Below are 48,278 nucleotides of genomic sequence, written 5' to 3'. Positions count from 1 at the left end.
GCGAGGAGAGGACGTCGGATGGAGGGACGTCGAACCAGGAGAGCGCGGAGGATCCGGCCGAGAGCGACGGCGGATCCGCGGGCGACGAAAAGTAGCGAGGCGTCCGCGGCCGCCTACTCGTCGAGCAACTGCTGAGCGATGGTGTTCCGCAGGACCTCGCTCGTCCCTTCGTATATCTCCGAGAGCTTCGCGTCTCGGTAGAAGCGCTCGGCGGGGAAGTCCTTCGTGTAGCCGTAGCCGCCGTGGATCTGGATTCCCTCGTTCGCGACCTCGCGGGAGATCTCCGAGGCGTACAGCTTCGCCTGCGCGGCCTCTTTGATGTAGTCCTCGTCGCGCATCTTCAGGTCCGCGGCCTCGTGCATCAACAGCTCCGCGGCGCGGGCCTTCGTGTCCATGTCGGCGAGCTTGTGCTGGATCGCCTGGAAGTCGGCGATGGCGTGGTCGAACTGCTCCCGCTCCTGCGCGTACGACTTCGCCTCGTCGAGCGCGGCCCGCGCGATGCCGACGGACCGCGCCGCGATCGTGATCCGGCCGCCGTTCAGCGTCTTCAGCGCCTGCACGAACCCCTCCCCCTCCTCGCCGAGCCGCCGGTCCTCGGGGATCCACATGTCGTCGAAGCGGAGCTCGGCGGTCGGACACCCCTTATCGCCGAGCTTGTCCTCCGTCCCCTCCACGATGAACCCGTCGTCCTCCTCGGGGCGCACGACGAACGAGGAAATCCCCTTCCGGCCGGCGTCGGGGTCGGTCTTCGCGAACAGGGTGATCGTGTCGGCGACGGAGCCGTTCGAGATCCAGAGCTTCCCCCCGTCGACGACGTAGCCGTCGCCGTCGGGCTCGGCCGTGGTCGTCATGGCTGGCACGTCCGAGCCGGCCTCGGCCTCAGAGAGCGCGAACGCCCCGACGTCCTCGCCCGTGTTCAAGGCGGTGAGGTACTCCTCCCTCTGTCGCTCGTCGCCGAACTCGTACAGCATGTTCCCCGCGAGCGACGTGTGGGCGGCGACGACGGTCCCGAGCCCGCCCGAGCCGCGCGAGATCTCGGCGAGGCCGATCGCGTAGCTGTGGTAGTCGAGCCCGGCGCCCTCGTACTCGACGGGGAACGGCATTCCCATGAGCCCGAGTTCGGCCATCTCGTCGATCAGGTCGGCCGGGAACTCGTCGGTCTCGTCGATCTCGGCGGCCCGTGGGACGACCTCCTCGTCGACGAATTCCGCGACCGTGTCGCGGATCTGACGCTGTTCCTCGGAGAGCGCGAAGTCCATGCCGTACACTCCCGCGCACGGCGACTTATCGGTTTCTACACGATCCTACACGGGGGCGAGGTTTCTCGCCGCCCTTCGGAGCGCAGTCGGTCGATCCCGTCCCTCGAACCCCGTCGGAATCGACGCCCGTCGGGGGTGCAGAGCCCGGCTCGTTCCACGAGGCTTTTTATGCGTTGTGCCGTAAGTGTCGGTAACCGAATGAGCGGACGAGCACACGGTCCCGCCGAGCCCGACCTTCCGTGGTGTCACGAGGCGGTTCAGGGCGTTTCTCGGACCTTCGCGCTGACGGTCGACGTGTTAGAGGAGCCGATGGCCTCGCAGATCTGCGTCGGGTACCTCCTCTGTCGAGTCGCCGACACCGTCGAGGACGCGGGTCACATCCCTCCCGAGGCGCAAAGCGACGTACTGCGCACCTACCGCGACGCCGTCGACCCGGGTTCGGACGTCGACATCGCCGAGTTCCGCGACGCCGTCGACGAGTGGCTCCCGGCGCCCGCCGAGCGCGACGAGGACTGGGAGGTCGTCGCCGAGGCCCCGACGATCGTGGCGACGTTCGAGGACCTCGATCCCGAGGCCCGCGAGGCCATCGTCCCGCCCGTGCTGGAGATGGTCGACGGGATGGCGATGTTCGTCGACCGCCACGCCACCGAGGGCGGGCTTCGCATCGACGACCGCGACGAGTTAGAGCAGTACTGCTACTACGCCGCCGGCACCGTCGGCAACCTCATCACGAACCTCCTCACCCGCGGCGACGTCGGCGAGGAGCGGGCGCGGCGCCTCCGCGACACCGCCGAGGAGTTCGGGCTCCTCCTCCAGCTCGTCAACGTCTCGAAGGACGTGTACGACGACTACACGGAGGAGAACAACGTCTACCTCCCCGCCGAGTGGCTGGCCGACGAGGGGGTCGAGCAGGAGCGCGTCGTCCACCCCGAGAACCGGGAGTCGTCGGCCCGCGTCGTCGGGCGCACCGCCGAGTACGCCCGGTCGTTCCTCGACGACGCGCAGGCGTACCTGGAGACGATGCCCCTCTCGAACGGGAACACGATGGAGGCGTGGACCGTCCCGTACCTGCTCGCGGTCGGCACCCTCCGCGAGCTCAACTCCCGGCCCGAGGACGCGCTCACCGAGACCGGCGTGAAAGTCTCCAGACAGGAGGTGTTCGCGGTGATGTCCGTCGCCGGCGAGGTCGGCCGCGACTCGCTGGCCGACCTCCGGCGGACGATCTCCCGGACCCCGTTTCACCGGGCCGTCGAGCCCGCGGACTGACGGACGACTCTTCTGACGGATTTCAGAGCCGCGCTCTCGCCCGCGAGACCGCCGGCACGCTGAGGCCGGTCGTCTCCGCCAGCGCCTCCGCCGCGCTCAGCAGCCACTCGGCGCGCTCGATCCGCGAGTCGAGGTCGCCCGGGCCGATCCGGTACGCCTCCACGAGCTCCTCGACGGTGGCGCCGCCGATCCACTCGTCGAGGATCCGCGCGGTCTTCACCGACTCCAGCCACTCCTCGAAGTCGTCGGTCTCGCCCATCGCCGTGGTCAGCTGACCCGCGTTCGCCCGGGCGAAGCGGTATATCTCGGCGCGCTCCTCGTTGCCGAGGTAGGTGTCCTGCATGTCGGGCGTGTCGCAGATCACCTCGAAAACGGTGAGCGTCGTCGCGCTCGCCATCTCGGCGGCCGTCCGGAGGCCGGCGACGATCCGCTCGCCGGTCTCCGGTCTGACGTACTGCTTCGAGGTGGTCTCGCCGACGGGCGTCGCGACCAGCCGGTAGGCGTCGACGCCGCCGGTCTCCCGGCGGACCATCCCGGCCGCGACGAGGTCGTCGACGGCGACCGCGACGGCGTCCGCGAGGCCGCCGGCGCCCGCCTCCCGCGCGTAGAAGGTGCCCTCGAAGACGCCGAGTATCTCCTCTTCCGTCTCGGCGAAGCCGGTCGCGATCGCGGAGAGGACGTGCGTCCGGAGCGACGCGGGGTCGGCGAGCTTCGACTCGACGGCCTCGGGCTCGCCCTCCACGTAGCGCTCGACGAGCTCGGCCTCGGTGTCCTCGTCGCCGACGAGCACCGCCTCGCCGTGCGGGTCGAGCCCGGGGCGGCCCGCGCGGCCGCACATCTGGTGGACCTCCAGCGTCGGGAGCCACTCCATCGCCGAGCCGGCGTAGCGCTTCTGGTCGCGGACCACGACGCGCCGCGCGGGGACGTTGACTCCGGCCGCGAGCGTCGGCGTCGCGCAGATGCAGGCGGCGTCGCGGTCGCGGAACGCCGCCTCCACGACGGACCGGTGCCCGGAGCGGAGCCCGGCGTGGTGGAAGGCCACGCCCGACCGGAGGCAGTCGGCGAGCTGTCGGCCGGTGACCGTGCCGTCGACGGCCTCGACCTCGTCGGCGGCGGTCTCGGCGGCCGACCCGATCCCCATCTCGCCCGCGAGGCCGTCCTCGGCGAGCCGCTCCGCCAGCGCGACCGCCTCGGTCCGCGACCGGACGAAGGCGAGGCACTGCCCGCCGTCGGCGACGGTGTCGGCGACGAGGGCGGCCGTGACCTCCGTGTCGTCGAGGCCGTCGTCGTCGTCACCGTCGGTCTCGGGGTCCGACTCGTCCGCGACAGCGACGTCGATCGCCGTCCCGTCGTCGAAGTCGACGTGCCCGCCGACGGCGACGCCGGTCCGGAGGTCGACCGGGCGCCAGTCGGACTCGACGAGCGTCGCGTCCAGCCACCCGGCGATCGCCTCCGGGTTGTCGACGGTGGCCGAGAGCGCGACGACTTGCACGTCGGGGTTCCGGCGGCGGAGCGTCGCGAGCGTCACTTCGAGGGTCGGGCCGCGTCGCTCGGCGCCGAGGAGGTGGACCTCGTCGACGACGACGCAGGCGAGCTCGTCGACCCAGTCGGCGCCGTTCCGGATCGCCGAGTCGACCTTCTCGCTGGTCGCGACGACGACGTCGTTGCCGGCGAGCGCCTCGCCCGTGGCGTCGAAGTCGCCCGTGGAGATGCCGACGTCGACGCCGGGGAGCGACGCGAACGCCTCGTACTTCTCGCGGGCGAGCGCGCGGAGCGGACAGACGTACAGCCCCGGGCCGTCCGCGGTCAACAGCCCGAGCTCGGCGACGAACGTCTTCCCGGAGGCCGTGGGGATCGCGGCGACGACGTTCGCGCCGTCGCAGACGCCGGCGTCGACGGCGGCCGCCTGCGGCGGGTACAGCTCGCGGATCCCCCGCTCGGCGAAGTGGTCGACGTACGGCTCGGCGAGCGGGAGGTCGCTGACGCGCATTCGGTCGTCGGTTCGGCCGGACCGTATTTAAACAGTCGGCGGGGCGGAAGCGGAGCCGCGTTTCGGTTCCGGACGCCGGTCGCGTCGCGTTCCGAGCCGCCTCGGGCCGTCAGTTCCCGTCGTCGAAGTCCTGAAACAGCTTCTCGAAGTCGTCTTCGTCCTCGGTGACCGCCTCCAGCGACTCGTCGGCCCGCGACCGGAGCTCGTTGATGCGGTCGGTGAGTCGCTGATACTCGTCGTTGTCGGCGAGTTCCGTGGCGCTCTTCTCGGTCTCCAACATCGCCTTCTTGGAGGTCAGCGAGAACAGCTCCTGCATCTCCGTGTCGTACTCTCCCCGTCGCAACAGCCCCGCGACCGTCTCCCTGAGGGTGTCGCTGGTGACGGGTTTCACGAGGTAGTCGTCGAACCCCATCTTCAGGATGTCGAAGTCGGGCTCGACGGCGGTGACCATCGCGACCCGGCAGTCGATGCCGCGCTCGCGGACGGCAGACAGCACCTCGTCGCCCGAGAGCCCCGGCATCCGCCTGTCCAACAGGATCGTATCGACATCGTCGTCGACTTCGTCGAGGTTCTCCAGCGCTTCCTGGCCGCCGTACGCGGTTCGAACGCGATACTCGTCGCCGAGCCACGCGGCGTACAGGTCGGCCAGATCTGGTTCGTCCTCGACCACGAGGACCAGCGGCGGTTGCTCACTCATGGATTCTCGGAGCGACGACGTGTTCGCTCACACGTTTCGTCTCTTCGCGGACTATATTAAAATACCTCTTCGGGACCACGCCGCCGCTATCGAACGCCGTCGGACCGTGGGCCGACCGTCGGCCGATCCGGCGAGCGATCACTCGTTCGGGCTGTAGTTCGGCGCCTCGTCGGTGATCATCACGTCGTGCGGGTGGCCCTCGGTCTGCCCGGCGCTGGAGACGCGGACGAACTCGGCTCGCTCGTGCAGCTCGGGGACGGTCGCGGCGCCGACGTACCCCATGCCGGAGCAGATCCCCCCGGTGAGCTGGTGGAGCTCCGAGGCGAGGCTCCCCTTGTACGGCGTCGCGGCCTCGACGCCCTCGGGCACGAACTCCTCGTCTTCGTCCTCCTCCTTGAGATAGCGGTCGCCGCCGCCGGACTTCATCGCGCCGACGGAGCCCATCCCGCGGTACTGCTTGTACTTCTTCCCCTGCATCGTGATGACGCGCCCGGGCGCCTCGTCGGTGCCGGCGAAGTACGAGCCGAGCATCACGGCGTTCGCGCCCGCGGCCAGCGCCTTGATCGCGTCGCCGGAGTAGCGGATCCCGCCGTCAGCGATCACCGGGACGCCTTGCTGGGACGCCACGTCCGCGACCTCCGAGACCGCGGTCATCTGCGGCATCCCGGCGCCGCTCACGACGCGCGTGGTGCAGATCGACCCCGGCCCGATCCCCACCTTCAGCCCGTCGGCGAAGTCGACGGCGGCCTCGGCGGCCTCGCGAGTCCCGACGTTGCCGACGACGACGTCGGCGTCGACGGTCTCTTTGATCGCGCGGGCGGAGTCGAGCACGTTGAGGTTGTGGGCGTGCGCGCAGTCGATGAAGATCACGTCGACGTCGGCCTCGTCGGCCGCGATCGCGCGTTCCTCCTCGAAGGGGCCGACGGCGACGCCGGCCAACAGGCGGCCCCTGTCGTCGCGGGCGGCCTCCTCGTGCTCGCGGCGCTGGAGGATGCCCTGCATGGTGATGAGCCCGACGAGGCGGTCTTCGCCGTCGACGATCGGGACGCGCTCGATCTTGTGGTCGTACATCAGTTCGAGCGCCTCGTGCGCGTCGACGTCCTCCGACGCGGTGATGACCTCGTCCGTCATCGCCTCGCTGACGGCGTCGTCCTCGCCGACCTCCAGGTAGGGGCGGATGTCCGTCCCGGAGATGATGCCGAGGACGGCGTCCTCCGCGTCGACGACCGGGGCGCCGGAGACGCCCTGTCGCTCCATCACGGCGTCGGCCTCGCGGACGGTGTCGTCGGGCGAGACCGTCACGACGTTCTCGCGGCGGATGACGAGCTCGTGGGCGCGCTTGACGCGCTCGACCTCGGCGGCCGTCTCCTCGACGGTCATGTTGCGGTGCAGGACGCCGAGGCCGCCCTCCCGGGCCATCGCGATCGCCAGGTCGCTCTCGGTGACGGTGTCCATCGCCGCCGAGAGGACCGGCACGGTGAGTTCGACGTTCTTCGAGACGCGCGCGGAGAGGTCGGCGTCGTCGGGCTCCACCCGGCTCTCCTTGGGGCGGAGGAGCACGTCGTCGAACGTCAGCGCTTCCGGCACGTCGAGCTTCGCAGAGAATCGACCGGAGTTGGTCTCCATATAAACCGTCGTGAGTGCCGCATCAAAAACGTTGCGAGTCCGCACGGACGTGCACCTCATTCTCATTCGAGTTCGATATATATGCACGGGCGTGGATCATATCGCGCGCGGCGGAGCCGATATCGAACCTGACCGGCACGGGTGCTCGTCAGGCGTTCGGCGCGAGTGCCAGCCTCGCGCTCTCCACGGACGAGGCGCCTGCGACCTCCCTTCGATCACCCGCACTCGGCTCTCGCCTTCGATCACCCGCCCTCGGCTCTCGCGTGTCACAGTTCGACAGGCACGTCCGCGAGCCGTCTCCCACGGATCGGCGCTCTAACGCCGGCGCCGTCGACGGATCGCCGGCGAAATCCGGGATTCGTCACCGGTTCGTACCCGCCTTTTTAAATGAGATACAGCGATCGTCCGTGTCGTGCGGACAGGTCTCACACAACCTTTAACGCAACCGAAACGGGTATATAGAGTATGGACTCCGACAGTCCCGTGAACGCGCGCACCGCCGGCCAGCCGATCCGCACCCTCGGCGCCTCCTTTACAGCCGGCAATCCGCGCAAACTCTTTACATGGGCTGGTCGGGCCGCTCGCGGCTTCGACTCCGCACGCCGGGCCCTCGGCTATCGCGGGTCGTCTGCTTCCCACCGTGTACCCGTCGGTCAGGGACATCGCCCCTGAATGAGCGTTTCACGCCACCCGATAGCGCTCCGCTTAGAGCGGCAGGTGGGCAGCGCGACGAAGCTGCTCGCGACCGTCATGGTGCTGCCGCTGATCGACGGCATCTTCCCGGCGTTAGTCATCGCCGGCGTGTTGGGCACCGCCACCGGCGTCGTCGAGACCGGGATCCTCATCTTCGGCGGGTCGGCCACCGCGGCCGTGATCCTCGCCGAAATGGACGGGAGCCGCCGGGAGATGGCGACCTCCGTGCTGTTGATCGGCGCGGTGGTCGTTCCCATCGCGGCGATCGAGGCGGCCTTCGCTCCGACGTTCAAGGCGTTCCTCGACCTCCACGTCTTCGAGCGGTTCGCGGGGCTGGTGATCCTCACGATCGCCGCCAAGACCGCGAGCTCGGAGATCGGCGAGTACCTCCCGAGCCCGGGCGTCATCATCGCGCTCGGGTTCGTCGCGAGCTTCGACCCTGCCGGCTTCGCCGTGCGCCCGGGCGAGATGACCTCGCCGGAGTACGTCGTTAACGGCGCCGCCGCGGCGGGCGTCGGCGTCTCGTTCGCCCTCGCGGTCGCGCTGCTGTCGCCGCACCTCCGGGGCCGCGTCGACATCGACCGCTTCCGGTTCGGCTCGGCGGTCGCGCTCGGCGTGCTCGCGCTCCCGATCCTGCTCGGTCCGTTCGACCTGATGCAGACCGAGGCGCCCATCGCGCTGGCCGTCCTCGCCGTCACCACGCTCTTCGCGTACGACCCGAACGCCGGTCCCGTCGCGGACTCCGGCGGCGACTCGCCGGGCGACGAGGACGGGCCGGGCGACGGTCCCCGCGACGGCGACGACGAAGACGCCGACGAGGAGGGAGGCTCCGACGAGGCGCCCGCGGACGGAGATCCCGCGCCGACCGACCCGCCGCTCGACGCCCCGCCGGACGCGCCCGGGCCGATCGTGGACGACGACGTGGCGGTGCTGGCCAACGGCGGCGACCGCGACGCGGGCGACGACGAGTCGGACCCGTTCACCGACGACGACTCCCGGGCGCCCTGGCTGTAGGCGTCGCGTCGCGATCGGCGGCTCCCCACACCGGCGTGTCGCCGGGGTTTAGGTGCTCCGCCGTCTACACGACGTATGTCCAATCGCGTCGTGCAGGGCCGAATGGTGACGCCCGAGAAGCTCGCGGAGCTGGTCGAAGGCGAGTCGGTGCTCGAAGCCGAGTCCATCGCGGACGCCGAGCGGGACTGCCCCGAGTGCGGCGGCGACGTCATCACCGTCGGCTACATGCCGAGCGTCACCGAGTTCGTCACCGGGTTCAAATGCCAGGAGTGCGACTGGAGCGACGACGACCGCTGAGGCTATCGCCGGGAACAGCGGTCGGACCTCGCTCGGTAACGGCGCCCCTCGCGTCGCCCTGTCGTCACCCGATCGCTCGCGATCGAAACCCCTTTATCCGCGTTTCGGCAACCACCTAATGCGATACCGCGTGGGGCTGTGGCCAAGCCAGGCATGGCGACTGACTCCAGAGGTTCGTGCCCGGGACGACACTCCAGACTGATATACCGAGCGGGCGACTGATCATCGCTCGCGTTGACGACCCTCTGGAGTTCCGAGGCGCACCGGAGATATCAGTCGATCGGGGGTTCAAATCCCTCCGGCCCCATAACGGTCTTCACGCTACCGTATCACCTCTAGTAGCAACTATTGCACCTCCTCCAAGATCGGTACTCCGGCCCGGTCGCTCACGGGCGCCCGTACCCACTCTGATCGACCTCGAAGTCGATGACCCGATAGAGACGGAGGGAATCCACCGCACCAACGCCTACCGCGTCACCGTCGCGGCCGCGAGCTACGTTCACGAAGTAGAGACAGTCCCCATGATGCACACGAAAGAAAGGGGTTCATTCGGTGGCATCGACTTGGCTCACAGGCCGGTCTGAATCCCGGAATCGAAGGGCTCGCACGCCTCGACGTGTCCCTCCTCGCGGACCTCCCGGCGTACCACGTCTCGACGACGGTTGCGGGCGAACAGCGGGACCGGAGATCGGTCGGCTGTTCGCCGTGATCCTCGCCCCGCCGGGGGAACGTTTAACCACGGGCTCTGTCGAAGTGGGTGGTATGGTCCGAATCCCCGTCAGCGGAGGCCGTTGACCGTGGCGGGAACCGTCTTCTGGGCGCTCGTTGTGCTGGCGACGCTCACCAGCCTCGCCACGGCGTGGGCGCTCGGCGCCAACAGCAACTCGCCGCCGTTCGCCCCGGCGATCGGCGCCAACGCCATCTCAACGATGCGGGCGGCCTTCCTCATCGGCATCCTCGCCGCGCTCGGCGCGCTCACGCAGGGCGGAGCGATCTCCGAGACGGTCGGGGCGGGGCTCATCAACGGCGTCCAGATAACGTCGCTGGCGGCGACGGCGGGACTGCTGACCGCGACCGGCTTCATGGCCTTCGGCGTCTACACCGGCTACCCGGTGCCGGCGGCGTTCGCGACGACGGGAGCGATGGTCGGCGTCGGCCTCTCGCTCGGCGGCGACCCCGCCATAGACACCTACCGCCGCATCGGGCTCTTCTGGTTGCTCGTCCCCCCCGTTTCGGGCGGGCTCGCCTATCTCACCGCCACCATTCTCCGGCGCGACGACATCCCGGAGACGGTCGGCGTCCCGCTACTCGCGGCGGTCGTCGGCGGCATCGTCGCCAACGTGCAGTTGGGCGTCATCCCGTCGCCGCCCGACGCGAGCCAGAGCTCCGTCGCGGGATTCATCGCGCGGCAGGTCGAGACGCCGATGGTCGCCGATGTCGACCCCGTGGTGGTGCTCGTCACGCTGACGGCCGCCGCGGCGTGGTTCCTGCTCATTCGGCGCCGGACCCAGGCGTCGGTCGAGGGCGGCATTCGGACGTTCCTCATCGTCCTCGGGAGCGTCGTCGCCTTCTCCAGCGGCGGCAGTCAGGTCGGGCTGGCGACCGGCCCGCTCGAGAACCTCTACGGGGTCGAACTCGGACTTCCCGGCGTCGTCCTGCTCGCGCTCGGCGCGACCGGCATCCTCGCCGGCGCCTGGATGGGGGCGCCGAAGCTCCTCCAAGCGACCTCCCGCGAGTACGCGCAGCTGGGGGTCAGGCGCTCGATCGCCGCGCTGGTTCCCGGGTTCATCATCGCGCAGCTGGCCATCGCTTTGGGGATCCCGATATCGTTCAACAACATCATCATCTCCGGGGTCATCGGCGGGGGGCTCGCCGGCGGCTCGGCGGGCGTCTCCCGTCGGAAGATCGGCGTGACCCTCGCGTTTTGGCTCATCACGCTCGTCGCCTCCATCGCGATCGGGTTCGGGCTCTACAAGGCCTTCGCCGCGGTGCTCGGCGGGTGAGGGCCCGGATCAGCGAACGACGGTCACGGTGACGGGGGCCTCGGCGACGACGCTGGTGGCCACGGTGCCGAGCACCCGGCGGGCGATACTTCCCCGCTCGTCGGCGTGCCCGCCCATCACCACGTGATCGACGTCGTGAGCGTCGACGTAGTCGAGAATGACCTCGGCCGGGTCGCCGCTCTCCACCGCCGTGTCGATCTCTCGATCGACCTCCGCGGCCCGCGCTCTCGCCCGCTCGACGATGCGGTCGGCCCCTTCACGCGCGGTCTCCTGACGCTCCTCGCCGGGTTCGAGAATGCCGCCCTCGCTCATCCCCGCGTCGATCGGGGTCACCACGTTCAGGACGGTCACCCGGCAGTCGAAGAGGTCGAGCGCCCGCGTGAGCGCCTCGTCGGCCAGCGGCGACCCGTCGAGCGGGACGAGGACGTGAGATGGCGCCATACGACGTTTCGGACCCGCCTGCACATAGTAACGATGGTCGTTCTACGCGCGTCCCCGGCCGACCGCCGCGAGTCGGCGACACGATCCGACGAGCGGTCGGCGATCTCGTTCGGACCGGGGCCGTGATTCTGGCCGCCGCGGCGGTAACGGTGCCCGGCGCGACCGGCGTCGTTTCCGGGTCGCGCACCGATACTGTCCGCATACCTATCAGTTAGAAATATAAGACAGTCTGAATATACTTCTCCGTCTCCCGATCCCGAAGCGCGATTCGCGATCGGAGTCGAACGGCTGATCTGCGACCGACAATCTCTGCAGGCGGAGAGCGAGTTGGAGCGCGTGAAACTCCGTTTTAGACTGTCTCGGACGGGAACCGATCCTTCGCAGACTCTGACGACTCCGCTACAGTCGATCGCCTCGGGATGAGACGCTTCAGCCCTTTTCAGCTGGTTTGACCCTCTCGATTCGATGTTTCTCTCTGCGGCTTCGCTCCGATCTCAGATCGCTCTCCGTAGGGTCCTGAACTCTCTTATATACCTATACAATTTGAGAATACACGTTATATAACGGTATTTAAATATTATTGATGGCTCGGAGCAGACGACCCAAAACCGTCACGCGCCGCCGTCGTCTCCCGGGACCGACGCGTGAGTCACCGCGACCGTCGGGACGACGCCTTCGATCGCGGGCGATCAGACGGATCGACCGGCGATTGCGCCCGGAACGGACCGATATCCGGCGGCGCTCGACGGTGCGTAACCGTCCGCGTTCACTCGCCGTGGTCCGCGAGGACGTCGCGGACCGATTCGGTGATGATGTCCATGCCGACCTCCGCCTGGCGTTGCGTCAACACGAGCGGCGGGAGCAGGCGAAGGACGCTCTTGTGGCGTCCGGCGTACCACACGAGCACGCCCCTGTGGTAGCACTCGCGCTGGATCGATTCGACGAGCGACTTCGAGGGTCCGCCGTCCACCTCGAACTCGACGCCCGTGAACTGCCCCTTTCCGCGGATATCGACGATCTCGGGGACGTCCTCGGCGAGCTCGCGGAACCGCGACCGGATGTACCCCCCGACCTCCGTCGCGTGGTCGAGGAGGTCGTGCTCTTCGACGTACTCGATCGCGCGCGTCCCGCCGACGAACGCGGGGACGTTCCCGCGGAACGTGCCGACGTGACCGCCCGGCCCCCACGTGTCGTACTCCTCGTGATACATCATCGCGCCGATGGGGAGCCCCGAGCCGCCGATCCCCTTCGCCATCGTCATCGCGTCCGGCGTCACGTCCCAGTGCTCGGCCGCGAACCACTCGCCGGTACGCCCGAACCCGGTCTGGATCTCGTCGAAGATCAGCATCGCGTCGTTGTCGTCCGCGATGTCGCGGAGCCCCTCGAGGAACCCCTCCGGCGGGACGACGACGCCGCCCTCGCCCTGGATCGGCTCGACCCAGATCCCCGCGGGCGACTCGTGGCCCCCGTACGGGCCCTCGAACTTCCGTTGAACCGCGTCCAGCGCACGGGCACAGGTACCCGCCTGACAGCAGTTCTCGGCGGGACAGAACGACTCGACGTCACCGCTCGGCCCCGGCTCGCTGGGGTTGGGGAACGGGACGTGGACGGCGTCGGCCAACAGCGGGCCGTATCCCTCCTTGTACGCCTTGCCGGCGGTGAGGCTGAGCGCCCCGGCGGTCGTCCCGTGGTACGACCCCTCGAAGGCGAGGGTTCCGTGGCGGCCGGTGTTGTGTTTGGCGAGCTTGATCGACCCCTCGATCGCGTCGCTGCCGCTCGGTCCGCCGAAGATGACCTTGCTGTTTCCGGAGAGACCGTCGGGCGCGATGTCGTTGAGCCGTTCGATGAACTCGATCCGCGCCTCGGTGGGGAAGTCCACCGTATGGGTGAGCTTATCGAGCTGCTCGTGGACCCCCTCCAGCACGTACGGGTTGGAATGGCCGACGTTCAACACGCCGATGCCGGCGAAGAAGTCGAGGAACGTGTTTCCGTCGACGTCCCTGATGGTCGCGCCCTTGGCCTCCTCGAGCGCCACCGGTATGCGGCGCGGGTACGCGACCGCGTTGCTGTCGACCTCCCGTTGCCGTTCCAGCAGCCGCTCCGTTTGCGGCCCGGGTACCGGCTCCACGTCAGGCTCCATCGAGAAGTGGAGCTCGTCGATCGGTGGGCTTGCTACCATGTGACAGGAATTTGCGCGAGGATGTATATAATTCGTGATTGTGCAATAATATCTATTTCAGGGAGTCTGTGTACTAGATAAAAGGTCTTATTTGAACATTGTTCAATAAATGTAATTCTCTCAGGACCTACTACTTATCATTTGAATCAGAATCTAGCCGAAGTGGTTCTGACACTCAAACACAATGATCGGCGGATGCTCATGAAGAGCGTCGGCGACACGGCGACCGCGTCGACCGCGGTCACCGGTCGTCGACGCCCGGGTCCGCGGCCATCTCGGCGGTCCGCACCGCCGCGACGTTCTCCGCCACGTCGTGGACCCGGACGATGTCGGCGCCGCGGTCGGCCGCCAGCGACGTCGCCGCGAGGGTCGCGGGAAGGCGGTCTCCGGACGCCTCGCGTCCGACGAGCCCGAACATCGACTTCCGCGAGTGGCCGACGAGCACCGGGCAGCCGAGCGCCCGGAACTCGTCGAGGCGGCCCAAGAGCTCGAAGCTCTCGACGGCCGACTTGCCGAATCCGAGTCCCGGATCGACGATGATCTGCGACCGGTCAAGCCCGGCCTTCTCCGCCAAGAGCACCCGCTCGGAGAGCGCAGCCAGCGTGTCGTCGACCACGTCGTCGTACTCGACGTCGACGTCGGGATCGACCGGCGTCTCTATCGAGTGCATCACGACCACCGGCACTTGGTGTTCGGCGGCGACCAGCCGCATCTCCGGATCTTCGAGCCCCGAGACGTCGTTGAGCACGTCCGCGCCGGCCGCGAGCGCCGCCCTCGCCACCGCGGCCTTCCGGGTGTCGATCGAGACGAACACGTCGAGATCGGCCAGCGCCTCGACGACCGGGCGCACGCGGTCGATCTCCTCGTCGACCGGCACGGGATCGGCGCCCGGTCGGGTCGACTCCCCGCCGACGTCGACGATATCGGCGCCGGCTTCGACCATCGCCTCGGCGCGGGCGACGGCGTCGTCCCGGGCCTCGAAGCGCCCGCCGTCGTGGAACGAGTCCGGCGTGACGTTCAACACGCCCATGACCGCGGTCCCGGAGTCCCACGGATAGACCGCAGCGTCCGTGTCCGTTTCGGACGCGGCTTCGAGGTCCAGCGTCTCCCGGAGGTCGTCGCCCACGACCTCGAGGCCGTGGGGCTCGCCGTCGAGCGCGTCGAGGAGCCGTCGGAACTGCGCGACCGTCCCCATCAATGCGATGTCGACGGGTTCGCGGCCGCGCGTCGAGAGCCCGGAGACGACGCACCGGCCGCCGATCGACAGCAACTCCCGCCTCACGTGATCGGCCTGGCGGGGGGAGAGTCGGGTGGTAACGACTCGGTGCACGCCGTCCGCACGCGCCCGCTGGACGTCGCCGGCGCTCACGTCGGCGGCCTCCATGACCGCGGCGGCGGTTTCGAGGTCGTCGACCCGCCGAGGCACGTGCAGCCGCGTCCAGCGCCGGCGGGCCTCCGCGACGACCCGTAACGATCCGCAGATCAGCACGGCGTCGCCCGCGTCGGCGGCCGACAGCGCGGCGTCGACGGCGTCGGCCACGGACCCTCGCGTGCCCGCGTCGACGGCGTCGTCGAACGCCGACGCGAGTATCGCTGGCGTCTCCGCTCGTTCGAGGTCCGGCCGGCAGGCGTAGACGCGGTCGGCGTCCGGCAGCGCCGCCGCCATCTCCGCAATGTCCTTATCGCACATCGCGCCGAAGACGATGTGGAGCGAGTCGCACTCGAACGTCGAGAGCGTCTCGGCCACCCCCTCGCAGCTGGCCGGGTTGTGCGCGCCGTCCAGCACGACGAGCGGATTCCGTTCCATCACCTCGAAGCGGCCAGCCCAGTGCGCGTTCCGGAGCCCGCGCTCGACGGCGGCCGGGGAGACGCCGTCGAACTGCCGGGCCAGCGCCGCGGCGACGCCGGCGTTGCGGACCTGGTACGCGCCCAGCAACGGGAGGGACGTCCTCGCCGACCAGTCGTCGGTTTCGATCCCGACGGCCTGTTCTAAGCCCTCGCGGCCGCCGTCGGTCACCCGGAGGTCGGCGTCGGCGGCGGTTCCGACACGGTAGACGTCGGCGACCGACTCGACGGCCGACAGCGCCGCGCCGGTCGCGGCGGTCACGAGGGGCGCGTCGGCGGGGGCGACGGCGGCCAAGTCCCGGGCGATCTCCTCGACGGTGTCACCGAGCATGTCCGTGTGCTCGAGCGAGACGCTCGTGACTGCCGCCGCATCGGTATCCAGCGCGCTCGTCGCGTCGTACCGGCCGCCGATGCCGACCTCTAATACGGCGACGTCCACGTTTGCGCGGGCGAACGACCAGACGGCGAGCGCCGTGAGCGCCTCGAAGAACGTCGGCGGGTCGCCCTCGGCCGTCCGATCGTTCACGTAGGGTTCCACCCGCTCGACGAATTCGGTGACGGCCTGCTTCGAGACCGTTCGCCCGTCGAGGCGTATCCGCTCTCTGACGTCGTTCAAGTGGGGCGAGGTGTAGATGCCGACGTCGTATCCGGCCTGCCGCAGCACGCTCTCGACCATGCGAGCGGTGCTCCCCTTCCCGTTCGACCCCGCCACCTGAACGACCTGCAATTCCTCGCCGGGGCCGTCGAGGTGGTCGAGCAGGCGTCGCGTCGACTCGACGCCCTCGGCCGGTGGGTACCGGCGGAGGTCGAAGAGGAAGTTCGCCGCCTCGTGGTATTCCATATCAAAGGGAGTAGGGCGAACGGTTTATCGGTTTTTCCCCGCCGGCACGGAGCCGCCTCGGCGAGGAGGTTCGCGGACGCGTATTACGGGCGTTCAGGGCCGTTCCGTCCGGGAGACGGGAAAGAGATCGTCGGCCGGTAGCCGGTGGAAGGCAGATCTCACGGCGAGCGACGGCGCCGGGGACCGAGTCGTGGCAGTTTCCGGGGTCTTGACCGGTTGCGTTCGTCGGGAGCGACGGACCCCCGGATACGCCTCCGCCCCGAGTCCTGTCGTCCGACTGGTCGGTCGTGGATCCGAATCTCTACGTCCCAGTTCACTGGGAAGTTCGGGTTTACCGCGTCCGGAAGGCGGTCGGTTCCCGGGTCCGGGCTCGGATCGGGATCGGGAGACGACGACGAACCGACCGGTCGCCGAAACGAGAACCCGACCGACTGAGGCACCTCCGCAACGCTCCGAACGTCGAATGCGACGATTAATGATAACATCTAACACGAATACGGCCGATCGTTCGAACGGCGCCCACAGCGACCGGGCGGCCCTGATCCGAGCGGAATCGACCGAGGTGTACCTATGTCAGAGACGCAATCCCCAAACCGAGAACTGGTACGCGACTACCTGAAGGCGTTCAACGAACAGGACCGGGACCGGATGACCGAGCTGCTCGCCGAGGATGTCGTCGAGCACGGGATCGTCGAGGAGCTGCACGGGATCGAGGAGATACTCGGCTTCCTCGACGCGCACTTCGAGACGTTCCCCGACTACGGCGGAACCACGGAGGCGATGACGGCGGAGGACGACCTCGTCACCGTTCGATACACCGTCGCCGGGACCCACACCGGCCAGTACCGCGACATCGAACCGACCGGCCACACCGTCGAGTGGACCGGCATCGCGATGTACCGCATCGAAGGCGACGAGATCGTCGAGATCTGGATCGAAGAGGACCGGCTCGGCCTGCTCGAACAGCTCGAGGTCGTCGACCCGCCGGCCCACCTGCGCATCTGAGACGGCCGCTCCGCCCCGTGACGCCATCCCGCTCGAACCGCCACGCTCTCCCTCCAAGTATTTCGTCTTATCTCGGAAGGTGACGAACGGCCCGGATCGGCCGCCGCCGATCGGGCTACGGTAACTCGACGTCGACGCCCGACTGGAGGCCGGCGGCCTTCGTCGTGTTGTACATGAGCATCGCGATCGTGAGCGGGCCGACGCCGCCGGGGACCGGCGTGATGGCCGACGCCTTCTGTTTCGCGCTCTCGAAGTCGACGTCGCCGACGAGTTCGTACCCCTTCTCCGTGTCGGCGTCGACCCGATTCACGCCGACGTCGACGACGACGACGCCCTCCGAGAGCATCGATCCGTCGATCATCTCCGGGACGCCCGCGGCCGCGATGACGATGTCGGCGGCGCGGGTCTTCGCCGCCAGATCGGTGGTCCGGGAGTGACACACCGTCGTGGTGGCGTTGCCGCCCGGCGCCTTCTGTACCAGGAGGTTCGCCATCGGCTTCCCGACGATGTCCGACCGCCCGACGACGACGGCGTCTTTCCCCTCTGTGTCGACGTCGGCGGCCGCGAGGAGCTTCTGGATGCCGTGCGGCGTACACGGCTTGTATCGCGCGTCTCCGGCGACCATGCGGCCGACGTTCTCGGGGTGGAAGCCGTCGACGTCCTTCATCGGGTCGATGCTCCGGAGGATCCGCCGGGCGTCGACGTGGTCGGGAACCGGCATCTGCACTAAGATCCCGTGCACCGAGGGGTCCTCGTTTAGCTCCTCGACTCGGTCGAAGAGCCGATCGGCGGGCGCGTCGGCGTCGATCTCGTGGTGGTAACTCTCGATGCCGATCTCCTCGCAGGCCCGTCGTTTCATCGAGACGTACGTCTCGCTCGCCCCGTCGTCGCTCATCAGTACCGTCGCTAGCCCCGGAGTGACGCCCGCGTCCGCGAGCGTCCCCACGCAGTCGCCGACGTCGGCTCGGATCCGATCGCCGATCTCGTTACCGTCGATTATCGTCGTCATGGTGGTGATGTCGTTGTCATGGTGATGATGTCGTTGTCATGGTGATGGTGGTTTCCTCGCCGTCGCCGACGGCCGGAACGCGCCGACGGAACGCGACGGCCGATGCAGCGTTATCAGTTCGCATGCTACTGTTCGGTCGGGGCGTAAAGTCGCGGGCGGGGAATAGTACGGGTATTAAAATACCCACCGATTTTCGTTCCGCTCGTGTGACAATTCGAGTTTGCGTCGGATGGATCGTCACTCCGCAGAACGTTTTTGACCGAACGTCCGTTATCCGTGGTATCAGTTCCGAACGATCTGTGACGGTCGTTCGGAGATGACTGTATCAAATGACAGATCCACTCGTCGTCACGGAGAGGGAATCGTTCATCGAGATTGCCGCCGCCGCCCCGGACGGTTCGCGGGTCCCGGTCGAGGTCCGCGTCACCGTCTCGGACCCGTTCGAGTCGTATCGGCGGGCGCGGAACGCGAACGGCGACGGCGTCTACCTGGAAACCACGGGGGGACAGCCGGGTTGGGGGTACTTCGCGACCGATCCGGTCGAACGGGTGCAGGTGGACGCGGAGGCGCCATCGGCCGACGGAGCCAGCCCGAGCGTCGAGGCCATCGACGCGCTGCTCGACCGCCAGCACCTCGTCCGCGGCGACTGCGACGTGCCGTATCCGTGCGGCGCGTTCGGCTGGCTCTCGTACGACGTCGCCCGGGAGCTCGAGGACCTGCCGACGACGACGGCGTCGGACGGACTGCCCCGGCTCCAGCTCGGCGTGTTCGACCGGGTCGCCGCCTGGGAGGAGCCCCGCGACGACGACGCGACCCGGCTTCGCGTGACCGCGTGCCCGGTCGTCGACGGGTCGCCGGCTGACGCATATAAGACCGGCCGAGAGCGGGCGCTCGCGCTCGTCGAGGCGGCGCTCCACGGCGACGGCCGGACCGCCTCGCCTCCGACGCCTGAGAGGCGGGCGACCTTCGAGAGCGAGTGCGGTCAGGAGGCGTTCGCCGACCGGGTGCGGGCGATCAAAGAGCACGTCCGGGACGGCGACACCTTCCAGGCGAACGTCTCCCACCGGCTGGTCGCCCCGGTGACGGTCGATCCGGTCGACGCGTACGCGGCGCTGCGGCGGGTCAACCCGGCTCCCTACTCCGCGCTCGTCGAGTTCCCCGGGGTCGACCTGGTGAGCGCGAGCCCCGAACTCCTGATCGACGTGGAGGGTGACCGTCTGCTGACCGAGCCGATCGCCGGCACACGGCCGCGCGGCGAGACCGCGACGACCGACGCCGACCTCGAAGCGGACCTGCTGTCCGACGAGAAGGAGCGTGCCGAACACGCGATGCTGGTCGACCTCGAACGCAACGACCTCGGCAAGGTCAGCGAGTACGGCACCGTCGACGTGCGGGAGTACCGCCGGGTGGACCGGTACTCGGAGGTGATGCACCTCGTCAGCCTCGTCGAGGGCCGGCGCCGCGACGACTGCTCGATCGCCGACACGGTCGCCGCGGTGTTCCCCGGCGGCACCATCACCGGCGCGCCGAAACCCCGGACGATGGAGATCATCGACGAGATGGAGACGACCCGACGAGGCCCCTACACCGGCTCGATCGGCGTGTTCGGCTTCGATGACCGCGCGACGCTCAACATCGTCATCCGCACTCTCGTCCGGTACGACGACGAGTACCGGTTGCGGGTCGGCGCCGGCATCGTCCACGACTCCGTTCCCGAACTCGAGTACCGGGAGACGCTCGACAAGGCCCGCGCGCTGGTGACGGCCGTCGACGAGGCGCTCGGAGAGCAGGGGGCCCTCGCCGTGGACGCCGCGAGCGACCCGCTGGAGGGCGGCCGATGATACTCGTTATCGACAACTACGACTCATTCGCGTACAACCTGGTCCAGTACGTCGGCGAGTTCGACGACGTCGTCGTGAGGCGGAACGACGCAGTCGACGTCGCGGACGTCCGTGCCCTCGATCCCGACGGGATCGTCGTCTCGCCCGGGCCCGGCACGCCCGAGGCGGCCGGCGTCTCGATCCCGATCTTCGAGGAACTCTCCTACCCGACGCTCGGCGTCTGTCTGGGTCACCAGGCGCTGTGTGCGGCCAACGGGGCCACGGTCGGCCACGCCCCCGAGGTCGTGCACGGGAAGCCCTCGCTGGTCCGCCACGACGGGGCGGGGCTCTACGACGGCGTCGATGACCCCTTCGAGGTGGGTCGGTACCACTCGCTGGCCGTCGAGCGCGACGACATCCCCGGCGAGCTCGAGGAGACCGCTCACACCATCGCGGAGGGGCGGGCGGACGGGGCAGACGGCGTCGACGGGTCGAACGAGGCGGACGGGACGGACGGCGACGACGGCATCGTGATGGGCGTTCGCCATCGAGAACGGCCGCACATCGGCATGCAGTTCCACCCGGAGAGCATCCTCACGAGCCCGGGGAAGCGCATCATCGAGAACTTCTGTACGAGCATCGCGGGCGGGTGAGACGCCCGCCGCGGGGTCAGTCGTTGTCCGGTGGATCGAGATCCGGGTGGGTCTGGATCTCGGGGAGCCGGTTCCGGACGTGGCCGATGACTGAGGTGTGGCCTCTTTCGTGCCGATAGAACGTGCCCGTGAGCCCGATCAACGCCACGAGCGACAGGACGGCGAACGGCCCGCCGGTCAGGACGGCCAGCGCCTGCAGCGTCCCGGCGCCGCCGACGAGCAGCACGGCGACGGCGACGCTTCCCTGTAGGACTCCCCAGAAGACGATGCTCGCGCTCGAGGGCGCCAACCCCCGCTTGGCCGCGAGCGTCGCGACGACGAGCGTCGACGTGTCCGCCGACGTGGCCATGAAGGTGATGATGAGCGCCAGAAAGAGGAACATCAGCAGTTGGCTGAGCGGGAGCGCCTCGAACAGCGGGAAGCCGGCGACGGCCTCGGCACTCCCGTACGACGACATGGCCGCGAGCACGTCCGCCCGTCCGGTATGCTGGACGAACAGCGACGTACCGCCCAAGATCAGGAACCAGGCCATCGTCGCGGCCGAGGTGGCGATCACGCTGACGAACACCACCGTCCTGATGCGGCGTCCGCGGGAGAGGGCGGCGATGAACAGGCCGGCGAACGGCGCCCACGAGAACCACCACGACCAGTTCCAGACGGTCCAGTCGGCGACCCACTGGCCGTCGAGGTAGACGCTCAGCGGGACGAAGTTGACTGCGTAGCTCCCCAGCGCCTGCGTCCCCCGCTCGAAGACGAACGTTCGGGGGCCGACGGCGACGATGAGCGCGGCAAAGAGACCGAAGAGCAGCATCGTCACGCCCGAGATGCGCCGGATGCCGCGGTGGACGCCGCTCACCGCCGACAGGCAGAATATCAGCGTGAGCCCGCCCACGAACAGCACCGGGCCGAGCCGCCCCGCCGTGACGCCCCACTGGAAGCTCGTGCCCGTGAGGAACTGCTCGCTCACCAGCGCGACGGACGTCGCGATGCCGCCGATGATCGCGAACACTGCGAGCGTGTCCACGAGCGTGCTCCACCGGGAATCCAACCCGTCGACGCCGAGGAACGGCGCCAGGATCGTCGAGACGCGGAGCGGGGCGCCCCTGTTGAAGACGAAGTACGCGATTGGGACCCCGATGACGGCGTAGGCGCTCCACGCCGACAGTCCCCAGTGGAACAGGGCGTACGTTAACGCACCGCCGATGGCGGCGCTCGACTCCGGCGCGGCGTCGACGTACGGCGGCGGGGTCTGGTAGTGGAACAGCGCTTCCGCCGGTCCCCAGAACACCACTCCCGCCGCGATGCCGGCGGTGAACACGAGCGTAAAGAGCGTCGGCAGGGTGTACGACGGCTCGACGTCGGGACCACCGAGCTTGATCCCACCCCAGGGACCGAGGAGCAGGAACAGACAGTAACACACGGACACGAAGACGGCGGCGAGGAACACCGGACCGCCGACGCTGAGTATCGCGTCGGTCACGCCGCCGACGACGCCGGAGACGGCGTCGGGAAGGGCGACCTGCAGGAGGAAGAACAGCGCGAACAGGACGACGGCCGGCGCCAGCGTCGCCAGCTCCTGTCGGGCGAGGAACCCGCGCAGCATCTCTCGGACGCCCCGACGACGGACCCGCAACAGATACGACTCCGGCAACGCCCCCTCCTCGTCCGACGAGTGAGGGAGAACGGCGAGGTAGCCGAGGCCGGAGCTGAAGAACACCAAGGCGATCGTCAGCCACGCTTCGCCGGAGACGGTTTCACCGATAAAACCGGGAAAAAAGAACCCGGCGAGCACGATGGCCCCTGAGACGGCACACAGCGGCACGAGGACGCTTCCGGCGACTCCACCGCGCTGGCTCCCGGTACTCATACGGACCCATGTTAGCGAATCACACTGATAAATGTGTACCGTGCAGGGAGCGATCGCGCGTCGGTTGGAGCCTACTCGTCGTCGGCGTTGCCGCTGATCTCGCTCAACGGCGATCGCGAGTCGCCACCGAGCACCGATCGGCCGAGGAGCCGCCCGCCGATCTCGAGGGGGTTAATGACGTCGTCGGCCCCGACCGACTCGAGCTTCTCGACGTTCCGCGCCTCGTTGGCGGCCGCGACGATCCGCACGTCCGGGTCGACGTTCCGCGTCGCGAGCACCGCGAGCACGTCCCGTGCGTCGTCGTCGCTGCCGACGACGACCCCGCGGGCGGCGTCGGTCCTGGCGTCGCGCAACACCGACTCGTCGGTCGGGTCGTCGGTGAGGACGTTCACTCCCTCCGTGTTGAGCTGGGAGGCGGTCTCCTGGTCGGGCGTCACCACCACCAGTTCCGTCTCCGCACCGAGTTCTTCCAGGAGCGATTCCGTCACGTCGCCGTACCCGAGGACCACGACGTGGTCCTCTAAGAGTGTGAGTTCAGATGCGGTCATGTTTCCGAACGCCGCGGCCATTCGCGATTCGATCGCCGGACCGATGAGCGCACCCACCGCGACGGTGAAGGCGCCGGTACCGAACAGGATGATGGACAGCGAGAACCACTTCGAGATCCCCGTCGTCGGGGTGATGTCGCCGTAGCCGACGGTCGCGATCGTGACGATGACGTAGTAGAAGGCGTCCCCCCACGTGGAGATGCCGCCGAACTGGTCCCGTAACCCGTAGGAGCCGACCGTCCCGTAGAGAACCACGCCGAGGATGGCGGACAACGACGCGATCTGCAGCGACGAGAGGTCGAGCGACTGGCGGAACTGGTCGCGGTTCCGGACGTGGAGCGGGAAGGTGATCGCGATGAGCACCAACACCGGGATGTCGGTCGGCCGGAGCGTCGTCAAGGGTAACACGGCCAGCGCCGGGACGACGACGGCGGCGGCGAGCCAGGCGATGCGTTTCCGGCGCTGGAGGCCGACCGCGAGGATGCCGAGGACGAACGCGAACAGGACGCCCCCGAACCGCGCCAGCGGCACCGCGAGCGACGTCGGCAACAGGCCGGCCAGCGGTCCCGCCAGCGTCACCGACGGCTGACTGAGGTTCGACAGTCCCGTCACAAACGACAACAGCGTGAGGGCGGCGGTCAGTGACACGGTCGATCGCGCGCCCGAGAACTCCCGCCACTCGACGAGCGGTATCCTATCGGCGGGATAGAAGATCTCCTCGATGGCCCGCTGAACCGGACCGCCTGATGAGTCGGACACCGGGGGTCAATTCTCAGACTCCATATAAAAAACGCTCGCCGTCAGAGGGGCGGACCGCGGAACTGAGCGGGCGGAGATCGACCGCAGTCGGTACCGCCGCCTCGCCGCGTCGAGCGAACCGTTCCACGACCGATCCGGAATCCGATAGGTCGTGTCGTCGGTGGCGGCCACGGCCGGATTTATACGGGGTCCGCGGGTAACTCCGCCCATGAAGCGCACTATCAGCACGGACGATGCGCCGGCGGCGGTCGGGGCGTACAGCCAGGCGACGACGAACGGCAGTCTCCTCATCACCGCGGGCCAGCTCCCGCTCACCGTCGACGGCGAGCTGCTCGACGACGAATCGGTCGCGGAGCAGACCCGGCAGTGTCTCGAGAACGTCGCGGCGATACTCGAGTCGGAGGGGCTCTCGCTCAACGACGTGCTCAAGACGACGGTCTTCCTCGACGACATCGACGATTTCGACGCTTTCAACGAGGCCTACGGCGAGTTCTTCGACGAGGACCCGCCGGCCAGGAGCGCCGTCGGCGCCGGCGCCGTGCCGAAAGGCGCGGCGGTCGAGATAGAGGCGATAGCGACCACCGAGTGACGACGGGGACGGTGGCCGCCGGGCGGGCCATCGATCCCAGGGGGTTCGACGGCCGCTACACCGCTACTACGCCGTCAAGGGCCGGAGCCCCAGGGGCCTCCGACCCGGGCGCTCGCAGAGCGGCTCGACCAGGGCGGCGTCGTCGACGACGACACGCCGATCGCTCGGCTGCCGGCCCGACCCGTCGACGCTGGAGACGACCGACGGAGCGCTACCGGAGCTGCATCTCCTCGGCCCGCTCGACGGCCAGTTCGGCGACAGCCTCGAGGTCGTCCTCGGAGCGGTCCGCGAGCACCCGGAGCAGCATGCCGAGCTGTATCGCCGCGGTCTCGCGGAGTTCGGTCGCGTCGCCGGTGTCGTTGCCGAAGTAGTACTCGTGGCGGCCGTCGTCGTGGACGAGGCCGCCGTACACCGAGCGCAGTTCGCCGTCGGTGATGGCGTCGGCCGCCTCCGTCCGGACCTCCTCGAAGCGTGGATTCGTCACGATGGAAGGGGCGGGCGCTGGCACCTAACCCCTTCGCCGCGCCGGCGCCGCACCCCGGACGTGTCGGCCGACTGGTCGGTTGTGGTATCGGGCGTCGGGGCCGCGGCGGTTGCGGGTTTTTTCCGTTCACGACCACGAGCGAAGACATGTCACGACAGACAGGCGCAGTCGGTCGGTCGCCGGTCGTCCGCATGGCGACGAGCGACGGCGAGGACGCGGTGGCCGCGGCTCGTGCGGCGTCGGAGTCGGTCGCGGTCGTCCGGACGGGACCGACTGGAATCGGCGAGAGCGACCCGCTGGTCATGGCGACCGTCGACGGCAGGACGGCGTTCTTCGCCGGTCCCACGGACGCGGGCGTCGAGGACGTCGTCTCGACGGTGGCCGGCGGCGAACTGCCGACCGACGGAGCGGACACCGTCATCGAACACGAGCCCGGAACGGAGACGCTCCCGGTTCCGGATGCCGGGTCGCTCTCCGTCGGCCGGCGGGCGGTGCTCGGGCCGTGCGGCTGGGTCGACCCGCTGGACCCGACCGAGCGGCCGTTTCTCTCGGCCGAACGGTCCGCCGAGGCGCCCGCCGACGCCGGACTGCTCGGCCGCGGACGCGGTGACGCGGCGGCCGACGACCCGGTCGCAACGGAGTGGACGACGGCCCGGGAGGCGGACGGCGACCCGGTCGTGGTCGCAAACGCGAACGAGGCTTATGCCGAGCAGCGCGCCGACCGGACGCTCCTGTGGGGGGTACCGATGTGCGTCCTCGACGGGATGGCCGCGGTCGCCGACCGCGTCGGCGCCGACGACGCCGTCCTCTACCTGAACGAGTCCGACGTCGCCCTCGTGCGACACCTCCGCGAGGCCGTCGACGCCGCTAGCGAGCACCTCGACCTCGACGTGCAACTGGTCGCGGGACCGGACGAGCACCGCGCGGGGGCGCCGACGGCGGCGCTGGAGGCGATGGAGGGCGCCGACCGCATCGAGCCACGGCTCCAGCCGCCCTCACCCGCCGAGCACGGCCTCTACGGCCGGCCGACGGTCGTCCACACGCCACGGACATACGCGCAGGTTCGGCACGCGATGGCCGAGCCGGACGCCTTCGACCCCGGGGCCGCGGACCCCGGGACCCGGCTGTTCACCGTGACGGGCGACGTCGCGGCCCCGGCGACGGTCGAACTGCCCTCCGCGAGTTCGCTCGCGGCGGTCCGCGAGGCCGTCGACCTCGAGGGGGCGTTCAAGATGGCCTGCGTCGGCGACGTGCTCGGCGGCTACACCCGTGACCTCGATGTGAGGGCGACGGCGGGGTCGCTTCGGGCGGCGGACCTCGGGACCGGGGGGGTCGTCGAGTTGCTGGACGAGAGCCGGTGTGCCCTGGCCGACGCCGGCGACCGCGCGACGTTCGCCGCCAGCGAGAACAGCGGGCGCTGCGTCCCCGGTCGCGAGGGAACCAAGCAACTGGCCGAACTGCTGCGGGACGTCTACGACGGCGACCTCGAGGACGAGAAGATACGCGAGCTGGGGCGGGTGATGCGCCGGTCGAGTAACTGCCGGACCGGCGCGCACGCGCCACGGCCCGTGACGACCGTCATCGAGAGCTTCGGGCCGGAGGTGCGCGCCCACGCTGACGGCCGCTGTCCGGCCGGGAGTTGCACGGGGGAACTGTGAGCACCGACGACGCGCTCCCCGGCGTGCCTGACTTCGAGGACCCCCAACCCTCGACGCCGGTCACCGCCGAGTTCGACACCGGCACCGCCAACGATCCGGAGGTCGGGACCGACGAGGGACCGACGACCGTGACCGTCGACGGCGAGCCGGTGACGCTGCCCGGCGGATCGACGCTCATCGATGCGATGGAGGCGCTGGACGACGACGTCGTCAGCGTCGACCCCGGTGCCGACGGCGTCTCCGAGGACGCCGACGTGCCCGCACTCTGCTACTACGACCGCGACGGGGACTGCAGCGGGGAGATCGGTCCGCGTAGCGAGTGCCGGACCTGTATGGTCGAGACCGACGAGCACGGCCTCGTGCCGTCGTGTTCGTTCCCGGCCGAGGACGGCCTCGAGGTCCGGACCGACACGCCCGACGCCGCGGAGGCCCGCAGCGTCAACCTCGACCTGGTGCTGTCGAACCACAATCTCCGGTGTACGACCTGCAACGGCAACGGACGCTGCGAACTGCAGGACGCCGCCATCAGCGAGGGCGTCGACCACCCCCGGTACGGCGTCTTCGACGAGCGGGACGCGTACGAGCCCATCGACGACACCTCGTCGTTCATCCAGATCGACCGCAACAAGTGCATCCTCTGTAACCGGTGCGTCGAGGGGTGTAGCGACGTCCAGGTCGAGGGCGTCCTCCGTATCGAGGGCCACGGTGAGGACACCCGCATCGGCTTCCAGTCGGACGCCGAGACGATGCACGACTCCGACTGCGTCTCCTGTGGCCACTGTGCGACGGTGTGCCCGACGGGCGCGCTGACCGAGAAGGGCATCGGCGGCGTCGCGACCCTGCCGCTGCCGGGGTTCACCCAGCGCAACTCCATCGGCAAGGTCATCGAACACGAAGACGTCGAGACAATCGACGAGACGGACGCGCCGAACCGGACGTTCGGCGGGACCGCCGAGGTCGAGGCCGATGGGCTGGAGGGGTTCGTGTCCGCGGCCAAGCGCCGCGCCGGCGACGTGGCCACGGAGTACGGTCACAAGGCGTTCCTGGCCGGCGAGCACACTGCCGAGAGCATCGCCGCAAACACCCTCCCGGAGGGCCGGTTGTTCGACATCGCCGGCGTGGTCAGCGACTACCGGATCGGCAAAATCGACAAGCAAGAGACGACCTGCGGCTTCTGTGCGGTCGGCTGCCGGTTCGAGATGTGGGGCAAGGACGGCGACTCGCTGGGCGTCGTCCCGGTGGACGACCCCGACGACGCGCCGGCGAACAACTTCTCGACCTGTGTGAAGGGGAAGTTCGGCCACGAGTTCGCCAACAGCGAAAAGCGGCTGACGGAGCCGCTCGTCCGCGACGACGACGGCGAGTTCGAGGCCGTCTCTTGGGCGGAGGCTCTCGATCACGTCGCCGACCGGCTGTCGAGCATCCAGGCGGAGGCTGGCGTCGACTCGGTCGGCTGTCTAGCCTCCTCGAAGGGGTCCAACGAGGAGGCCTACCTCGTCCAGAAGTTCGCCCGCCAGGTGCTCGGGACGAAGAACATCGACAACTGCGCGCGGCTCTGTCACTCCTCGACGGTGGCGGCGCTCCAGCAGACCGTCGGCTACGGCGCGATGACGAATCGGATCAACGAGGACGTCGGCGAGGCCGACGCCTACCTCATCAGCGGCTCGAACACGACCGAGTCCCACCCGGTGCTGGCGACCCGAATCAAGCAGAACGTCCGGGACGGCGCCGACTTGGTCGTCTTCGACCCGCGGAGGATCGGCATCGCCGAGCACGCCGACCAGTACACCCGCACCAACCCCGGCTACGACGTCGCTTGGCTCAACGGGATGATGCGGTACATCGTCGAGAACGGCCTCCACGACGAGGCGTTCGTCGAGCGCAACACGAAGAATTTCGATGCGCTGAAAGAGAAGGTCCAGGCGTTCACCCCCGAGAAGGTCGAGGAGCTGGCGGGCGTCCCGCCGGAGGAGCTGGCCTCGGCCGCCGAGACGCTCGCGGCGGCCGACACCGTCGTTTTCGGCTGGGCGATGGGGATGACACAGCAGTCCCACGGCACCGAGAACCTGCTGGCGATGGCGGACCTGGCGCTCCTGCTCGGTCAGCTCGGCAAGCCCGGTGCCGGTCTCTCTCCCTTCCGCGGCCAGAACAACGTTCAGGGCGGCGGCGGAGACATGGGGACGCTACCGGGCAGCCTGCCGGGCTATCAGGACCCCGTCGACGACGAGGTCGGCGAGAAGTTCGCAGACGCGTGGGGCGAGCGCCCGCCCGAGGAGCCCGGCCTCAAGGTGCCCGAGATGCTCGCTGAGGCCCACGAGGGCAACCTGAAAGCGATGTATGTGGTCGGCGAGAACCCGGCCCTCTCGGAGCCGGACATCCAGCACGCCGAAGCGGCGCTGGACGACCTCGGGTTCCTCGTCGTCCAGGACATCTTCATGACCGAGACGGCCGACCACGCCGACGTGGTGCTGCCGGCGGCGACCTCGCCGGAGAAGCACGGCACCTTCACCAACACCGAGCGGCGCATCCAGCGGGTCCGGCCGACGGCCGACCCGCCGGGGGAGGCGCGGCAGGACTGGGAGATAACCCAGGCGCTGGCCCGCCGGCTCGGCTACGACTGGGACTACGACCACCCGCGGGAGGTGATGGACGAGATAAGCGACCTGACGCCCATCTACGGCGGCGTCTCCTACGAGCGGCTCGAGGGCGGCGACGTGCACGGCCTGCAGTGGCCCTGCACCGACGCCGACGACCCCGGCACGCCGTACCTCTACGACCACGAGGAGGGGAACTTCAACTTCGAGGACGGGAAAGCCCGGTTCGTGCCCGCCGACGGCGGCCATCCGGGCGAGATACCCGACGAGGAGTACCCGCTCACGCTCACCTCGGGCCGCGTGCTTTACCACTGGCACACCGGCCAGATCACCCGCCGCGTCGAGGGGCTGATGAGCCACGTCGGCGAGAGCTTCGTCGAGGTCAACCCCGAGACGGCCGACCAACTCGGCATCGGCGACGCGGAGTACGTCCGCGTCGAGTCCCGTCGCGGCTCCATCGTCGTCGAGACGCAGGTCACCACCCGCGTCGGCCCCGGGACGCTGTTCATCCCGATGCACTTCGCCGCCGGCGCCGTCAACAAGCTGACCGGCGAGACGTTCGACCCGACGGCCGGTATCCCGGAGTACAAGATCTCCAGCGTCCGCGTCGATCCGCTCGGCCCGGAGACCGACGAGACCGTGCTGCGCGCGCCCGGCGCCGGCCGGGGTCGCGCCGGCGACGACTGACGCGGACCGTCTTCGGACCGCCGTCGACGCCGCCAATCGCGGCGTGATCGGACGCTCCGACACTCAGCCGTCCGGCGGGACGTTCCGGTTCGACCGGAAGCGGTTCTGTGGGTCCCAGCGCCGCTTCACGTCGACGAGCCGCCCGTAGTTCTCGCCGTAGGCCGCACGGACGCGGTCGCGTCCCTCGTCGGCGGTGAGGACGTTCATCGCCGCCGCGCCGGTCGTGTACGGCCGGACGGCGTCGTGGAACTCGCGGACCCAGGCGACGTGGTCGTCGTCGCGGGCCGGCTCCTCCCAGCGGGCCTCCGCGAGCAGGTGGTGGGTCGCGTCCCGGTGGGGGTAGGCGGTGGCGTCGGTCGGCGGTGCGGTCTCGGCGCCGCTCCGCGGGGAGACGAACACCGTCGCGCCCGACGACGGCGCCCGGGCCGCGTGCTCCCCGATCGTCTCGATGGCCGAATCGGAGAGCGACGCGAGGTACTGGCTCCGCAGGGACGTCCGTATCGAGCCCCGGCTCTCGCCGGCGGCCTGGAACGACGCGTACGACCGCGGGCGGACGCTGTCGGCGATGGGGTCGCCGGCCGTCCGGAGCGGCGCCAGCGCGTCCTCGCCCTCTGTGGGCGGCCCGGCGTAGCACGCGATGCACATCGTCACGCGCGTGCCGTACACCTCCTCCGGGAGGATGTCGGCGGGGTAGACGAGCGGCCCGCCGAGTATCTCCGGGGCGAGCTCATGCAGCGGAACTGGACGGACGTGACGACGCCGACGTTGCCGCCGCCCCGGAGCGCCCAGAAGAGGTCCTCGTTTTCCTCCTCGCTGGCGCGGACGAGGTCGCTGCCGGCGGTTACCACGTCCGCGGCGAGGAGGTTGTCGCAGGTGAGGCCGTGCTTGCGGCTGAGCCAGCCGACGCCGCCGAGCGTCAGCCCGGCGACGCCGATGTTCGGGTCCTGGCCGCCGAGGACCGCCGGCCCGAACGCCTCCGTCTCGTGGTCGACGTCGCCCCAGGTCGCGCCGGGGCCGACTCGCGCGGTCCGCTCGCCGGGGTCGACCCGGACGGCGTCCATCGGCCGGCAGTCCAGCAGTACCCCTCGTCGGACAATGCATAGCCGGAGACGTGGTGGCCGCCGCTCCGGACGCCCAACTGCAGGTCGTACTCGCGGGCGTCCTCGTAGCCGGCGTCACCCGGCTCGAGGACGTCGCCGCGCGCTCGCTCGCGGAGGGTCGCCGCTGGGTCGTGTGCCGGGTCGGTCACGCGGGAAGCGGGAGGGCGGCCGAGAGTGTTAGAACAGCCCGGATATGTTGCCGTCGTCGTCGATGTCCATGTCGGCGGCGGCCGGCCGCTCCGGCAGGCCGGGCATCGTGAGCGCGTCGGCGGTGAGCGCGACGATGAAGCCGGCACCCGCGGACGGGTAGACTTCGCTGATCTCGAGTTCCCAGCCGCTCGGGGCGCCCTTCCTGCTCGCGTCGTCGCTGAGCGAGTGGAAGGTCTTCGACATACAGACCGGCACGTCGCCGAAGCCGAGGTCTTCCATGCGCTCGATGTCCTCGAGCGCGTTGCCGGTGAACTTGACGCCGTCGGCGCCGTAGATCTCCGTGGCGACGGTGTCGATTTTCTCCTTGATCGGCGCTTCCTCGTCGTAGAGGAACTCGAACTCGTCCTCGTCGCTCTCGTCGACGGCCTCGATGACGTGCTCGCCGAGGTCCTCGCCGCCCTCGCTGCCCTTCTCGAACACCTCGGACTCGGCGACCCGGACGCCGAGGTCCTCCTCGCAGTGGTCCACCACAGTCTGGACCTCCTCGTCGGTGTCGTCCGGGAACCGGTTGACCGCGACGACGACGGGAACGCCGAACTGCTGGAGGTTCGAGACGTGCTTGTCCAGGTTTTCGAACCCGCGCTCGATGGCCTCGGTGCCGGCGTCGTCGATGGCGTCGAAGTCGGCCGGCCACATGTTCTCGCCGTGGTACTTCAGCGCCCGGACCGACGACACGATGACGACCGCGTTGGGCGTCATGTCGCCGAGCCGGCAGACGATGTTCATGAACTTCTCGGCGCCCAGGTCGGAGCCGAAGCCGGCCTCAGTGACGAGGTAGTCGCCCATCCCGTACGCGGCTTTGTCCGCGATGAGCGAGTTCGTTCCGTGCGCGATGTTGGCGAACGGGCCGCCGTGGATGAACGCGGGCGTCCCCTCGATGGTCTGGACGACGTTCGGTTTGATCGCGTCCCGGAGCAGCATCGCGGCCGGACCGGTCGCCTCGATGTCCTCGACCGTGACCGGGTCGCCGTCCTCGTCGTAGGCGAGGATGATGCGACCGACCCGCTCCTTGAGGTCGCCCATACCGTCCGCCATACAGAGGGCGGCCATGAGCTCCGAGGCGGCGGTCAGGAGGAAGCTGTCCTCGCGAGGCGTTCCGCCGGTCTTGCCGCCGAGGCCGATCACCATGCTCCGGAGCGCCCGATCGTTCATGTCGATGGCCCGGGGCCACCGGACGTCGGTGACGTCGACGTCGAAGTCCTCGTCCCCCGTCAGTTTGGCGTCCAACATCGCCGAGATGAGGTTGTGCGCCGAGGTGAGCGCGTGCAGGTCGCCGGTGAAGTGCAGGTTGATGTCCTCCATCGGAAGCACCTGCGAGCGGCCCCCGCCGGCGGCGCCGCCCTTGACACCGAACACTGGCCCGAGCGACGGTTCGCGGATCGCGATCATCGCCTCCTCGCCGAGGTGGTTCAGCGTCTGTCCCAGTCCGACGGTCGTGACCGTCTTCCCCTCTCCCTTGGGGGTCGGCGTCATCCCGGTCACGAGTACGAGGTTGTTCTCCCGGTCCGCGGCCTCGTCCCGAAGCCGATCGAGGGCGTGGTGTTTGACTTTCGCCGTGTACTCGCCGAAGTACTGGAGGTCGTCGAGGCCGAGGCCCCACGGTTCGACCAGCTCCCAGATCGGCTCCATCTCGGTCGACTGTGCGATGTCGTAATCCGTCGGTATCGGTTCGTTAGTATCTGTCACGTTTTCGTACATCCCAGCATCGCCGTATGAAGGTTAGCATATCTGCTAACACTCGGATAGGATGTGTTTGCGACGCCCCGCGGTGTGTCCCGCAATGAGTGACGCCTCGTTGACGGGATGAGATTTGCCCGGAAAATCGGCGCTCACCAGAGTTCGGCGGCGTCACGGATCGCGTCCCGCGCCCGCTTCGCACAGTCCCGCTTGCCGCGCCCGAAGTGCACGGTGTTCTCGTCGACCGGCGTCGAGAGGAACCCACCCTCGTCGTTCTCGACGCCGGCCTGTTCGATCTGGAGGTAGCTGATGACGAGTCGCCCCTCGTAGGTGATGTCGCGAACGTCACCGATCCGGATCTGCTTGTCGGCGAACTTCGAGCGGCCCGGACGCTCGATGTGGATCCGCTCGTCGTAGACGTGTAGCGTCCCGTCTTGGAACCCACAGGAGACGAGTGGGTTCGAGTCGGGTGCGTCGTCGTGCATCGCGTCCGATCCGTCGGACGATCCCGGAACGTCGACCATTACGTCGTGGTCAGACCCAGAGCGGCGAAAAGGTTGTCCATGCAACGAGTGGGACGTGCCGTTCGGACGACCCATGGTAAACGTGTGACATACCCGTGTCTGATATTAACAAACAGAACAATACTACCGTGTTTCGAAAAGATATTTTCAAAATCCTCAAGACCCCTCGGTTCATATATAGTAGTATGACGGAGCCAACAAGCAAACGTCAAAAGAACGGTGCCGAAGACGAGTTCGTGAACTACATGCCGGGCATGCCGAGGCTGTCGAGCGAGCCGGGTCGGATCGAACGGTTCGTGACCCGTCTGTTCCGCCGTCGTGGCCCGCTTCGCGCCGTGTTCCGCGACCGGGACGAGTAGAACCGCCGTCGCCTCGCCCGCAGAACAGAATCGCCGGTCCCGTCCGCACAAAGGTTTATGCGCGGTTGCCTCCACATTTTCATATCCGGCGGGAACCGGAGCGGAAGATCATGTCATCACTCATCGGCGGAGCGCAGAACTGCAAACGATGCGGACACGAGGTAGAGAGCGGGCACGATACCTGTCCGAGCTGCTATTTCAACCCGAAGTCCAAGGGGCTTCGGGTCGCCCTCGCGCTGTTGATGGCCGTTATCATCCTGATGACGGCCGTGCTACTGCTCCCGTTCCTGTCACTGTTGTTCGTCAGGCTCGCTGGAGTCGCATTCCTCCTTGCCCTACTCGTGTTCGTCATCTCGTTCGTGTCGACCCCCTACCGGTTCGGATCCCTGTTCCTCTGGTTTTGAGCGCCGACGAGCGGTCACGTCCTCGCGTTCCCCGGCCCGTCGACCGCTCTCCGGGAACTCCTCGTTCGAAACGCTACTCGTCACGCGTCCGTCCGGTGAGGTCACTCGACGCGGACAGCAATTACGCTAGCGGGAGTCAAACGAACGACGTAGCGGGGATCAAACGAACGACGGCCACGGACGAGAACCGCTATCGGCCGAGCCGTTCAGTGCGCCACGATTCGGTGTCCGGCGTTTGGTTGAACGTGTAGATGTGGATCCCCCTGATCTTGTAGTGATCGTCGTCCGCGTACGGCGCGAGCCCGTCGATGAGGTCGTCGGGCTTGTACACCCCCCGCGATCCGACGAGCTGCCTTACGAAGCCGAGTATGCCGGTCGTCTTCCGAAGGAACTTGATCGAGTCGCCGACGCCGACCTTCTGTGAGATCTGCATCAGGCGCTGGTAGTTCATCACGCCCGGGATGCCGACCTCGACGGGGAGGTCGACGCCGTCGTCGCGGATGTCGTCGATCCACTCGAGCACGGCGTCGGGGTCGTAACAGAGCTGTGTGACGAGGTAGGTCGCGTACGGGCTTTTCTTCGCCATCGCGTCGGACAGGGCCTCCGCGTCGAGGAAGTCGTGTCCCTCGGGATATCCGGTGATGCCGACCTCGTCGAAGGAGTGGCCCAACTCGTCGAGAGCGACCAACAGGTCGTGTGCGGACTCGAACTCGCCGGCGGGCTCCTCGCGGTCGCCGCCCGGCACGAAGATGTCCGTCACGCCGGCGTCGGTGAGGCGCTCGGCGATCTCATCGAGGTGGTCGCGATCCTCGACGTAGCGCGCGGCGATGTGCGGCGAGACGTCGTATCCGAGTGCGGCCGCCTGCTCGGTGCGCTCGACCGTGGTGTCGATCCCGAGCTGTGGAGACGTGGTGACGGCGATCGTCGCGTCGTCCGGCAGGTGCCGGATCTCGTCCTCGAAGCTCTCGAACGGCATCAGTTCGAATCGTGCGTCAGTGAGAAGCGCTCCGACGCCGTCACTCCGCTTGATCGCTTGCGTTCCAGCCGACATTACTGGTCATGCGTAAGTGGTAGACCTATTTCCATCTGTGGGTTCCCCAGTCAACCAGTTTAAATGGTAGTCGTTACCATTACTCGTTCGACGCCCGGATCGCCGCGTAGCGCCGTCCGATCGCGGCTCGAATCGGGTCGCAGCGTCATCCGCTCGCAGTCGTACACTGCCGAACGCGTGCGGCGGCCTCCTCGTAGGTAACCTCCCTGTCGGGGGCTTTAGAGAGGCGGCACATCACGAGGTCTAGGAGGTCGAGTTGGTCCAGCAGTTCCCGGGCGTAGCCGTCGTCAAGGTCGAGGTCCCGTCTGACCTCGTAGACGGTCGACGACCGCACGACCGACTCGATGACATCTCCGATCTCGACGTCGTCCGGCAGGCCGATACCGTCGGCGACGAGTTTGGCGTCGGGGAACGACCGCCGCGAGTCCTCCTCCGTGGACGGTTCCACGGAGGAAGACTCCACGGGGGACCCGTCCCGTTCGGACGCCTCATCCCGTTCCGACGGTCCGTCCGCCGTCCCCTGATCGGTCCGCCCGTCTGTGGTCGCCGTCTCGTAGGCGGTCGGCTCGTGGACCCCGGCGTCGATCATGTACCGCCGGACCGTCTCGGCGGAGACGTCCATCGCGATCGCGTCCCGCATCTCGGAGAACGTATCGCACTCCGCGTAGAGCGCCCGGAGGTACTCGACGTCCTCGTACGGCGGCATCGACTCGTCGCGGACCGCCTCCACGCCGTCACTCGGGCCACTCTCGGACAGGTCACTCTCGGACGGGTCACTCTCGGACGGGTCACTCTCGGACGGGTCACTCTCGGACGAGTCACCACCGGCCGGATCACTCCCGACCGGATCAGTCTCGGACGGGTTACTCTCTGCCGGTTCGACATCGCCGACGGCGTCGGTGACGGCCTCACGGCGAGCGTGTTCGACCATCGATCCGCCGTTGCCGTCTGTGACGGCGTCGCCCGTCACACGACCCTCCGATTCCGCAGGCCCGGCGGCTGGAGGATCGATGGTCAGGTCGAGGTCCACTTCGAGCGCCCCGTGCGTGACCTCGACCGTTCGTCCGCTCACCTCGACGGTCGCCGCCGTCGATGTCGGGAGCGGAACCAGCTCCGGCACCGTCAACTCGACCGCGAGCCCGCCGTCGTCGGTGAGCGACGTGGCCTCCACGGTCGGCTCCCGGTCCGTCTCGTCAGTCGGCGTCGAGCGGAGAGGCACCAGCACCTCCATATCGACGCGGAGCGTGGAGCCGTCCGTCGTCGCCTCGACGTTCCGGACCGACCTGCCGCGCGACTGCTGGTTCCCGACGAGCGTCGAGAGGACGTCGAAGGTGGTCTGGAGCGCCATGCCAATGGTATTCTATGGCATAACATAAAATAAGCATGCGTGGGGAATACTGAACCCGTTTAATATAATAATCGAATACGTGAAGCTCTTTAAACCGGCGGCACGGGGTGTCGCGTCTGTTCGCCGAGTCTCACCCGCGGGTCGCGACCGCCGCGAGACGCTCCCCCTCGACGACGACCCCGCGAGCCAGCGAGTAGACGACGCCGGCCTCGGAGACGGTGACGGTCCCGAGGCGTTCGAACGAGGTCGGACGGTACACCGCACCCAGCGTGTCGCCCGCCTCGAGACGGTCGCCGACCGCGACCGACCGTCGGGGCTCAAACAACCCCGACTCCTCGGCGATGGTGTGTTCGAGACTGTTCCGGAGCACGGTCTGAACCGCCGGTGCGGACGGTTCTCCCTCGAGGACCCGCATCTCCCGGAGTACGTTCATGACGCCGCTAACGCCGGTTTCGACGGCCGACCGATCGACCGTTCGACTGTTCGATAGCTCCGCGGTGATCGCCGGGATCCCGACGCGCTCCGCGGCGTCCCGGAGCATCCCGGTGGGCCCCTCGTCCGGGTCGGCGAGCAGGTACTCCGTCCCGAAGGCCCTCGCGAGCCCGCGCGCGTCGGAGCCCTCTCCGAACCTGACGTGTGCCAGCATGTCCGGCGTCCCGGTGTGGAGGTCGACGACCGCGTCGGCGTCGGTCACCAGCTCCCAGAGCCGGGCGGCCACCCGTTCCTGGAAGCTGCCGGTTTCGTCGCCCGGCCAGACCCGGTTCAGGTTCGCGTTCCGCGCGTCGTACGCCGTCGGCGTGACGTACGACCGGTGATCGAAGGCCAGCGGGTTCGCCACCGGCACGGCGACGACGGTGCCCGCGAGGTCAGCCTCGATGAGCCGCTCGTGGAGGTGCCGCAACGTGACCGGCCCGTTGAGTTCGATACCATGTTGTGCCGCCTGCAGGTAGACGGTCGGCCCGCTGCCCCCCGCGTACCGGTGGACCGTTGCGTCGACGGTCGCGCCGGAGGGATGTCGGCTGAGGCGGCGGTCGGTCGTCGTATGAGTTACCGGCTCGTACTCCATGGTCTGACCCGGCGGTACAGGGGCAAAAGCCCCGGGCTCACCCTCGTTCGTCGAGGGGCCGTGATCCCCTCGCGGACCGTCGCGACCGATCGCCACGGGAACCGGGAGGGACGCGACGGACATCGAACGCCGACGCGACGGACGCCGAGATGGGACACCAGACGACTCGAGCGAGGCGGGCGACGGCCGCGAAACCACATTCTGACAGGAGCCGGACGGGTTGAGGGGAAACGGGCCCCAAAGACGGCCTATGCGACAATTATATTCGGCCGCCATAGCGAGATACAGTCGTATTTATGCAGCCCACAGAAAGCCTGCCGACGCAGGCCGACACCGTCGTCATCGGTGCCGGAATCGTCGGCTGCAACGTCGCGTACCAGCTCACGAAACTCGGTCGGGAGGACGTCGTGGTCGTCGATCAGGGCCCGATGCCGACCACCGGCGGGTCTTCGACGCACGCGCCGGGGATCATGTTCCAGACCGCGGAGCCGAAGACGCTCAGCCAGTTCGCCGACTACAGCCGAGAGCTCTACTCGGAGCTCGAGGGCGCCGACGGCAAGCAGGCGTACAACGAGACGGGCGGCATCGAGGTCGCCCGCAGCGAGGAGCGAATGGCGTTCCTCCAGCGGCGGGTGGAGGCGGCGAAGGCGTGGGGGATCCCGGATCCGCAGCTGCTCTCCCCCGAAGAAGTGACCGAGCACCTCCCGCTGGTCGACGAGGAGCGCATCCTCGGCGGCTACTACTCGCCGACCGACGGGCAGGTCTCCGGCGTCATCGCCTGCGACGCGCTGGCGCGGGCCGCGATAGACCGGGGGGCGACGTTCGTTCCGCACACGCGCACGGAGGACGTCGAAACGGCCGACGGCGGGGTTCAATCGGTCGTCACCGAGAACGGCACCATCGAGTGCGACGACGTCGTCGTCGCGACGAACATCTGGGCGCGGCAGCTCGGCGAGAAGCTCGGCGTCCACCTGCCCGTGACGCCGGTCGAACACCAGTACACGATGACGGAGTCGCTCGACGAACTGGGCGACGCCGCCGTCGACGTCGCGAACCACCCGCTGTTCGAGAACTACCGCAACGTCTCCGGCGAGAAGGCGAAACGGTTGCTCGTCGGGCCGGACCGTCCGATCCTGCGCGATCAGGACAACGCGATGTACTTCCGGACCCACGGCGATTCCTACGGCATCGGCTCGTACAACCACGAACCGATCGTGCCGGATCCGATGGAGCTCGGCGGCAACGATCCGGACGGCGAGCAGGGATCGGTCCACGAGTTCACCGACCAGCACATGAACAACGCGACCCACCCGGACCGACCGCACAAGTCCCCCCGGCAGGCCAGCGACGAGCTGCTGCCGGCGACAGAGGGGAAGGAGCTCGAGTTCAAGTACAACGGGATGTTCGCCGAATCGCCGAACGGCCTGCCGGTCATGGGTCCGGTGCAAGAGTGCGACGGGCTCTGGACCGCGGCAGCGATCTGGGTGACCCACGCCGGGGGCGCCGGAAAGGCGCTGGCGGAGTGGATGGTGAACGGGGTCCCGCGGCTCGACGACGGCCCGATCGACCTCGCGGACAGCGACGTGAACCGGTTCGACGCCCACGAGGGGTCGTGGGACTTCGCCCGCGACATCGGCGCCGAGGAGTACCGCATCGTCTACAACGTCATGCACCCCAAGTGGGTCTGGACGGACAAACAGCGGGACATCCGGCGGACGCCCATGTACCACACCCACAAGGAGATGGGCGCGGAGCTGTGGGCCGAGGCGGGCTGGGAGGAACCGCAGTGGTTCGAGTCCAACGCCGACCTCGTCGACCGGTACGCCGACCGGATCCCCGACCGCGACGGCTGGGAGGGGAAGTACTGGTCGCCGATCGAGGGCGCGGAGGCCCTGCACGTCCGCGACGCCGTCGGGCTCCACGACATGACCTCGTTCAACAAGATCGAGGTCATCGGCAGCGACGCCGAGGCGTTCCTCGGGCGCCTCTGTACGAACGCGATCGACCTCGACGTCGGCGACATCACGTACACGCTGCTGTGTAACGAGGGCGGGGGCGTCCGGGCCGACATCACCGTCACCCGGACCGACGACGACCGCTATCTCCTGTTGACGACCGGCAGGGAGGTCGGGAACAACCACGTCGCATGGGTCCGCAACCACTCCCCCGACGACGTGGTCGTCAACGAGGTCACGTCCGACCTCGCGGCGATGGTCTGTACCGGTCCCGACGCTCGAAAGGTCCTCTCGAAGGTGATTGACACCGACCTCTCCGACGAGGCCTTCCCGTTCTACACGAGCCAGGAGACGTTCGTGAACAACGTTCCGGTGCGGGCGATGCGGCTCTCGTACGCGGGCGAGCTCGGCTGGGAGCTCTACACCCCCTCCGAGTACGGCGAGCAGCTCTGGGAGCACGTCCTCGAGGCCGGCAAAGAGTACGACATTCGCCCGTACGGCAACGGCGCGCTGAACGCGCTCCGCATCGAGAAAGGGTTCCGGCTCTGGGGCGAGGACCTCCACACCGAGCACAATCCCTACGAGGCGGGCCTCGGGTGGGCCGTCGACCTCGACACCGACTTCATCGGCAAGGCGGCCGTCGCCGCCGCCGCGGACGGGGATAACATCAGCCACGAGGTCGCCTGCCTGACGCTCGACGACGAGACCGCGACGATCCTCGACGACCGACCGGTGCTTGATGGCGACGAGGCGATCGGCTACGTCCACAGCGCCGAGTACGGCTACACGGCCGGCGCCTGCGTCGCGTACACGTACCTGCCGCCGGAGTACGCCGAGCCGGGCACCGAGGTCGACGTGCTCTTCGAGGGCGACCGCTACGCCGCGACCGTCCGCGAGGAGCCGCTGGTCGACTGAGGGATCGGAGCACCGCTGGATCCCGGGTCGTGCCCCGTCGGGTCACAGATCGTTTCCCATCGCTGTCACGTTGTGGTTTGCCACCGGGGACGTGAGACGGTCCGGTCGTCGCCGGACACCCCGATACCGCCGCACGCTACCGGTTTCCCCGTTCTTCGCCCGTATTTACCGATGTATTTATGAGACGGACACGGCCATTCTTTGAGAGAACTAATGTCTAGCACGAAGCCCCCCACGAAGGCCAAGACCGTCGTCATCGGCGCGGGTGCCGTCGGCTGCAGCGTCGCCTACCACCTGAGCGAACTCGGGGCCGAGGACGTGGTCGTCGTCGACCAGGGGCCGCTCCCCGTCACGGGCGGGTCGTCGGTCCACGCGCCCGGGATCATGTTCCAGACGTCGCCGTCGAAGATACAGACGAAGACGGCCCACTACACGAGCCGGCTGCTGTCCGACGCGGGCGTGTACGACGAGGTCGGGGGCATCGAGTTGGCCCGGAGCGAGGAGCGGATGGACTTCCTGCGCCGGCGCGTCGAGTGGGCGACCGCCTACGGCCTGCCGGAGCCCGAGCTACTGTCGCCCGAGGAGGTGACCGAACACCTCCCGCTGGTGAACGAAGAGGAGATCTTGGGCGGCTACTACTCGCCGACCGACGGCCGCGTCGACGGCATCAGCGCGCTCCAGTGGTACGTTGAACACAGTTCCGCGGACTTCTACGGGAACGTCGAGGTGACGGACATGGAGGTCACCGGCGGCGAGATCGGCGCGGTCGTCACCGACGACGGCCGCATCGAGTGCGATCGGTGCGTCATCGCGACGAACAACTGGGGGTACCAGACGGGTCAGCTCGCGGGGCTGGACCTCCCGATCGCGCCCGTCGAGCACCAGTACGTGGTCACGGAACCGATGGAGGAGCTGGCCGACGCGGACAGCAACGTCGGCGAGAACACGTCGGGGCTCGACGTGCCCGGCAACCGCGACATCCAGGAGCAGATGAGCGAGGGGCCGCACCGACCGGTCGGCCGCGATCAAGACCACTCGCTGTACTTCCGGACCCACGGCGACGCGATCGGGCTGGGGTCGTACAACCACGAGACCCTGTCCGTCGACCCGGAGGCGATGGGAACGAACACCGAGGACAGTCAGGCGTCGGTCCGCGGCTTCACCGAGGAACACTGGACGAAGCCGACTCATCGGTACCGCGACAAGTCGGCGAAGCAGGCGTTCGACGAACTCCTGCCGGCGACCGCCGACGCCGAGTACGCCGCCACGGAGAACGGCATCTTCGTGTTCACGCCGGACGGGATGCCCGCGGTCGGCCCGACCGAGGTCGACGGCCTCTGGTCCGGGCTGGCCATCTGGTGGACCCACTCGGGGGGCTACGGCCGCATCATCGCCGAGTGGATGGAGAACGGCGTCCCGCGGCTCCCGTCGGGTCCCGTCGACACCGGCGGCATCCACGTGCGACGGTTCGAACCCCACGCCGGCGAGACGGACTACTTCGTCGACCGGGGAGACACCCGCTACGAGCAGGTGTACATGAACGTCGAACCGCGGTGGCAGCCCGACGACCACCGCGGGCTGCGGACGAGCCCCTTCTACGCCCAACAGCAGGCTCTCGGGGCGGAGTTCTACCAGTCCGGGGGCTGGGAGACGCCGCAGTGGTACGAGTCCAACGCCGACCTCGTCGACCGCTACGCCGACCGGATCCCCGAGCAGGACGGCTGGCAGGGGATCAACCGGTCGCCGATCGAGGGCGCCGAACACCTCCACACCCGCGAGAAGGTGTCGATGTTCGACATGACGACGTTCAGCTCCATCACGGTGGAGGGCGACGGCGCCGGCGAGTTCCTCCAGCGGATGTGTAGCAACGACGTCGACATCGAGGACGGACAGGTCCGCTACTCGCTGCTCCTGAACGAGGGCGGCAACATCCTCGCGGACGTGACGGTCGTCCGACTCGACCACGAGGAGTACATGGTCACGACCGGCGGCGGCAACTCGCCGGGCATCCACGGCGGCTGGCTGGAGGACCACGCCCCGGAGACGGTGTCGGTTACTATCGAGGAGAGCGCCCGGTCGACAATCGGTCTGTGGGGCCCGAAGTCCCGGCTCCTGCTCCAGCGGTGTACGAACGCCGACGTCAGCGACGAGGACTTCGGCTACTTCACGGCCAAGCAGATCTACGTCGGCGAGGTGCCGGTCGTCGCGCTGCGGGTCTCCTACGTCGGCGAGCTCGGCTGGGAGCTGTGGGCCCCGAGCGAGTACGGGCAGCGGCTCTGGGAGACGCTGTACGAGGCCGGCCGGGACCTCGACGTGCGGCCGATGGGCGGGGGCGCCCTGGAGTCGATGCGGCTCGAGAAGGGCTTCCGACTGTGGGGAACCGACATCGACACCGACTCGAACCCCTACGAGGCCGGGCTCCCGTTCGCGGTGGACATGGACACCGACTTCGTCGGCAGGGAGGCGCTGCAGGCGGCCCGCGAGGAGGGCATCGACGACCGGATCGTCCCCCTCACGCTCGACGACTCGACGGACATCATGCTGAGCGGACGGCCCGTCATGATCGACGGTGAGGCCCAGGGGTACGTCCAGGCGGGCGATTACGGCTACTCGATCGGGGAGTCCGTCGCCTACACGTACCTCCCCGACGAGTACGCCGAGGCCGGCACGTCCGTGCAGATACGCTGTGAGGGCGAGACGTACGACGCGACGGTGCGCGGCGAACCGCTCTTCGACGCCGAACGAGACAAGATCCTCCGATGAGCGCCAGTATCACGGACCCGACCGTCCAGTTCGCCCGATGACCAGCACGAACTCAGACGACCTCCCCGTCACGTACGCGGACATCGAGCGGGCTCGCGACCGGCTCGACGACGACACCGTCGTCAAGCAGACGCCGATCGAGCGGAGTTCGTCGCTCGACGAGTTCGTCGGTGGGGAGGTGTACCTCAAGATGGAACACCTCCAGTGGACCGGCTCGTTCAAGACGAGGGGCGCGTACAACAAGATCCGCAACGAGGTCGAGGCGGGCGTCGACTCGTTCGTCGCCGCGAGCGCCGGGAACCACGCGCAGGGGGTCGCGCTCGCGGCCACGAGGTGCGGGGCGGAGTCGACCATCTATATGCCCGAGAACGCGCCGCAGGCGAAGGTCGAAGCGACTCGCGGCTACGGCGCGACCGTCGATCTCGTCGGCCGGAACTTCCGGGAGACGATGGCACACGCCAAGTCGGCGGTCGAGGACACGGACGCCGGGTTCGTGCACGCGTACGACGACGTCGACATCATCGCGGGGCAGGGCACCCTCGGGATCGAGATGTACCACGACCTGCCGAACGTCGACACCGTCGTCGTCCCCATCGGCGGCGGGGGATTGATAAGCGGCGTCTCGACGGCGATCAAACACCTGTCGCCGGAGACGAGGGTCGTCGGCGTGCAGGCCACCGGCGCCGAGACGGTCCACGAGAGCCTGGACAAGGGGTTCCCGGTGACGCTGGAGGAGGTCGACACCATCGCCGACGGGATCGCCACCGGCGGCGTCTCCGAGAAGACGCTCCGGATGATCCGCGAGCACGTCGACGAGGTCGTCACCGTCACGGACACCGAGATCGCCCGCGCGATACTGCTGTTGATGGAGCGGGCCAAGCAGGTCGTCGAGGGGTCCGGCGCCGCCTCCGTCGCGGCCGTCCTGAACGACGACCTCGACGTCAGCGGCGAGACGGTGATGCCGCTGCTCTGCGGGGGGAACCTGGACATGACGCAGCTCCGGACGGTGCTCATCTACGCGCTGGCGGCCCGGAAGCAGATCCTCCGTATCCGCGTCCGGATCGACGACCGACCCGGACGGCTGGAGGAGATATCCGGCGTCATCGCCGACTGGGACGCCAACATCCACGACGTTAGACACGACCGATCGGTCGACGACCTCGACGTCGGGGAGGCGTACCTCGTCTTCGACGTCGAGACGAGCGGCGCGGAGCACGCGGCCGACATCGTCGACGGCATCGCCGCGGAGGGGTACGAGGTCGACGTGGTCAACCACCGGTCGGACGCGTGACGCCGCGTCGCCGAGTGGGGGTTTTGATTAGTCTCTGTCTCCTCGATCGGGTATGAACGACGAGACCCAGTCGGTCGCCGACCTCCTCTCCGACGTCGCGTCGGCGTCGGTGTCGCCGGCCAGCGGCACCGTCGGCGGCGTCGTCGGGGCGATGGGGACGTCGCTCTGTGAGATGGTCTGTATTCACCTGCAGGATGCGGACCTGAACACCGACGCCGACCTCGCCGAGCTCCGGCGGACGCTCGAGTCGGATCGAGAGCGCCTGTTGACGCTCGCGGAGGCGGACGCGGCGGTCGTCGAGGCGGTGTTCGGCACGAACGGGGTCGACGAGGATCCGACGATGGACGAACGAGCGACGGAGGTGCCGCTCGCGCTCGCCGAGACCTGTCTGGCCGTGCTCGAGACGGCGACGGTCGTGACCGGGGCGGCGGACCGTCCCGTCGTCGTCGACGCCGGGATCGGCGCGTCCTTCGTCGACGCCGCGCTCCGGAGCGCGCTCTTTACCGCGCGGATCAACGCCGCGTCGGCCGACGACGAGTCGTTCCGCGCGGAGACGGAGCGCCGCGCGACCGACATCGAGGCGTCGGCGGACGACGCGGTCCGACTGGCGACGCAGAACGCGGGGACCGACCGAATCGACCGCTCGGCGAAGTAGGTCGACACGGCCGAAGCGCTTAGGAGCGTGGTCGTGGTACGCCAAGGCGGCCAGAGGGAATGTCAGTAGAGTTCCGAACGCTGATCCGCGGGTTCATGTGCGTCGGTGGGGTCGTCTTCGCGGTCTCGGGCGCGGTCACGGGATCGCTGTTCGAGGTGGTATTCGGTGTGTTCGCCGCGGTCCTCGGCGGATTCGGGCTGTGGTGGGACCACCGCGAATCGTCGGACGAGACGTAGCTCGTCCCCCGATCCGTCTCCCGGGAGCGGGCCGCTGGGCTCGACGGCGGCGCGACCGTCGCGAGATCCGTCGACGGGGTCCGAACCGGGGTCGCCCTGCGGCCACCGCGTTTCCCCGCCTCTTCACCGGGAGCCGGAGGCCGTTCCAGGCTGCGGAACGTATAAACGACCCGCACGACGTACTGCAGACGATGGACGACCTCGTCCCGAAGGGAGCCACCGTTCTCGCGGTCCTGTTCGCAGTGGGTGCCTTCGTCACGCTGTTCGCGCAGCGCCCGGTCGTCGCCGGCACCCTCTTCGTGTTCACCGCGTTCTCGATCTATATCAGGGAGACCAATAAGTGAAAGAACACTTCGGGGCCGCAGGACGGGTCCGAACGGGCTGATCGGGGGATGCCCCGTATCGACCCGCCCTGCGGCCCCGACCGGACGCCGAGCGGCCCCAGTCGAGTCGCGTATTGCACAACATGTCTGAGATGTGTTATACCCGAACCTATTTCATTTGTACTGAGTGATATCAGTTCGCACCTATGTTCGAGAACATTCTCATCGCTACCGACGGAAGCGAACAGTCGGAGGCATCCGTTAGCAAGGGGCTCGACTTGGCGGAGTCGCTCGGCTCACACGTGCACTCGGTGTACGTGGTCGAAACGGAGGCGACCTACATTCTGACCGTCGGGCTGGGCGACGACGAGATGGAGGAGTACAAGCAGTACGGCGAGGAGACGGTCACTGGCGTCGTCGATCGGGCGGCGGATCGCGGCCTCGACGGGACCGGCGTGGTCCGAACCGGTAACGTCGCCGCCGAGATCGTGGAGTACGCCGAGAACAACGACATCGATCTCATCGTAACGGGCAAGCAGGGACGGGGCGCGATAAGCAAGTACATCGGGAGTACCGCCGAGAAGGTCGCACGGATGTCGGACGTCCCGGTGACGATCGTCGGGAAGGGTGCCAAGTGAGTCATCGACGCGACGGGATCCGAACGGGACGACCGCGCCATCGCACGGGCCGGCCCTGACGCTCCCGAGAGCGACGCTTCCGTTTTATTCGGACATGGATCCCGCTCCGATCGTTTGTAATACTCTTCAGGCTGCAACCCCTAGGGCGTCGTATGGACATGATCGTCGTACAGATATCGTCCGACCTCCTCAGCGGGGCGTTCACGCTCGCGGTTATCGCGGGGGGACTCCTGCTTCTCGGCGGGCTCGTCTCCTTCGGCGTCTTCATCTACCGATCTGTCAAGGGCGACGGCATGCGTGATCCCCAGGAAGTCGCTCCGGAGAAAGCGACCGATTCCGACGAGGTCACCGAGGGCAGCCCGGACGACGAGTGGGACTACTACTGACGCGATCGGGTTACCGTTCCGCCGGAGCGCGTTCGCGGCGAGACGGCGGGACCACTCCGCGGAGCGACGCATCACGGCCTGCTCGATACCTACCGATGACCGCGGTGAGCGCGTCGAAATCGAGTCCGAGAGGGCTCACGCGGCGGCGTCTCCTCGGGTGATCCCGATCCGTGCGGACTGAGTCCGAACCACGAAATGCACGTAAACCGACAGTATGTGTTGCTCGGAGCGGATACTGTTGTTCGAAACAACAAGTTCCTTTTTATTTATATTATCCGAAGCATACTTACGGGTACGGCCAAGCCACCTTACGTGTCAACACCACTCATGCGTATAGATAACGCGTATGATGCGTGTACAGCACAACCAGACCGAAGATAACGATCCAAATCATGACGAACAAACGGCGACGTACCACGATTACGAGGGAGGTATCGTATGAGTGATAGCGAAGACGACGGAGGATTCGGTGGTGAAGGCCTCCAGGTAGAGCTGTTCAACGCGGATACCGACCGTGAGCCGGGCGACACGAACAAGCAGTTCAGCATCGGGGACACGAAGGTCCTCGACGTCCACCCGCAGGTGTTCAGCATCTCGGCGTTGGTGATCGTCGCGTTCATTGGATTATCACTGGCGTTCCCGGACCAAGCGAGTACGCTCTACAACGACGTACGGACCGGTATCTCGGAGGTCTTCGGTTGGTTCTTCATCCTGGTCGCGAACGTGTTCATCGTGTTCATGGTGTACCTCGCCCTGAGCAAGTACGGAAAGATCAGGCTCGGGGGAGTCAACGCTGACAAGGAGTTCAGCGACATCTCATGGGTCGCGATGCTGTTCAGCGCCGGGATGGGGATCGGCCTCATGTTCTTCGGCGTCGCGGAGCCGGTCTGGCACTTCTTCGACCCGCACTTGGGTGCAGAGAGCGCGTCGCAGGCTTCGGCGCAGGTGGCTATGGCAGTCTCGTTATACCACTGGGGTTTCCACCCGTGGGCGATATACGCGCTCGTGGGACTGTCGCTGGCGTTCTTCTCGTTCAACCGCGGTCTGCCGTTGACCTTCCGGTCGATCTTCTGGCCGGTTCTGGGTGAACGCATCTACGGGTGGCCCGGCCACATCATCGACATCCTGACCGTGTTCGCGACGTTGTTCGGGCTGACGACCTCTCTCGGGTTGGGGGCCCAACAGATAAACGCCGGACTCAATTTCCTCGGCGGAAACGTCGGTGCGGCGCCCGCGGTCCCGTTCGGAACGCCCGTCCAGGTCGCGATCATCGCCGGCGTGACCGCGGTCGCCGTGTTATCGGTCGCGGCGGGACTCGACGGCGGCGTCCGGCGGCTCAGCAATCTGAACCTCTTCTTGATGTTCACGTTGCTGACGGCGGTCATCGTCCTCGGTCCCACCCTGTTCATCTTCGAGATGATCCCGCAGGGGCTCGGACAGTACTTCGGGAACTTCTTCGACCTCGCGTTCTACGCGGGTGCGGTCACCGAGCCGTACTTCCAGGGGTCGGCCTACTACGGCCCCGGCGGAGACGGCGAGGGACTGTTCCTCGT

39 protein-coding genes and 1 tRNA gene (1 of these 40 only partly in view) are annotated in these 48,278 nt (G+C 68.1%); 22 read left to right on the top strand and 18 right to left on the bottom strand.

Going from position 1 to position 48,278, the window contains the following annotated elements; translation table 11 throughout:
* Nucleotides 1-113: 113 nt before the first annotated feature.
* Nucleotides 114-1,259: an acyl-CoA dehydrogenase family protein gene (locus DJ73_RS03150; RefSeq protein WP_094523079.1), complete on the bottom strand. Its 1,146-nt coding sequence runs from the start codon at nucleotides 1,257-1,259 to the stop codon at nucleotides 114-116.
* Nucleotides 1,260-1,457: 198 nt separating this feature from the next.
* Between DJ73_RS03150 and DJ73_RS03145 the strand changes: the two genes are divergently transcribed.
* Nucleotides 1,458-2,525: a phytoene/squalene synthase family protein gene (locus DJ73_RS03145; protein WP_094523081.1), complete on the top strand. Its 1,068-nt coding sequence runs from the start codon at nucleotides 1,458-1,460 to the stop codon at nucleotides 2,523-2,525.
* Nucleotides 2,526-2,547: 22 nt separating this feature from the next.
* On the opposite strand, the gene DJ73_RS03140 is transcribed toward DJ73_RS03145, so the two are convergent.
* From DJ73_RS03140 to guaB, 3 genes are all read right to left on the bottom strand, one after another.
* The gene (locus tag DJ73_RS03140; RefSeq protein WP_094557268.1) at nucleotides 2,548-4,515 is read right to left on the bottom strand and encodes a DEAD/DEAH box helicase; all 1,968 of its coding nucleotides are present in this window, start codon (nucleotides 4,513-4,515) and stop codon (nucleotides 2,548-2,550) included.
* Between the two features lie 109 nt (nucleotides 4,516-4,624).
* Nucleotides 4,625-5,212 carry a HalX domain-containing protein gene (locus DJ73_RS03135; protein WP_094523085.1) on the bottom strand — a complete coding sequence of 196 codons (588 nt, stop codon included), beginning with the start codon at nucleotides 5,210-5,212 and terminating at the stop codon, nucleotides 4,625-4,627.
* 138 nt (nucleotides 5,213-5,350) lie between these two features.
* Nucleotides 5,351-6,838, bottom strand: coding sequence for an IMP dehydrogenase (gene guaB, locus DJ73_RS03130; protein ID WP_094557267.1), 1,488 nt, complete (start codon nucleotides 6,836-6,838; stop codon nucleotides 5,351-5,353).
* A 672-nt stretch (nucleotides 6,839-7,510) separates the two neighbouring features.
* Here guaB and DJ73_RS03120 point away from each other — a divergent pair.
* From DJ73_RS03120 to DJ73_RS03110, 4 genes are all read left to right on the top strand, one after another.
* Nucleotides 7,511-8,545 carry a DUF5794 domain-containing protein gene (locus DJ73_RS03120; protein ID WP_094523091.1) on the top strand — a complete coding sequence of 345 codons (1,035 nt, stop codon included), beginning with the start codon at nucleotides 7,511-7,513 and terminating at the stop codon, nucleotides 8,543-8,545.
* A gap of 75 nt (nucleotides 8,546-8,620) precedes the next feature.
* Nucleotides 8,621-8,842 (top strand): DUF5795 family protein, encoded by a 222-nt coding sequence (locus DJ73_RS03115; protein ID WP_094523093.1) that lies wholly within the window; start codon nucleotides 8,621-8,623, stop codon nucleotides 8,840-8,842.
* Nucleotides 8,843-8,974: 132 nt separating this feature from the next.
* A tRNA-Trp gene (locus tag DJ73_RS20115) sits at nucleotides 8,975-9,149 on the top strand.
* A gap of 490 nt (nucleotides 9,150-9,639) precedes the next feature.
* A complete protein-coding gene (locus DJ73_RS03110) occupies nucleotides 9,640-10,845 on the top strand; it encodes an inorganic phosphate transporter (protein WP_094523095.1) in 1,206 nt (401 codons plus the stop codon).
* A 9-nt stretch (nucleotides 10,846-10,854) separates the two neighbouring features.
* Here DJ73_RS03110 and DJ73_RS03105 read toward each other — a convergent pair whose 3' ends face one another.
* From DJ73_RS03105 to folP, 3 genes are all read right to left on the bottom strand, one after another.
* The gene (locus tag DJ73_RS03105; protein WP_094523097.1) at nucleotides 10,855-11,286 is read right to left on the bottom strand and encodes a universal stress protein; all 432 of its coding nucleotides are present in this window, start codon (nucleotides 11,284-11,286) and stop codon (nucleotides 10,855-10,857) included.
* A 766-nt stretch (nucleotides 11,287-12,052) separates the two neighbouring features.
* Entirely contained in the window at nucleotides 12,053-13,465 is a 1,413-nt protein-coding gene (locus DJ73_RS03100) for an aspartate aminotransferase family protein (protein WP_094523099.1), read from the bottom strand.
* 241 nt (nucleotides 13,466-13,706) lie between these two features.
* A complete protein-coding gene (gene folP, locus DJ73_RS03095) occupies nucleotides 13,707-16,151 on the bottom strand; it encodes a dihydropteroate synthase (protein ID WP_094523101.1) in 2,445 nt (814 codons plus the stop codon).
* Between the two features lie 570 nt (nucleotides 16,152-16,721).
* On the opposite strand from folP, the gene DJ73_RS03090 reads away from it, so the two are divergent.
* On the top strand, nucleotides 16,722-17,156 hold the full coding sequence (locus DJ73_RS03090) for an ester cyclase (RefSeq protein WP_094523103.1): 435 nt from the start codon (nucleotides 16,722-16,724) through the stop codon (nucleotides 17,154-17,156).
* 115 nt (nucleotides 17,157-17,271) lie between these two features.
* On the opposite strand, the gene DJ73_RS03085 is transcribed toward DJ73_RS03090, so the two are convergent.
* Nucleotides 17,272-18,165 carry a bifunctional methylenetetrahydrofolate dehydrogenase/methenyltetrahydrofolate cyclohydrolase gene (locus DJ73_RS03085; RefSeq protein ID WP_094523105.1) on the bottom strand — a complete coding sequence of 298 codons (894 nt, stop codon included), beginning with the start codon at nucleotides 18,163-18,165 and terminating at the stop codon, nucleotides 17,272-17,274.
* Nucleotides 18,166-18,494: 329 nt separating this feature from the next.
* Between DJ73_RS03085 and DJ73_RS03080 the strand changes: the two genes are divergently transcribed.
* Both DJ73_RS03080 and DJ73_RS03075 read left to right on the top strand, forming a co-directional pair.
* Nucleotides 18,495-20,006, top strand: coding sequence for an anthranilate synthase component I family protein (locus tag DJ73_RS03080; RefSeq protein WP_094557266.1), 1,512 nt, complete (start codon nucleotides 18,495-18,497; stop codon nucleotides 20,004-20,006).
* Nucleotides 20,003-20,638, top strand: coding sequence for an aminodeoxychorismate/anthranilate synthase component II (locus DJ73_RS03075; RefSeq protein WP_094523109.1), 636 nt, complete (start codon nucleotides 20,003-20,005; stop codon nucleotides 20,636-20,638). The genes DJ73_RS03080 and DJ73_RS03075 overlap by 4 nt, the downstream gene beginning before the upstream one ends.
* A gap of 16 nt (nucleotides 20,639-20,654) precedes the next feature.
* On the opposite strand, the gene DJ73_RS03070 is transcribed toward DJ73_RS03075, so the two are convergent.
* Complete coding sequence (locus DJ73_RS03070) at nucleotides 20,655-22,505, bottom strand: BCCT family transporter (RefSeq protein WP_094523111.1); 1,851 nt, start codon at nucleotides 22,503-22,505, stop codon at nucleotides 20,655-20,657.
* A gap of 71 nt (nucleotides 22,506-22,576) precedes the next feature.
* On the bottom strand, nucleotides 22,577-23,812 hold the full coding sequence (locus DJ73_RS03065; protein WP_094557265.1) for an NAD-binding protein: 1,236 nt from the start codon (nucleotides 23,810-23,812) through the stop codon (nucleotides 22,577-22,579).
* 208 nt (nucleotides 23,813-24,020) lie between these two features.
* Between DJ73_RS03065 and DJ73_RS03060 the strand changes: the two genes are divergently transcribed.
* Nucleotides 24,021-24,401: a Rid family detoxifying hydrolase gene (locus DJ73_RS03060; RefSeq protein ID WP_094523115.1), complete on the top strand. Its 381-nt coding sequence runs from the start codon at nucleotides 24,021-24,023 to the stop codon at nucleotides 24,399-24,401.
* A 211-nt stretch (nucleotides 24,402-24,612) separates the two neighbouring features.
* Here DJ73_RS03060 and DJ73_RS03055 read toward each other — a convergent pair whose 3' ends face one another.
* Nucleotides 24,613-24,888: a hypothetical protein gene (locus DJ73_RS03055; protein ID WP_170938286.1), complete on the bottom strand. Its 276-nt coding sequence runs from the start codon at nucleotides 24,886-24,888 to the stop codon at nucleotides 24,613-24,615.
* A 143-nt stretch (nucleotides 24,889-25,031) separates the two neighbouring features.
* Here DJ73_RS03055 and DJ73_RS03050 point away from each other — a divergent pair, with 143 nt between their 5' ends.
* A complete protein-coding gene (locus DJ73_RS03050) occupies nucleotides 25,032-26,543 on the top strand; it encodes an NADH-ubiquinone oxidoreductase-F iron-sulfur binding region domain-containing protein (RefSeq protein ID WP_094523119.1) in 1,512 nt (503 codons plus the stop codon).
* Nucleotides 26,540-29,824 (top strand): formate dehydrogenase subunit alpha, encoded by a 3,285-nt coding sequence (fdhF, locus tag DJ73_RS03045; protein WP_094523121.1) that lies wholly within the window; start codon nucleotides 26,540-26,542, stop codon nucleotides 29,822-29,824. The genes DJ73_RS03050 and fdhF overlap by 4 nt, the downstream gene beginning before the upstream one ends.
* A 63-nt stretch (nucleotides 29,825-29,887) precedes the next feature.
* Here the strand turns inward: fdhF and DJ73_RS19640 are convergent, their stop codons facing one another.
* The 4 genes from DJ73_RS19640 to DJ73_RS03030 all read right to left on the bottom strand — a co-directional run bounded on the left by DJ73_RS19640 (nucleotide 29,888) and on the right by DJ73_RS03030 (nucleotide 33,335).
* On the bottom strand, nucleotides 29,888-30,490 hold the full coding sequence (locus tag DJ73_RS19640; RefSeq protein WP_094523123.1) for a BBE domain-containing protein: 603 nt from the start codon (nucleotides 30,488-30,490) through the stop codon (nucleotides 29,888-29,890).
* Nucleotides 30,472-30,885, bottom strand: a complete 414-nt coding sequence (locus tag DJ73_RS19635; protein WP_094523125.1) for an FAD-binding oxidoreductase — start codon at nucleotides 30,883-30,885, stop codon at nucleotides 30,472-30,474. Before DJ73_RS19635 ends, DJ73_RS19640 begins: the two co-directional genes overlap by 19 nt.
* Nucleotides 30,886-31,101: 216 nt before the next feature.
* The gene (locus DJ73_RS03035) at nucleotides 31,102-32,832 is read right to left on the bottom strand and encodes a formate--tetrahydrofolate ligase (RefSeq protein WP_094557264.1); all 1,731 of its coding nucleotides are present in this window, start codon (nucleotides 32,830-32,832) and stop codon (nucleotides 31,102-31,104) included.
* A 131-nt stretch (nucleotides 32,833-32,963) separates the two neighbouring features.
* Entirely contained in the window at nucleotides 32,964-33,335 is a 372-nt protein-coding gene (locus tag DJ73_RS03030) for a hypothetical protein (protein ID WP_094527690.1), read from the bottom strand.
* 185 nt (nucleotides 33,336-33,520) lie between these two features.
* On the opposite strand from DJ73_RS03030, the gene DJ73_RS20110 reads away from it, so the two are divergent.
* Both DJ73_RS20110 and DJ73_RS03025 read left to right on the top strand, forming a co-directional pair.
* The gene (locus tag DJ73_RS20110) at nucleotides 33,521-33,694 is read left to right on the top strand and encodes a hypothetical protein (RefSeq protein WP_158217268.1); all 174 of its coding nucleotides are present in this window, start codon (nucleotides 33,521-33,523) and stop codon (nucleotides 33,692-33,694) included.
* 110 nt (nucleotides 33,695-33,804) lie between these two features.
* The gene (locus tag DJ73_RS03025) at nucleotides 33,805-34,098 is read left to right on the top strand and encodes a hypothetical protein (protein WP_094523131.1); all 294 of its coding nucleotides are present in this window, start codon (nucleotides 33,805-33,807) and stop codon (nucleotides 34,096-34,098) included.
* Between the two features lie 190 nt (nucleotides 34,099-34,288).
* Here the strand turns inward: DJ73_RS03025 and DJ73_RS03020 are convergent, their stop codons facing one another.
* From DJ73_RS03020 to DJ73_RS03010, 3 genes are all read right to left on the bottom strand, one after another.
* Nucleotides 34,289-35,149 (bottom strand): methylenetetrahydrofolate reductase, encoded by an 861-nt coding sequence (locus DJ73_RS03020; RefSeq protein WP_094523133.1) that lies wholly within the window; start codon nucleotides 35,147-35,149, stop codon nucleotides 34,289-34,291.
* A gap of 145 nt (nucleotides 35,150-35,294) precedes the next feature.
* The gene (locus DJ73_RS03015) at nucleotides 35,295-36,497 is read right to left on the bottom strand and encodes a hypothetical protein (protein WP_094557263.1); all 1,203 of its coding nucleotides are present in this window, start codon (nucleotides 36,495-36,497) and stop codon (nucleotides 35,295-35,297) included.
* A gap of 130 nt (nucleotides 36,498-36,627) precedes the next feature.
* Entirely contained in the window at nucleotides 36,628-37,563 is a 936-nt protein-coding gene (locus DJ73_RS03010; RefSeq protein WP_094523137.1) for a succinylglutamate desuccinylase/aspartoacylase family protein, read from the bottom strand.
* Between the two features lie 296 nt (nucleotides 37,564-37,859).
* Between DJ73_RS03010 and DJ73_RS03005 the strand changes: the two genes are divergently transcribed.
* From DJ73_RS03005 to DJ73_RS02975, 9 genes are all read left to right on the top strand, one after another.
* Nucleotides 37,860-40,433, top strand: a complete 2,574-nt coding sequence (locus DJ73_RS03005; RefSeq protein ID WP_094528004.1) for an FAD-dependent oxidoreductase — start codon at nucleotides 37,860-37,862, stop codon at nucleotides 40,431-40,433.
* A 213-nt stretch (nucleotides 40,434-40,646) separates the two neighbouring features.
* Nucleotides 40,647-43,196 (top strand): FAD-dependent oxidoreductase, encoded by a 2,550-nt coding sequence (locus DJ73_RS03000; protein WP_094557262.1) that lies wholly within the window; start codon nucleotides 40,647-40,649, stop codon nucleotides 43,194-43,196.
* Between the two features lie 37 nt (nucleotides 43,197-43,233).
* Nucleotides 43,234-44,487 (top strand): threonine ammonia-lyase, encoded by a 1,254-nt coding sequence (gene ilvA, locus DJ73_RS02995; RefSeq protein ID WP_094557261.1) that lies wholly within the window; start codon nucleotides 43,234-43,236, stop codon nucleotides 44,485-44,487.
* A 52-nt stretch (nucleotides 44,488-44,539) separates the two neighbouring features.
* Nucleotides 44,540-45,142: a cyclodeaminase/cyclohydrolase family protein gene (locus DJ73_RS02990; protein WP_094557260.1), complete on the top strand. Its 603-nt coding sequence runs from the start codon at nucleotides 44,540-44,542 to the stop codon at nucleotides 45,140-45,142.
* 59 nt (nucleotides 45,143-45,201) lie between these two features.
* Nucleotides 45,202-45,378 carry a hypothetical protein gene (locus DJ73_RS20105; protein WP_158217267.1) on the top strand — a complete coding sequence of 59 codons (177 nt, stop codon included), beginning with the start codon at nucleotides 45,202-45,204 and terminating at the stop codon, nucleotides 45,376-45,378.
* Nucleotides 45,379-45,569: 191 nt separating this feature from the next.
* Nucleotides 45,570-45,722, top strand: coding sequence for a hypothetical protein (locus DJ73_RS20100; protein ID WP_176451068.1), 153 nt, complete (start codon nucleotides 45,570-45,572; stop codon nucleotides 45,720-45,722).
* A 185-nt stretch (nucleotides 45,723-45,907) separates the two neighbouring features.
* The gene (locus DJ73_RS02985) at nucleotides 45,908-46,339 is read left to right on the top strand and encodes a universal stress protein (RefSeq protein WP_094523147.1); all 432 of its coding nucleotides are present in this window, start codon (nucleotides 45,908-45,910) and stop codon (nucleotides 46,337-46,339) included.
* Between the two features lie 152 nt (nucleotides 46,340-46,491).
* A complete protein-coding gene (locus tag DJ73_RS02980; protein WP_094557259.1) occupies nucleotides 46,492-46,725 on the top strand; it encodes a hypothetical protein in 234 nt (77 codons plus the stop codon).
* 438 nt (nucleotides 46,726-47,163) lie between these two features.
* Nucleotides 47,164-48,278: the 5' portion of a BCCT family transporter gene (locus tag DJ73_RS02975; RefSeq protein WP_094523151.1), read on the top strand. Its footprint extends 706 nt past the window's final position; only the first 1,115 of its 1,821 coding nucleotides appear in the window; it begins with the start codon at nucleotides 47,164-47,166; the stop codon falls past the right edge of the window.

This window comes from Halorubrum sp. Ea1 (assembly GCF_002252965.1).
In the GTDB taxonomy this organism is placed as follows: domain Archaea; phylum Halobacteriota; class Halobacteria; order Halobacteriales; family Haloferacaceae; genus Halorubrum.
This window is presented reverse-complemented; position numbering and strand designations above follow the sequence as displayed.

What these genes read in the sequence shown, in the direction of transcription:
- DJ73_RS03150 (WP_094523079.1), bottom strand. Translation starts at nt 1,259, where the DNA reads ATGGACTTCGCGCTCTCCGAGGAACAGCGTCAGATCCGCGACACGGTC.
- DJ73_RS03145 (WP_094523081.1), top strand. Translation starts at nt 1,458, where the DNA reads ATGAGCGGACGAGCACACGGTCCCGCCGAGCCCGACCTTCCGTGGTGT.
- DJ73_RS03140 (WP_094557268.1), bottom strand. Translation starts at nt 4,515, where the DNA reads ATGCGCGTCAGCGACCTCCCGCTCGCCGAGCCGTACGTCGACCACTTC.
- DJ73_RS03135 (WP_094523085.1), bottom strand. Translation starts at nt 5,212, where the DNA reads ATGAGTGAGCAACCGCCGCTGGTCCTCGTGGTCGAGGACGAACCAGAT.
- guaB (WP_094557267.1), bottom strand. Translation starts at nt 6,838, where the DNA reads ATGGAGACCAACTCCGGTCGATTCTCTGCGAAGCTCGACGTGCCGGAA.
- DJ73_RS03120 (WP_094523091.1), top strand. Translation starts at nt 7,511, where the DNA reads ATGAGCGTTTCACGCCACCCGATAGCGCTCCGCTTAGAGCGGCAGGTG.
- DJ73_RS03115 (WP_094523093.1), top strand. Translation starts at nt 8,621, where the DNA reads ATGTCCAATCGCGTCGTGCAGGGCCGAATGGTGACGCCCGAGAAGCTC.
- DJ73_RS03105 (WP_094523097.1), bottom strand. Translation starts at nt 11,286, where the DNA reads ATGGCGCCATCTCACGTCCTCGTCCCGCTCGACGGGTCGCCGCTGGCC.
- DJ73_RS03100 (WP_094523099.1), bottom strand. Translation starts at nt 13,465, where the DNA reads ATGGTAGCAAGCCCACCGATCGACGAGCTCCACTTCTCGATGGAGCCT.
- folP (WP_094523101.1), bottom strand. Translation starts at nt 16,151, where the DNA reads ATGGAATACCACGAGGCGGCGAACTTCCTCTTCGACCTCCGCCGGTAC.
- DJ73_RS03090 (WP_094523103.1), top strand. Translation starts at nt 16,722, where the DNA reads ATGTCAGAGACGCAATCCCCAAACCGAGAACTGGTACGCGACTACCTG.
- DJ73_RS03085 (WP_094523105.1), bottom strand. Translation starts at nt 18,165, where the DNA reads ATGACGACGATAATCGACGGTAACGAGATCGGCGATCGGATCCGAGCC.
- DJ73_RS03080 (WP_094557266.1), top strand. Translation starts at nt 18,495, where the DNA reads ATGACAGATCCACTCGTCGTCACGGAGAGGGAATCGTTCATCGAGATT.
- DJ73_RS03075 (WP_094523109.1), top strand. Translation starts at nt 20,003, where the DNA reads ATGATACTCGTTATCGACAACTACGACTCATTCGCGTACAACCTGGTC.
- DJ73_RS03070 (WP_094523111.1), bottom strand. Translation starts at nt 22,505, where the DNA reads ATGAGTACCGGGAGCCAGCGCGGTGGAGTCGCCGGAAGCGTCCTCGTG.
- DJ73_RS03060 (WP_094523115.1), top strand. Translation starts at nt 24,021, where the DNA reads ATGAAGCGCACTATCAGCACGGACGATGCGCCGGCGGCGGTCGGGGCG.
- DJ73_RS03050 (WP_094523119.1), top strand. Translation starts at nt 25,032, where the DNA reads ATGTCACGACAGACAGGCGCAGTCGGTCGGTCGCCGGTCGTCCGCATG.
- DJ73_RS19635 (WP_094523125.1), bottom strand. Translation starts at nt 30,885, where the DNA reads ATGGACGCCGTCCGGGTCGACCCCGGCGAGCGGACCGCGCGAGTCGGC.
- DJ73_RS03035 (WP_094557264.1), bottom strand. Translation starts at nt 32,832, where the DNA reads ATGTACGAAAACGTGACAGATACTAACGAACCGATACCGACGGATTAC.
- DJ73_RS03030 (WP_094527690.1), bottom strand. Translation starts at nt 33,335, where the DNA reads ATGGTCGACGTTCCGGGATCGTCCGACGGATCGGACGCGATGCACGAC.
- DJ73_RS20110 (WP_158217268.1), top strand. Translation starts at nt 33,521, where the DNA reads ATGACGGAGCCAACAAGCAAACGTCAAAAGAACGGTGCCGAAGACGAG.
- DJ73_RS03025 (WP_094523131.1), top strand. Translation starts at nt 33,805, where the DNA reads ATGTCATCACTCATCGGCGGAGCGCAGAACTGCAAACGATGCGGACAC.
- DJ73_RS03020 (WP_094523133.1), bottom strand. Translation starts at nt 35,149, where the DNA reads ATGTCGGCTGGAACGCAAGCGATCAAGCGGAGTGACGGCGTCGGAGCG.
- DJ73_RS03015 (WP_094557263.1), bottom strand. Translation starts at nt 36,497, where the DNA reads ATGGCGCTCCAGACCACCTTCGACGTCCTCTCGACGCTCGTCGGGAAC.
- DJ73_RS03010 (WP_094523137.1), bottom strand. Translation starts at nt 37,563, where the DNA reads ATGGAGTACGAGCCGGTAACTCATACGACGACCGACCGCCGCCTCAGC.
- DJ73_RS03005 (WP_094528004.1), top strand. Translation starts at nt 37,860, where the DNA reads ATGCAGCCCACAGAAAGCCTGCCGACGCAGGCCGACACCGTCGTCATC.
- DJ73_RS03000 (WP_094557262.1), top strand. Translation starts at nt 40,647, where the DNA reads ATGTCTAGCACGAAGCCCCCCACGAAGGCCAAGACCGTCGTCATCGGC.
- ilvA (WP_094557261.1), top strand. Translation starts at nt 43,234, where the DNA reads ATGACCAGCACGAACTCAGACGACCTCCCCGTCACGTACGCGGACATC.
- DJ73_RS02990 (WP_094557260.1), top strand. Translation starts at nt 44,540, where the DNA reads ATGAACGACGAGACCCAGTCGGTCGCCGACCTCCTCTCCGACGTCGCG.
- DJ73_RS20105 (WP_158217267.1), top strand. Translation starts at nt 45,202, where the DNA reads ATGTCAGTAGAGTTCCGAACGCTGATCCGCGGGTTCATGTGCGTCGGT.
- DJ73_RS20100 (WP_176451068.1), top strand. Translation starts at nt 45,570, where the DNA reads ATGGACGACCTCGTCCCGAAGGGAGCCACCGTTCTCGCGGTCCTGTTC.
- DJ73_RS02985 (WP_094523147.1), top strand. Translation starts at nt 45,908, where the DNA reads ATGTTCGAGAACATTCTCATCGCTACCGACGGAAGCGAACAGTCGGAG.
- DJ73_RS02980 (WP_094557259.1), top strand. Translation starts at nt 46,492, where the DNA reads ATGGACATGATCGTCGTACAGATATCGTCCGACCTCCTCAGCGGGGCG.